This window comes from Marinobacter sp. M5B, from assembly GCF_042604615.1.
GTDB lineage: Bacteria > Pseudomonadota > Gammaproteobacteria > Pseudomonadales > Oleiphilaceae > Marinobacter > Marinobacter salarius.
The window spans coordinates 3,676,356-3,734,026 of the sequence record NZ_CP156894.1 but is presented as its reverse complement, the minus strand read 5'-3'; the positions used below and the strand labels follow the sequence as shown (position 1 = coordinate 3,734,026).

General features: G+C 57.0%; 49 protein-coding genes and 1 tRNA gene (2 of these 50 cut by a window edge). 28 read left to right on the top strand and 22 right to left on the bottom strand.

Annotated elements, in window-relative coordinates; genetic code table 11:
* Together carB and greA are read left to right on the top strand one after the other, a co-directional pair.
* Positions 1-1,386, top strand: the end of a protein-coding gene (carB, locus tag AAGD24_RS16930; RefSeq protein WP_075194313.1) for a carbamoyl-phosphate synthase large subunit. The gene continues 1,830 nt to the left of window position 1, outside the view; 1,386 of the gene's 3,216 nt are visible here — the last part of the coding sequence; its start codon lies off the left edge, out of view; the stop codon is at positions 1,384-1,386.
* A 22-nt stretch (positions 1,387-1,408) separates the two neighbouring features.
* Positions 1,409-1,870, top strand: a complete 462-nt coding sequence (gene greA, locus AAGD24_RS16925) for a transcription elongation factor GreA (protein WP_041336597.1) — start codon at positions 1,409-1,411, stop codon at positions 1,868-1,870.
* 90 nt (positions 1,871-1,960) lie between these two features.
* On the opposite strand, the gene yhbY is transcribed toward greA, so the two are convergent.
* On the bottom strand, positions 1,961-2,272 hold the full coding sequence (gene yhbY, locus AAGD24_RS16920; RefSeq protein WP_007153111.1) for a ribosome assembly RNA-binding protein YhbY: 312 nt from the start codon (positions 2,270-2,272) through the stop codon (positions 1,961-1,963).
* Between the two features lie 164 nt (positions 2,273-2,436).
* Here yhbY and rlmE point away from each other — a divergent pair, with 164 nt between their 5' ends.
* From rlmE to pnp, 14 genes are all read left to right on the top strand, one after another.
* Positions 2,437-3,057 carry a 23S rRNA (uridine(2552)-2'-O)-methyltransferase RlmE gene (rlmE, locus tag AAGD24_RS16915; RefSeq protein WP_041333801.1) on the top strand — a complete coding sequence of 207 codons (621 nt, stop codon included), beginning with the start codon at positions 2,437-2,439 and terminating at the stop codon, positions 3,055-3,057.
* 152 nt (positions 3,058-3,209) lie between these two features.
* Positions 3,210-5,153 (top strand): ATP-dependent zinc metalloprotease FtsH, encoded by a 1,944-nt coding sequence (gene ftsH, locus AAGD24_RS16910; protein WP_213479678.1) that lies wholly within the window; start codon positions 3,210-3,212, stop codon positions 5,151-5,153.
* 93 nt (positions 5,154-5,246) lie between these two features.
* Complete coding sequence (folP, locus tag AAGD24_RS16905; RefSeq protein WP_126811540.1) at positions 5,247-6,080, top strand: dihydropteroate synthase; 834 nt, start codon at positions 5,247-5,249, stop codon at positions 6,078-6,080.
* Positions 6,077-7,420: a phosphoglucosamine mutase gene (gene glmM, locus AAGD24_RS16900; RefSeq protein WP_126811542.1), complete on the top strand. Its 1,344-nt coding sequence runs from the start codon at positions 6,077-6,079 to the stop codon at positions 7,418-7,420. Before folP ends, glmM begins: the two co-directional genes overlap by 4 nt.
* A 75-nt stretch (positions 7,421-7,495) precedes the next feature.
* On the top strand, positions 7,496-8,254 hold the full coding sequence (gene tpiA / locus AAGD24_RS16895; RefSeq protein ID WP_151983159.1) for a triose-phosphate isomerase: 759 nt from the start codon (positions 7,496-7,498) through the stop codon (positions 8,252-8,254).
* Between the two features lie 49 nt (positions 8,255-8,303).
* A complete protein-coding gene (secG, locus tag AAGD24_RS16890; protein ID WP_036212204.1) occupies positions 8,304-8,684 on the top strand; it encodes a preprotein translocase subunit SecG in 381 nt (126 codons plus the stop codon).
* 7 nt (positions 8,685-8,691) lie between these two features.
* Positions 8,692-8,776: transfer RNA gene (locus AAGD24_RS16885), tRNA-Leu, on the top strand.
* A 330-nt stretch (positions 8,777-9,106) separates the two neighbouring features.
* Positions 9,107-9,568 (top strand): ribosome maturation factor RimP, encoded by a 462-nt coding sequence (rimP, locus tag AAGD24_RS16880; protein ID WP_036212208.1) that lies wholly within the window; start codon positions 9,107-9,109, stop codon positions 9,566-9,568.
* Between the two features lie 42 nt (positions 9,569-9,610).
* Positions 9,611-11,104: a transcription termination factor NusA gene (nusA, locus tag AAGD24_RS16875; RefSeq protein WP_036212210.1), complete on the top strand. Its 1,494-nt coding sequence runs from the start codon at positions 9,611-9,613 to the stop codon at positions 11,102-11,104.
* A gap of 17 nt (positions 11,105-11,121) precedes the next feature.
* Positions 11,122-13,683, top strand: a complete 2,562-nt coding sequence (gene infB, locus AAGD24_RS16870; RefSeq protein WP_091642834.1) for a translation initiation factor IF-2 — start codon at positions 11,122-11,124, stop codon at positions 13,681-13,683.
* 25 nt (positions 13,684-13,708) lie between these two features.
* The gene (gene rbfA, locus AAGD24_RS16865) at positions 13,709-14,146 is read left to right on the top strand and encodes a 30S ribosome-binding factor RbfA (RefSeq protein WP_036207858.1); all 438 of its coding nucleotides are present in this window, start codon (positions 13,709-13,711) and stop codon (positions 14,144-14,146) included.
* The gene (gene truB, locus AAGD24_RS16860; protein WP_379865746.1) at positions 14,143-15,063 is read left to right on the top strand and encodes a tRNA pseudouridine(55) synthase TruB; all 921 of its coding nucleotides are present in this window, start codon (positions 14,143-14,145) and stop codon (positions 15,061-15,063) included. Before rbfA ends, truB begins: the two co-directional genes overlap by 4 nt.
* Before the next feature lie 91 nt (positions 15,064-15,154).
* On the top strand, positions 15,155-15,424 hold the full coding sequence (rpsO, locus tag AAGD24_RS16855; protein ID WP_007153099.1) for a 30S ribosomal protein S15: 270 nt from the start codon (positions 15,155-15,157) through the stop codon (positions 15,422-15,424).
* Between the two features lie 308 nt (positions 15,425-15,732).
* Entirely contained in the window at positions 15,733-17,856 is a 2,124-nt protein-coding gene (gene pnp / locus AAGD24_RS16850) for a polyribonucleotide nucleotidyltransferase (RefSeq protein ID WP_040474398.1), read from the top strand.
* A 200-nt stretch (positions 17,857-18,056) separates the two neighbouring features.
* Here pnp and AAGD24_RS16845 read toward each other — a convergent pair whose 3' ends face one another.
* The 3 genes from AAGD24_RS16845 to AAGD24_RS16835 form a co-directional block, all read right to left on the bottom strand.
* Entirely contained in the window at positions 18,057-18,926 is an 870-nt protein-coding gene (locus tag AAGD24_RS16845) for an alpha/beta hydrolase (protein ID WP_379865744.1), read from the bottom strand.
* Positions 18,896-20,761 carry a DUF4105 domain-containing protein gene (locus AAGD24_RS16840; RefSeq protein WP_379865743.1) on the bottom strand — a complete coding sequence of 622 codons (1,866 nt, stop codon included), beginning with the start codon at positions 20,759-20,761 and terminating at the stop codon, positions 18,896-18,898. The genes AAGD24_RS16845 and AAGD24_RS16840 overlap by 31 nt, the downstream gene beginning before the upstream one ends.
* A 98-nt stretch (positions 20,762-20,859) precedes the next feature.
* Positions 20,860-21,324: a DUF3015 domain-containing protein gene (locus AAGD24_RS16835; RefSeq protein ID WP_007153094.1), complete on the bottom strand. Its 465-nt coding sequence runs from the start codon at positions 21,322-21,324 to the stop codon at positions 20,860-20,862.
* A 327-nt stretch (positions 21,325-21,651) separates the two neighbouring features.
* On the opposite strand from AAGD24_RS16835, the gene AAGD24_RS16830 reads away from it, so the two are divergent.
* Positions 21,652-22,092, top strand: a complete 441-nt coding sequence (locus AAGD24_RS16830; protein ID WP_379865741.1) for a hypothetical protein — start codon at positions 21,652-21,654, stop codon at positions 22,090-22,092.
* A gap of 103 nt (positions 22,093-22,195) precedes the next feature.
* On the opposite strand, the gene AAGD24_RS16825 is transcribed toward AAGD24_RS16830, so the two are convergent.
* The 6 genes from AAGD24_RS16825 to AAGD24_RS16800 form a co-directional block, all read right to left on the bottom strand.
* Positions 22,196-22,897 (bottom strand): ABC transporter ATP-binding protein, encoded by a 702-nt coding sequence (locus AAGD24_RS16825; RefSeq protein ID WP_007153092.1) that lies wholly within the window; start codon positions 22,895-22,897, stop codon positions 22,196-22,198.
* A 9-nt stretch (positions 22,898-22,906) separates the two neighbouring features.
* On the bottom strand, positions 22,907-23,662 hold the full coding sequence (livG, locus tag AAGD24_RS16820) for a high-affinity branched-chain amino acid ABC transporter ATP-binding protein LivG (RefSeq protein ID WP_036208587.1): 756 nt from the start codon (positions 23,660-23,662) through the stop codon (positions 22,907-22,909).
* Between the two features lie 6 nt (positions 23,663-23,668).
* Positions 23,669-24,940: a high-affinity branched-chain amino acid ABC transporter permease LivM gene (locus AAGD24_RS16815; protein ID WP_075194323.1), complete on the bottom strand. Its 1,272-nt coding sequence runs from the start codon at positions 24,938-24,940 to the stop codon at positions 23,669-23,671.
* On the bottom strand, positions 24,940-25,863 hold the full coding sequence (livH, locus tag AAGD24_RS16810) for a high-affinity branched-chain amino acid ABC transporter permease LivH (RefSeq protein WP_036208593.1): 924 nt from the start codon (positions 25,861-25,863) through the stop codon (positions 24,940-24,942). The genes AAGD24_RS16815 and livH overlap by 1 nt, the downstream gene beginning before the upstream one ends.
* A gap of 161 nt (positions 25,864-26,024) precedes the next feature.
* The gene (locus AAGD24_RS16805; protein ID WP_379867364.1) at positions 26,025-27,083 is read right to left on the bottom strand and encodes a branched-chain amino acid ABC transporter substrate-binding protein; all 1,059 of its coding nucleotides are present in this window, start codon (positions 27,081-27,083) and stop codon (positions 26,025-26,027) included.
* Positions 27,084-27,301: 218 nt separating this feature from the next.
* Positions 27,302-28,147 carry a TPR end-of-group domain-containing protein gene (locus tag AAGD24_RS16800; protein ID WP_075194486.1) on the bottom strand — a complete coding sequence of 282 codons (846 nt, stop codon included), beginning with the start codon at positions 28,145-28,147 and terminating at the stop codon, positions 27,302-27,304.
* Between the two features lie 312 nt (positions 28,148-28,459).
* On the opposite strand from AAGD24_RS16800, the gene AAGD24_RS16795 reads away from it, so the two are divergent.
* A complete protein-coding gene (locus AAGD24_RS16795; protein WP_085679084.1) occupies positions 28,460-28,954 on the top strand; it encodes a MarR family winged helix-turn-helix transcriptional regulator in 495 nt (164 codons plus the stop codon).
* A 146-nt stretch (positions 28,955-29,100) separates the two neighbouring features.
* Here the strand turns inward: AAGD24_RS16795 and lon are convergent, their stop codons facing one another.
* A complete protein-coding gene (lon, locus tag AAGD24_RS16790; RefSeq protein WP_151983024.1) occupies positions 29,101-31,551 on the bottom strand; it encodes an endopeptidase La in 2,451 nt (816 codons plus the stop codon).
* Between the two features lie 212 nt (positions 31,552-31,763).
* Here lon and AAGD24_RS16785 point away from each other — a divergent pair, with 212 nt between their 5' ends.
* Together AAGD24_RS16785 and AAGD24_RS16780 are read left to right on the top strand one after the other, a co-directional pair.
* Positions 31,764-32,633, top strand: a complete 870-nt coding sequence (locus tag AAGD24_RS16785; RefSeq protein ID WP_136633514.1) for a co-chaperone YbbN — start codon at positions 31,764-31,766, stop codon at positions 32,631-32,633.
* Positions 32,634-33,041: 408 nt separating this feature from the next.
* On the top strand, positions 33,042-33,932 hold the full coding sequence (locus AAGD24_RS16780) for a helix-turn-helix transcriptional regulator (protein ID WP_169052497.1): 891 nt from the start codon (positions 33,042-33,044) through the stop codon (positions 33,930-33,932).
* A gap of 68 nt (positions 33,933-34,000) precedes the next feature.
* Here the strand turns inward: AAGD24_RS16780 and AAGD24_RS16775 are convergent, their stop codons facing one another.
* Both AAGD24_RS16775 and AAGD24_RS16770 read right to left on the bottom strand, forming a co-directional pair.
* On the bottom strand, positions 34,001-35,980 hold the full coding sequence (locus AAGD24_RS16775; RefSeq protein WP_136633120.1) for a hypothetical protein: 1,980 nt from the start codon (positions 35,978-35,980) through the stop codon (positions 34,001-34,003).
* A gap of 190 nt (positions 35,981-36,170) precedes the next feature.
* Entirely contained in the window at positions 36,171-37,535 is a 1,365-nt protein-coding gene (locus tag AAGD24_RS16770; RefSeq protein WP_151983022.1) for a KamA family radical SAM protein, read from the bottom strand.
* A 519-nt stretch (positions 37,536-38,054) separates the two neighbouring features.
* Here AAGD24_RS16770 and aceE point away from each other — a divergent pair.
* From aceE to AAGD24_RS16755, 3 genes are all read left to right on the top strand, one after another.
* A complete protein-coding gene (gene aceE / locus AAGD24_RS16765) occupies positions 38,055-40,733 on the top strand; it encodes a pyruvate dehydrogenase (acetyl-transferring), homodimeric type (protein WP_085679091.1) in 2,679 nt (892 codons plus the stop codon).
* 10 nt (positions 40,734-40,743) lie between these two features.
* Positions 40,744-42,429 carry a dihydrolipoyllysine-residue acetyltransferase gene (gene aceF / locus AAGD24_RS16760; RefSeq protein WP_136633976.1) on the top strand — a complete coding sequence of 562 codons (1,686 nt, stop codon included), beginning with the start codon at positions 40,744-40,746 and terminating at the stop codon, positions 42,427-42,429.
* A gap of 302 nt (positions 42,430-42,731) precedes the next feature.
* The gene (locus tag AAGD24_RS16755) at positions 42,732-43,988 is read left to right on the top strand and encodes an NADH:flavin oxidoreductase/NADH oxidase family protein (protein ID WP_151983021.1); all 1,257 of its coding nucleotides are present in this window, start codon (positions 42,732-42,734) and stop codon (positions 43,986-43,988) included.
* Here the strand turns inward: AAGD24_RS16755 and AAGD24_RS16750 are convergent.
* The 9 genes from AAGD24_RS16750 to AAGD24_RS16710 form a co-directional block, all read right to left on the bottom strand.
* Positions 43,971-44,915: a biotin-dependent carboxyltransferase family protein gene (locus AAGD24_RS16750; protein ID WP_151983020.1), complete on the bottom strand. Its 945-nt coding sequence runs from the start codon at positions 44,913-44,915 to the stop codon at positions 43,971-43,973. The genes AAGD24_RS16755 and AAGD24_RS16750 overlap by 18 nt on opposite strands.
* Entirely contained in the window at positions 44,905-45,597 is a 693-nt protein-coding gene (pxpB, locus tag AAGD24_RS16745) for a 5-oxoprolinase subunit PxpB (protein WP_151983019.1), read from the bottom strand. The genes AAGD24_RS16750 and pxpB overlap by 11 nt, the downstream gene beginning before the upstream one ends.
* A complete protein-coding gene (locus AAGD24_RS16740) occupies positions 45,594-46,328 on the bottom strand; it encodes a 5-oxoprolinase subunit PxpA (protein ID WP_151983018.1) in 735 nt (244 codons plus the stop codon). Before AAGD24_RS16740 ends, pxpB begins: the two co-directional genes overlap by 4 nt.
* 30 nt (positions 46,329-46,358) lie before the next feature.
* Positions 46,359-47,666, bottom strand: coding sequence for a TRAP transporter large permease (locus tag AAGD24_RS16735; protein ID WP_151983017.1), 1,308 nt, complete (start codon positions 47,664-47,666; stop codon positions 46,359-46,361).
* The gene (locus AAGD24_RS16730; RefSeq protein ID WP_085679111.1) at positions 47,666-48,184 is read right to left on the bottom strand and encodes a TRAP transporter small permease; all 519 of its coding nucleotides are present in this window, start codon (positions 48,182-48,184) and stop codon (positions 47,666-47,668) included. The genes AAGD24_RS16735 and AAGD24_RS16730 overlap by 1 nt, the downstream gene beginning before the upstream one ends.
* 66 nt (positions 48,185-48,250) lie before the next feature.
* Entirely contained in the window at positions 48,251-49,216 is a 966-nt protein-coding gene (locus tag AAGD24_RS16725; RefSeq protein ID WP_085679114.1) for a TRAP transporter substrate-binding protein, read from the bottom strand.
* Between the two features lie 53 nt (positions 49,217-49,269).
* Positions 49,270-50,085: a putative hydro-lyase gene (locus tag AAGD24_RS16720; protein ID WP_151983016.1), complete on the bottom strand. Its 816-nt coding sequence runs from the start codon at positions 50,083-50,085 to the stop codon at positions 49,270-49,272.
* Between the two features lie 80 nt (positions 50,086-50,165).
* Positions 50,166-51,083, bottom strand: coding sequence for a LysR family transcriptional regulator (locus AAGD24_RS16715; RefSeq protein ID WP_085679121.1), 918 nt, complete (start codon positions 51,081-51,083; stop codon positions 50,166-50,168).
* Between the two features lie 139 nt (positions 51,084-51,222).
* Entirely contained in the window at positions 51,223-52,365 is a 1,143-nt protein-coding gene (locus AAGD24_RS16710) for a DcaP family trimeric outer membrane transporter (RefSeq protein WP_164732104.1), read from the bottom strand.
* 206 nt (positions 52,366-52,571) lie between these two features.
* Here AAGD24_RS16710 and AAGD24_RS16705 point away from each other — a divergent pair, with 206 nt between their 5' ends.
* The 5 genes in view from AAGD24_RS16705 to astD are tightly spaced (at most 50 nt apart) and all read left to right on the top strand, a layout consistent with a single transcriptional unit that may run on beyond the window.
* Positions 52,572-54,023 carry an exonuclease domain-containing protein gene (locus AAGD24_RS16705; protein WP_151983015.1) on the top strand — a complete coding sequence of 484 codons (1,452 nt, stop codon included), beginning with the start codon at positions 52,572-52,574 and terminating at the stop codon, positions 54,021-54,023.
* Positions 54,024-54,072: 49 nt separating this feature from the next.
* On the top strand, positions 54,073-55,290 hold the full coding sequence (locus tag AAGD24_RS16700) for an aspartate aminotransferase family protein (RefSeq protein ID WP_085679127.1): 1,218 nt from the start codon (positions 54,073-54,075) through the stop codon (positions 55,288-55,290).
* A gap of 50 nt (positions 55,291-55,340) precedes the next feature.
* Positions 55,341-56,357 carry an arginine N-succinyltransferase gene (locus AAGD24_RS16695; RefSeq protein WP_151983014.1) on the top strand — a complete coding sequence of 339 codons (1,017 nt, stop codon included), beginning with the start codon at positions 55,341-55,343 and terminating at the stop codon, positions 56,355-56,357.
* Positions 56,358-56,394: 37 nt separating this feature from the next.
* A complete protein-coding gene (gene astA, locus AAGD24_RS16690) occupies positions 56,395-57,441 on the top strand; it encodes an arginine N-succinyltransferase (RefSeq protein WP_036208695.1) in 1,047 nt (348 codons plus the stop codon).
* 5 nt (positions 57,442-57,446) lie between these two features.
* On the top strand, positions 57,447-57,671 hold the start of the coding sequence (gene astD, locus AAGD24_RS16685) for a succinylglutamate-semialdehyde dehydrogenase (RefSeq protein WP_151983158.1). It continues 1,251 nt past the right edge of the window; only the first 225 of its 1,476 coding nucleotides appear in the window; it begins with the start codon at positions 57,447-57,449; its stop codon lies off the right edge, out of view.

Sequence of the window (57,671 nt, the reverse complement as noted above, 5' to 3'; positions counted from 1 at the left end):
ACCTCGGATCGGCTCTACTTCGAGCCCATCACCCTGGAAGATGTGCTGGAAATCATCCACGTCGAAAAACCCAAGGGTGTGATTGTCCAGTACGGCGGCCAAACCCCGCTGAAGCTGGCCCGTGGCCTGGAAGCGGCGGGTGTGCCGATTATCGGTACCAGCCCGGATGCCATCGACCGCGCCGAAGACCGGGAGCGTTTCCAGCAGATGATCGGCCGCCTCGGCCTGATTCAGCCGGAAAATGCCACCGTGCGCAGCCACGAAGAAGGCATCCTGGCGGCTCGCGAGATTGGTTATCCGCTGGTGGTACGCCCCTCCTACGTGCTGGGTGGTCGGGCCATGGAAATCGTCTATGACGAGGATGAGCTGGTTCGCTACATGCGCAATGCCGTGCTGGTCTCCAACGACAGCCCGGTGCTGCTGGATCACTTCCTCAACGCCGCCATCGAGGTGGACATTGACGCCATCAGCGACGGCAAGGACGTGGTCATCGGTGGCATCATGCAGCACATTGAGCAAGCGGGCGTGCACTCTGGTGATTCCGCCTGTTCCCTGCCGCCCTACACCCTGCCGAAAGACGTGCAGGATGAAATGCGCGAAGCGGTGCGGAAGATGGCCATTGAACTGGATGTTATCGGCCTGATGAACGTGCAGCTGGCCTGGCAGGGTGGCGAGATCTACGTGATCGAGGTGAACCCGCGAGCGTCCCGTACCGTGCCGTTTGTGTCCAAGGCCATCGGGGTGTCCCTGGCCAAGGTGGCGGCCCGTTGCATGGCTGGAAAGTCGCTGGCAGAGCAGGGCTTCACCCAGGAAATCGTGCCGACTTACTATTCCGTCAAGGAATCGGTGTTCCCGTTCAACAAGTTCCCGGCGGTGGATCCCATCCTGGGGCCGGAAATGAAGTCCACCGGTGAGGTGATGGGGATTGGTGACAGCTTCGACGAAGCCTTCGCCAAGGCGGCCCTGGCCTCCGGTGAGCGTCTGCCGGCCAAGGGTACGGCCTTCATGTCCGTGCGGGACGTCGACAAGCCCGGGGCCGCGAAAGTGGCGCAGGACCTGATTGACGCTGGCTTCAAGGTGATTGCTACCACCGGTACCGCCAAGGCGTTGAAACAGGCCGGGCTCACTGTTGATCGGGTGAACAAGGTTCGTGAAGGGCGTCCGCATATCGTGGATGCCATTAAGAATGGTCAGGTGCAGCTGATTATTAATACCACCGAAGGTCGCAAGGCGATTTCCGACTCGGCACAGATTCGCCAGTCGGCCCTGCAGACCAAGGTGACCTATACAACGACACTGGCGGGCGGCGAAGCCTTCTGCAGGGCCATTAAATTCGGCCCCGAGCGCACTGTGCGCCGCCTCCAGGATCTACACGCAGGAAAGTAAGACTATGGCTGACAGAGTACCCATGACAAAGGCGGGTGAAATCCGCCTACGTGAGGAGCTTCAGAAACTGAAGTCCGAAGATCGTCCCCGGGTGATCGCGGCTATTTCCGATGCCCGCGAACACGGCGACCTGAAAGAGAACGCGGAATACCACGCCGCTCGGGAGCAGCAGAGCTTTATCGAAGGGCGTATCCAGGAGATCGAGGGCAAGCTGTCCGCAGCCCAGGTGATCGACGTTAACACCATCGAAAACACCGGCAAGGTGATCTTCGGCACCACGGTGCGACTGCTCAATGTCGATACCGATGAGCAGGTCAGCTACCAGATCGTTGGTGAGGATGAGGCAGATATCAAGGCCGGAAAGCTGTCCATTTCCTCGCCGATCGCGCGGGCGCTGGTGGGTAAAAGCGAGGGCGACGTGGTTGCCGTGCGAGTGCCTTCGGGGACCGTTGAGTATGAAATCGAGCAGGTAGAGCACATCTGACATTCGTCGGATGCGGATTCTGCAAACAAAAAGCCGGCTGCGAATAGCAGCCGGCTTTTTACATTGTGCGGCTTTAGCGTGCTGACAGCGTCAGTGTTTCTGGCGCAGCAGGTTGGACAGCTTGGGGTTGGGCTTTTTCGCCCGGCGCAGGATCACGGCGATCTTGCCGATGGTCTGCACCAGCTCGGCACCGGAGGCTTCGCACAGGGCGGCAACGGCTTCCTGGCGGGTTTCGCGGTCCTGGCTGGCAACTTTGATCTTGATCAGCTCGTGGTCGTTCAGGGCCCGCTCGAGTTCCTCCTGAAGCCCTTCGGTCAGGCCCTTGTCGCCGACTATGATAACGGGCTTCAGGTTGTGGGCGATGCCCCGGTATTCCCGGCGCTGTTCCGGCGAAAGACTCATTATGTGATCTCTTTATGGGTGCGATTAATAAAACGTCAGCGGCGAAATGCTCGCCAATTCCGTATAATCGCGGGATTGTATCAGATCAATCGGCCGGTGAAATCGCCGTTACCACGTACCCAGATGATTGGAGGTCCAATTGGAGCGCTTTATGGAGGTAGGTCTTGGCTCGCTCGAAAACCAGTGACCGCTGGCTGAAGGAACATTTTGATGATGTCTGGGTCAAAAAGTCCCGGGAAGACGGCTATCGTTCGCGGGCCAGCTACAAGCTGATTGAGCTCGACAACAAAGACCGCCTGTTTCGGCCCGGGCAGACCGTTGTGGATTTGGGTGCCGCGCCTGGTGGCTGGTCCCAGGTGGCGGTAGAGCGGGTTGGTGACAATGGCACGGTGGTCGCCAGCGATATTCTCGAGATGAGCCCGATTGCGGGTGTGGCGTTCGTTCAGGGCGATTTCACCGAGCAGTCAGTGCTGGACGAATTGCTGGATTTACTGGGTGATCGCCGCGCTGACGTTGTAATTTCGGATATGGCACCCAATATGAGTGGTATGGCGGCAGTGGATATTCCCAACGCCATGGGCTTGGTGGAGCTGGCGCTGGATATGGCGCAGCAAGTCCTGAAGCCCGGTGGCGTGTTTGTCGCCAAGGTATTTCAGGGAGAGGGATTTGATGCCCTGCTCGCTGAAATGCGTAAAAGTTTTGGCACCGTTGTCAGCAGGAAGCCTGACTCCTCCCGTGCAAGATCGAGGGAGATTTATCAGGTGTGCAAGGGATTTAAGGGCTGACCCCGCCCCGGAACGGAATGACCGTGGGATTGACACCCCGCAGTGGTCGATACGGATAGGCCGATTCTGGTGGACGGGCGTACAATTGGTGTAAGGTGTCAGAAAAGGCTTTCTCCTGACGGGGCGATCCTTCAATTCACAGGTGACGATCCTTGAACGATATGGCAAAAAATCTGGTTCTCTGGCTGATTATAGCCGCCGTACTGCTGATGGTGTTTCAGAATTTCACGCCCACCACCAGCGGACAACAGGTCAATTATTCGCAGTTTGTGGAAATGGTGCAGGACGGACAGGTCCGTCAGGTCACCATTGACGGTCTGCAGGTTCAGGGTACCCGTGGTGACGGCTCCCAGTTCCAGACCATCCGCCCCCAGGTGTCCGACAACAAGCTGATGGATGATCTGCTGGCCAACAACGTGGAAGTCATCGGTAAGGAGCCGGAGCGTCAAAGTCTCTGGACCCAACTGTTGGTGGCTGCCTTCCCCATCCTTATCATTATCGCGCTGTTCGTATTTTTCATGCGACAGATGCAGGGCGGTGGCGGTGGCAAAGGGCCTATGTCCTTTGGCAAGAGTAAAGCCCGCCTGATGAGCGAGGATCAGATCAAAACCACCTTTGGTGACGTTGCCGGTGTCGACGAGGCCAAGGAAGACGTCAAGGAGTTGGTGGATTTCCTGCGGGATCCCAGCAAGTTCCAGCGTCTTGGTGGCAGTATCCCCAAGGGCGTACTGATGGTGGGTCAGCCGGGTACTGGTAAGACCCTGCTCGCCAAGGCGATTGCCGGCGAGGCCAAGGTGCCATTCTTCTCAATCTCCGGTTCGGACTTCGTGGAAATGTTCGTGGGCGTGGGTGCCTCTCGTGTCCGTGACATGTTCGAGCAGGCCAAGAAGCAGAGCCCCTGTATCATCTTCATCGACGAGATCGATGCCGTTGGCCGCCATCGTGGCGCTGGCATGGGTGGCGGTCACGACGAGCGTGAGCAGACACTGAACCAGTTGCTGGTAGAGATGGACGGCTTCGAGGGCAACGAAGGCGTTATCGTGATTGCCGCCACCAACCGTCCGGACGTACTGGACCCGGCGTTGCTCCGCCCGGGTCGCTTTGACCGCCAGGTCGTTGTCGGGCTGCCGGACATCATCGGTCGTGAGCAGATTCTCAAGGTTCACATGAAGAAAGTGCCTCTGGCCGATGGGGTGGAGCCTGTGTTGATTGCCCGTGGCACGCCCGGTTTCTCGGGTGCTGACCTGGCGAACCTGGTGAACGAAGCTGCGTTGTTTGCGGCCCGTCGTAACCAGCGTCTGGTTTCCATGGAAGAGTTTGAGCTCGCGAAAGACAAGATCATGATGGGCGCCGAGCGCAAATCCATGGTCATGAGCGAGAAAGAGAAGCGTAATACGGCATACCACGAGTCCGGTCACGCCATTGTCGGGCGTCTGATGCCTGAGCATGATCCGGTCTACAAGGTCAGTATTATTCCTCGCGGCCGCGCATTGGGTGTCACAATGTTCCTGCCAGAGGAAGACAAGTACAGCCACAGCAAGCGCTTCCTGATCAGTTCCATCTGCAGTCTGTTTGGTGGCCGTATTGCCGAAGAACTGACCCTTGGTTTCGATGGTGTCACTACCGGTGCTTCCAACGATATCGAGCGGGCAACCAGTCTGGCGCGTAATATGGTCACGCGTTGGGGGCTGTCGGAGAAGCTCGGCCCGCTGCAGTACGATACAGATAGCGAAGAGCCTTTCCTCGGTCGCTCTGCCGGTCAGGCGCAAACGGTCTATTCTCCGGAAACGGCGCAGCGTATCGATGAGGAAGTTCGCAATATCATCGACAGCTGTTATGAAAAGGCGAAGCAGTTGCTCGTCGATAACCGTGACAAGCTCGATCTGATGGCCGATGCCCTGATGAAATACGAGACCATCGACCGTTACCAGATTGATGACATCATGGAAGGTCGTGAGCCCCGTCCGCCGAAAGGTTGGGGTGATAGCGGTCCGTCCGGTGGTGTTCCGGCTGATGAGCCTGAGCAGGCGCCTGCTCCGAAGGGTTCCGACGACGGTCACCAACCGGGTGTTGGTCGACCGGCCGGTGAGCACTGAGCCAGGCTGGATACTGGTCCGATGTAGTTGAAGACTGAACGCCGCCCCTGACGGGGCGGCGTTTGTTTTTGCGGGTTGCAGAAAAGGTTATTTATGCAGATAAATTTCGCGGGCAGGGTTCTGGATATGTCTGGCTGCCACGTCATGGGGATTCTGAACGTGACGCCGGACTCCTTTTCGGATGGAGGTCGGTACAATACCGTTGAGGTTGCCCTGGCAAGGGCCCGCGAGATGGTGGCGGACGGTGCGGCTTTTATTGATGTGGGTGGTGAGTCCACGCGGCCAGGTGCCACGCCGGTGTCTGTCGAGGAAGAACTTGAACGAGTGTGTCCGGTGGTGGAGGCGATTGCCCGTGATTTGGGCGTTGTCGTTTCGGTTGATACCAGTTCTCCGCAGGTTATGGCGGAGGTGGTGAAGCTCGGTGCCGGGATGATCAACGACGTCAGGGCGTTGCAGCGGGATGGTGCGCCCGAAGTGGTGGCAAACGCTGGAGTGCCGGTGTGTGTCATGCACATTCAGGGTGAGCCGGATACCATGCAGGATGATCCTCGCTACCGGAATGTGCGGCGGGAGGTGAGTTCGTTTCTTACCGAGCGAATGCGGGTGATAGAGAAAGCCGGTGTGCGGCCAGACAACATCATCCTTGATCCCGGCTTTGGTTTTGGCAAGTCTCCTCAGCACAACCTGCAGCTCTTGGCCTCGCTGGAACAGCTGCAGTTGCTAGGGCACCCGATTCTGGTGGGCATGTCCCGCAAGAGCATGCTGGGCCATATCACCGGTCGTGATGTCAGTGAACGCTTGCCCGCAAGCCTCGCTGCCGCGACAATATCCGCCATGAAGGGCGCATCCATCATTCGCGTCCACGATGTCAGGGAAACAGTCGATGCCGTTAAAGTGGTGACGGCAATGGAGGAAGCTGGACGATGAGCGACAGAAAATATTTCGGCACGGACGGTATCCGGGGCCGGGTGGGCGAATTTCCAATAACCCCCGAATTTATGCTGCGCCTGGGTTGGGCTGCGGGGCAGGCCTTCAAGCGGGATGGGCAGCGTAACAGTGTGCTGATTGGTAAAGACACCCGTCTTTCGGGCTATATGTTCGAATCCGCCCTTGAGGCAGGTTTGTCCGCGGCCGGAGTGGACGTGAAGTTGCTCGGGCCCATGCCCACCCCTGCGATCGCCTACTTGACCCGAACCTTTCGCGCCTCCGCGGGTATTGTCATCAGTGCGTCCCATAATCCGCACCACGACAACGGTATCAAGTTTTTCTCCCCCGCTGGGACCAAGCTGGATGATGCTCTGGAAACAGAGATCGAGAAGTGGCTGGATAAGCCCATTGAGGTCTGCGGCTCGAAAGAGTTAGGCAAGGCGTTCCGGGTTGATGACGCACCAGGCCGATACGTTGAGTTCTGTAAGAGTACGGTACCCAACGAGTTTTCACTCGAAGGACTTCATATTGTCCTGGATTGCGCGCACGGTGCTACCTACCACGTTGCCCCGAAAGTGTTCCGTGAGTTGGGAGCGAAGATTTCTGTGGTAGGGGGCGAGCCTGATGGTCTGAATATCAATCTTAATGTCGGTTCCACTCACATGGGATCATTGAGCAAGGCCGTTCTGGAGAAGCAGGCCGATCTCGGGATCGCCTTTGATGGCGACGGTGACCGGGTACTCATGGTGGATCGTGACGGCTCGGAAGTCGATGGCGACGAGTTGCTCTACGTGATCGCCGCGCAACGTCATGCCGCCGGAACCTTGAAAGGGGGCGTTGTGGGCACCCTGATGACCAATCTGGGCGTTGAGTTGGCGCTCAGGGAGCAGGGTATTGATTTCGAGCGTGCCAAAGTCGGCGACCGTTACGTCATGGAGCGGCTTATCGACCGGGGCTGGCTGCTCGGCGGTGAAGGTTCCGGCCATATGGTCATCCGGGATTGCACCAGCACTGGTGACGGTATTGTGTCTGCGCTCCAGGTATTGTTGGCCATTCGTCGCGCAGGTAGCTCCCTGGCAGACCTTCGCCAGGGTATGAGCAAGTTGCCTCAGAAGATGATCAATGTGCGGGTCGACCAGCGTTTTGATCCTCTCGGGCGTGACGATATTGTCAGGGCCGTGGAGTCGGCGGAGGCCAGGCTGGGTGGCGGTGGTCGCGTGCTGCTGAGGGCGTCGGGCACCGAGCCTCTGATCCGGGTAATGACGGAAGGGCAGGATGAGGCACAAATCGTGAAAATTGCCGAGGAACTGGCTGTTGTGGTTGAGAATTCCCGGGCATGATTTTGTGCTTAGGGGCAGTTGTCTGCTGTAAAAGACTGCTGTATAGTTCGCCCTCCCTTGAATCAGGGATTTTTTATGCGCCGTAAGATTGTCGCCGGCAACTGGAAAATGAACGGGTCGAAAGACTTGGTAAGCAATCTGGTTGGTCAAGTCCGGTCCGAATTAGCAGCGTTTGATAATGGTGTGGAGGCTGTTATTATTCCTCCCGCCCTGTATGTTGGCGATGTTGCTGAGCAGGCTGGCGATAAGCTGGCTGTTGGTGTTCAGAATGTAGCGTGCTGGGATTCAGGCGCCTACACCGGGGAAATCTCCGCGGCGATGGCAAAAGATTGCGGCTGTGGTTTTACCTTGGTCGGGCATTCGGAGCGCAGGCAGCTCTTCGGCGAAACCGATGAGCAGGTTGCCACCAAGGTCGGGCAGGCCCTGACGTCAGGGTTGGTCGCTGTTGTTTGCGTTGGCGAGACCCTCGAAGAACGTGATGCGGGCAAGGCTGAAAGTGTCGTGTCGCGACAGGTTCGCAAAGCCCTCGTCGACGTTGGCAGTGAGTCATGGCAGCAGGTTGTGATTGCCTATGAGCCAGTTTGGGCCATAGGAACGGGTAAAACCGCAACCGCTGATGATGCTCAGACCATGCATGCCGCTATCCGCGATGTGTTGAAGTCCCTTGGGGCTCCGGCGGATGAGATATCGCTGCTTTACGGCGGCAGTGTAAAAGCGGATAATGCCGCGGCGCTTTTTGCTCAGCCGGACATCGATGGCGGGTTGATTGGTGGCGCGTCATTGGATGCAAACGATTTTGTAAGTATTTGCCGGGCGGTGCCAGGCAAGTCTTGAGCGTTAAAGGTTCGCGAAAGCCATTAGCAAGAGTCATTAGAGAGTCATTATGGATTGGGTCGAAACACTGGTTGTCGTTCTGCACGTGCTCATTGCGGTGGCGCTGGTGACGCTGGTCCTGCTCCAGCAGGGTAAGGGTGCCAATGCCGGTGCTGCATTTGGTGGTGGCGCCTCCCAGACCGTGTTTGGCAGCGAGGGCAGCAGTAGCTTTCTGACCCGTGCCACAACTTTGCTGGCTATCGTATTTTTTGTAACGAGTTTTTCGCTGGCTGTATTTGCCAAGCAGCGTGCCGAAGTGGCAGGTGAGGCGGGTATTCCTGTAGTCCAGGAGTCACCGGCCGAATCGGATGCCGGGCAGGCTGAGGGTGAATCAGCGACAGAAGGCGAAGACGGGCGCGGGGATGAAAATAAACTCCCCGAGCTCGAGTAAAGGTGCTGCCCAGGTGGTGGAACTGGTAGACACGCTATCTTGAGGGGGTAGTGGCGAAAGCCGTGCCGGTTCGAGTCCGGCCCTGGGCACCATATAAGAAGAAAAACGGCTTGGATTTACCAGGCCGTTTTTTTTGGTCAGTCCTTGACCAGTAAGGCCGGCGTCTCTATACTCCGGCGGATATTGGAGCGGGCTCCGGGCACAGTTTGCCCTGCCGGTTCCAGGCAGGCCAGGTGTCTGTCAGCAGGGGGTGTTTAGATTGCTTTTCCCCTGTGAGTTCTTGCAACAAAGGGCCCCACTTTTTAGGGGCTTTTTGATTAAGGGGCCTGGCGCATCAGGCCCTGGTGCATAAAAAGGGCTGATCAACAGCCCTTTTTTTGTTTTTGGGGTCGGAAAAATCGAGTAACGGAGACGGGATAACCTTGTCAGCCAAGTTGAAGCAGCTGGAAGAATTGCTCAGGCCCATTGTGGAAGGCCTGGGTTACGAGTTTTGGGGCATTGAATTTCGCTCCCAGGGACACCATTCCCTGTTGAGAATTTTTATTGACGATGCTGAAAACGGCATCGGCATTGAAGACTGTGAGAAAGTCAGTCGCCAGGCCAGCGGCGTAATGGATGTGGAAGACCCCATTCAGACGGAGTATACCCTGGAGGTATCTTCTCCGGGCATGGACCGGCCGTTGTTCCGTCTGGAGCAATATGAGGCATTCGCAGGCCACCAGGTCCAGATCAAATTACGAATGGCATTTGAGGGGCGTCGCAAGTTTCAGGGCCTGATTAAAGGCATTGAAGGTGAAGACGTTGTCGTGGTTGTTGATGATCACGAATACCTGTTGCCATTCGATAGCATCGAGAAAGCCAACATCGTTCCGGTATTTGAGTAAGTCAGTGGACGCAAAGTTTATTTTTAAGGGCAGGGCAATCCAATGAGTAAAGAGATCTTGCTGGTGGTTGAATCCGTCTCGAACGAGAAAGGTGTCGAGAAGGACGTGATCTTCGAAGCAATCGAGCTGGCACTCGCCACCGCTGCCAAAAAACGCTACGACGACGAGGAAGCGGACATCCGCGTTTCCATCGATCGCCGCACCGGCGAATATGAAACGTTTCGTCGCTGGCTGGTGGTTGATAACGATGCGGTTCCTGCTTTGGGCACCGAGCTGACCATGCAGGAAGCGGAAGAAATCGACAAGAGTCTGCAGCCCGGCGATATCCACGAAGAGAAAGTGGAATCCGTTGCCTTCGGCCGTATTGGTGCCCAGGCAGCGAAACAGATCATATTCCAGAAAGTGCGGGAAGCCGAGCGCACCAAGATTGTCGACAGCTACCGGGATCGCGTGGGTGAGCTCGTCTCTGGCACCGTAAAGAAAGTGACACGTGACAACGTCATCGTGGATCTGGGTGCCAACGCCGAAGCCTTGCTGCCCCGTGAACACCTGATTCCCCGTGAAACGTTCCGTATGGGCGATCGTGTGCGCTCTCTGCTGCAGGAAATCCGTACCGATCATCGCGGCCCGCAGCTGATTCTGAGCCGTACCGATCCGCAGATGCTGATCGAACTGTTCCGCATTGAGGTGCCGGAAATCGCGGAGGAGCTGATTGAGATTCGTGGCGCAGCCCGGGATCCAGGCTCCCGCGCCAAGATTGCGGTCAAGACCAACGACCGCCGGATTGATCCGGTGGGTGCCTGCGTGGGCATGCGTGGTTCACGAGTACAGGCAGTTTCCAACGAGTTGGGTGGCGAGCGTGTGGATATCGTGCTGTGGGACGACAATCCCGCGCAACTGGTCATCAATGCCATGGCACCGGCGGAAGTGGCGTCCATCGTCATGGACGAGGACCGCCATACCATGGAAGTGGCAGTAGCTGAGGACAATCTGGCCCAGGCGATTGGCCGGAATGGTCAGAATGTTCGGTTGGCGACGGACCTTACCAGCTGGACGCTGAACGTCATGACAGAAGAGGAAGCAGGTGAGCGTCAGGAGCAGGAGTATAATTCTCTGCTCGAGCACTTCACCGGCAATCTGGATGTGGACGAAGAATTTGCAGGTGTCCTCATTGAGGAAGGGTTTACCTCCATTGAGGAGGTAGCGTACATCCCCATGGAAGAGATGCTTGCCATTGACGGTTTTGATGAAGAAACCGTGACCGAATTGCGTCGCCGTGCCAAGGATGCCCTGTTGAATCAGGCCCTGGCCAGTGAAGAGGCGCTAGAGGGCGCTGAGCCCGCAGAAGATCTTCTCGCAATGGACGGTATGGATCGTGGCCTGGCTTTCAAGCTGGCCGGTATGGGGATTCGTACCATGGAAGATCTTGCAGAGCAGTCGGTTGACGACTTGCTCGACATTGAAGGAATGGAAGAAGAGCGTGCCGGCCAGTTGATTATGGCAGCACGCGCCCCCTGGTTTGAAGACCAGGCTTAATCGGGAGGAGGACCAGTATGGCTGATGTAACGGTAAAACAACTGGCCGCAGATGTAGGCGCTCCCGTGGATCGTTTGCTGCGACAGATCGTGGAGGCTGGCCTGAAAGCCCGCTCCGAAGGGGATTCTGTTACCAGTGATGAGAAGCAGCAGTTGCTGACCTATCTGAAAAAGAATCACGGTGAGAGTGAGGCTGAGCCCAAGAAAATCACTCTTAAGCGCAAGACAACAACCACGCTGAAAGCGGGCCGTACCAAAACGGTCAATGTTGAGGTTCGCAAGCGCCGTACGTATATCAAGCGCGCCGAGCTCGAGCCGGAAGCGGCGAAGCAGGAAGAAGCTGCCGAGCAGGCGGCTGCGTCCCCGGAAGAGGCCCCAGCGCCAGTCGCGGCTGAGCAGGCACAGCCTGCGGATGCGCCGAAGCCGGAAGCGCCGGTGTCAGATTCTCCGGCTGAAGAGCCGGCTGCTGACGAAAAACCGGCTGAAAAAGCTCAGCCGGAAGTGGCTGCTGAGCCGGAACCGTCACCGGTTCCCGCGCCGGAAGACATGCCGATTCCGCCGCCTGAAGAAGGCGAAGGCAAGGATCGAAAGCCGAAGAAGAAGAAGGAAAAGGCCCGCGAGCGCGGTGATGAGCCCGAAGAGGGCAAGCCCAAGAAGAAGTCCGCAGGGCATCGTGGGCCGCGCAGCCGTCCGGTGGAAGAGCCTCTGATTATCAATGAAGAGGAAGAAGACACCACGCTGCGCAAGCCGCTCCGTGCGAAAAAGAAACCCAAAGAAAAGCGTCATGCTTTCGAGAGGCCGACCAAGCCAATGGTACGAGAAGTCGATATTCCCGAGACGATCACAGTGGGTGATCTTGCCCAGCGGATGGCGGTCAAGTCAGCGGACGTCATCAAGAAACTGATGGGCATGGGGGTAATGGCGACGATCAACCAGGCTCTCGATCAGGAAACCGCTGTGCTGGTGACTGAGGAACTCGGTCACAAAGCCAACACAGTGAGTGAAGATGCGTTTGAGGAAGAGGTTCTGAGCGAATTCTCCTTTGAAGGCAAGGAAAAGACCAAGCGTGCGCCGGTTGTCAGTGTGATGGGTCACGTTGACCACGGTAAGACCTCACTGCTGGATTACATTCGCCGCACCAAGGTGGCGTCCGGCGAGTCTGGGGGTATCACCCAGCACATCGGTGCGTACCACGTTGAAACCGACCATGGCATGGTGTCCTTCCTGGATACTCCGGGCCACGCCGCCTTCACGGCGATGCGTGCGCGGGGTGCCCAGTGCACCGATATCGTTATCCTGGTGGTGGCCGCCGATGACGGCGTTATGCCGCAAACCAAGGAAGCCGTGGATCACGCACGTTCCGCCGGCGTTCCCATCGTCGTTGCCATCAACAAGATGGACAAGGAAGAGGCCGACCCGGATCGTATCAAGACCGAATTGGCGGGTATGGAAGTTATTCCGGAAGACTGGGGCGGTGACGTTCAGTTTATCCCTGTATCCGCCCATACCGGTGACGGCATTGAAGATCTGCTTGAGGCACTGCTGCTGCAGGCTGAAATCCTTGAGCTCGAGGCCTCTCCGGATGCGCCTGCGAAGGGTGTAGTGGTCGAATCCAGCCTTGAGCGTGGTCGCGGTTCCGTGGCTACCGTACTGGTGCAGAACGGCACGCTCCGTCAGGGCGAGATGGTGGTGGCTGGTTCCTTCTTCGGTAAGGTTCGCGCCATGACCGACGAGGCCGGCAAGCAGGTCAAAGAAGCCGGGCCTTCCATTCCGGTGGAAATCCTGGGCCTGAATGGCACGCCGAACGCTGGTGATGAGTTCTTTGCTGTGGCTGACGAGAAGAAGGCCAAGGAACTGGCGGAATTCCGTCAGTCCCGCGAGCGGGAGCAGCGTCTGCACAGGCAGCAGGCTGCGAAGCTCGAGAACCTGTTCGAGAATATGGGCAAGGACGAGGTCAAAACCCTCAACGTAGTGCTCAAGACCGACGTTCGTGGTTCCCTGGAAGCCATCACCAAGTCGCTGCAGGATCTTGGTAACGACGAAGTACAGGTCAAGATCGTGTCGTCGGGCGTTGGTGGTATCGCAGAGACGGACATCAGTCTGGCCATGGCGACCAACGCGGTTATCTTCGGCTTCAACGTGCGTGCGGACACCGCGTCCAAGCGTCTGGTGGAGCAGGAAGGTCTGGATCTGCGCTACTACAGCATCATCTACAACCTGATTGATGATGTGAAAGCAGCTCTGACCGGCATGCTGGCGCCGGAATTCCGCGAGGATATCGTGGGCATTGCCGATGTGCGTGACGTGTTCCGTTCGCCGAAGTTTGGCCAGGTGGCTGGCTGTATGGTCACCGAGGGTAACGTTTACCGCAACAAGCCGATCCGTGTCCTGCGTGACAACGTGGTTATCTTTGAAGGCGAGCTGGAATCGCTGCGCCGCTTCAAGGATGACGTACCCGAAGTCCGCAACGGTATGGAGTGTGGTATCGGCGTTAAGGGCTACGACGTGAAGGTCGGCGACCAGATCGAGGTATTCGATCGCGTTCGGGTTGAGCGTAAGCTTGAGTCCACCGGCGCGTGATGCGCCTGAGATTAAAGGAAACCTGATGCCAAGAGAGTTCAGCCGGATTGATCGCATCGGCGATCAGATGCAGCGGGAGCTGGCCCAGCTCATCCAGCGGGAGGTCAAAGACCCGCGGGTGGGCATGGTCACGGTGAATGCCGTCAAGGTGAGCCGTGACCTGGGTTATGCAGACGTTTACGTATCGCTGCTGACCACCGAAGAGCTGACCGAGGAGTCGCCGCAGGTGCGGGATTCCCTGACAGTGCTGAATAAAGCGGCTGGCTTCCTGAAAGGGCAGGTCGGCCGTGCCATGAAATTGCGGGTGACGCCCCAGTTGCGTTTTCATTTCGATACGTTGCTTGGGCACAGCCGTCACATGGACAACCTGATTCGGGAAGCGGTTGGCGACAAGCCAGTGGTTGACCGTGACGACGACGCCCGCAACGACGGGGCGTCTGATGATCCGGAGCAAAAGGCTTGAGTCGACGTCGTAAAGGTCGCGATGTAAACGGCATACTGGTGATCGACAAGCCGATGGACATTACGTCCAACGGCATCCTGCAGCAGGTAAAACGCCTGTTCGGGGCGGCCAAGGCCGGCCACACCGGTGCGTTGGACCCGCTGGCCACCGGCGTGTTGCCGTTGTGCTTTGGTGAAGCCACCAAGTTTTCTCAGATGATGCTGGACAGCGACAAAGCCTACATCGCCACCGCTTGCCTGGGTGTCCGCACCGAAACCGGGGACAGCGAAGGTGCCTTGGTTGCTGAGAAACCTGTGCCCCCTGGGCTCGATGCCGATGCACTGGAACCGGTGTTGGAGCGCTTTCGTGGCGATATCCAGCAGGTTCCCTCCATGTACTCCGCGCTAAAGCACAAGGGCAAACCGCTCTATGAATACGCGCGCGAAGGTATTGAGGTGGAGCGTCCGTCGCGCCCGGTGACCATATACGAGCTGACGCTGCTGGAGGTGCGCGAGACCGAGATTGATATCGCGGTAAGTTGCACGAAAGGCACCTATATTCGCTCGCTGGTGGAGGACATTGGCGAGGCATTGGGCTGCGGTGCCCATGTCACGGCACTGCGCCGCACCATGGCCTCCGGTTTCACGCTGGCGGATGCCCGTGAGGTTTCAATGCTGGAGTCCATGCGCGAAGAAGGTGAAAGTCTGGATGGCCTGCTGGTGGCCCCGGATGCTGCTCTGTCCATGTTCCCGGAGCGGGATCTGGAAGGCAGTTCGCTGGTGTCGATATTGAACGGACAACCAGTTAGAATATCGGGTCAGCCCGCGGAAGGGTTCGTTCGCCTTTATGGCAACGGGCGTTTTGTCGGGCTGGCGGAAGGATTCCCGGAGGGGGAGGTGACCAAACTGGTGCCTCGTCGTCTGGTGAAGAGTGGCTGATAGCCCTTTGAGGGTTATTGCCAGTTAGCCGGGCTGTAGAGATGCGTGGTTCGGCCGAATTCGATAGCATCGCGACAATGAGGTGAGTTTTATGGCACTTTCTGCCGACGAGAAAGCACAGATCGTTAAGGATTTTCAGCAGGGTGATGGCGATACCGGTTCTCCTGAAGTTCAGGTTGCACTGTTGAGCCACAACATCAACAAGCTGCAGGATCACTTCAAGACCAACAAGCAGGATCACCATTCCCGCCGTGGTCTGATCCGGATGGTTAACCAGCGTCGTAAGCTGCTGGATTACCTGAAGCGTAAGAACGCAGACCGCTACCTGGACCTGATCCAGCGTCTGAGCCTGCGTCGCTAATCCGGTTGTACTTAACGGCCGGCGGGGCTTTGATAGTCCCGCTGGTTGTGCCTCTCTCCTGCATCGTGTCTGTCTGTGAACCCTGAAGGAACTCCCTGTCGTAACGGAAAGCTGAAATTGATAGCAGGTTGTTGAAAAGCCCGGTTTAGCCAGGTGGCTTACGCCCCGGGGTTTTGCAACAGCCTGTTAGCTTTCAGACGGGCTACCCTTCAGTTCATCACTTCAGGCGATGTTGCAGTTATAGCGGATAATTCGCAGGGGCGAGTTATCCGGGTCAACCAATTGAAATGATGAATTCAGGAGTTACCGTGGATCTTAATCCCGTTAAAAAATCGTTCGAACTCGGCGGCAAGACCGTCACCATTGAAACCGGTCGCATCGCCCGCCAGGCCACCGGCTCTGTGCTGGTCACCGTAGACGACATTTCGGTACTGGGTACCGTGGTTGCGGCCAAGGAAGCCAAGCCGGGCCAGCCGTTTTTCCCGCTGACCGTCAACTACTTCGAGAAAACCTACGCTGTGGGCAAAATTCCGGGTGGTTTCTTCAAGCGTGAAGGCCGTCCGTCCGAGAAAGAAACCCTGACGTCTCGCCTGATTGACCGTCCGATTCGTCCGCTGTTTCCCAAGGGATTCATGAACGAAACCCAGGTCATCACGACGGTCATGTCCTCCAGCAAGAACCAGGATCCGGATATTGCCGCCATGCTGGCCGCTTCCGCCGCCCTGTCCATCTCTGGTATCCCGTTCGATGGTCCTATCGGTGCATCCCGCGTCGCATACACCAATGAGCGTGGCTACTTCCTGAACCCGACCTTTGAAGAATTGGAAACCTCCCTGCTGGACATGGTGGTTGCCGGTACTGAAGACGCGGTTCTGATGGTTGAATCCGAAGCCAAGGGCCTGACAGAAGACCAGATGCTGGGCGCCGTGCTCTTCGGGCACCAGGAAATGCAGACAGCGGTTACCGCGATCAAGGAATTTGCCGCTGAAGTTGGCAAGCCTCGTTGGGAGTGGCAGCCAGAAGCAGAGAACACTGAGCTTCTGAACGCTGTAAAGGCTGACTTTTCGGCCGATATCGAGCAGGCCTATGGCATCCGTGACAAGATGGAGCGCTATGCCCGCTTGAGCGAGATCAAGTCCGCTGCCGTTGAAAAACTGGCCGGAGAAGAAGAAGGTCAGCCGGCGGAAGACGAAGTGAAGAAGTATTTCGCCAAGGTTGAGAAGACCATCGTTCGCCAGCAGGTTATCGACGGCAAGCCTCGTATTGACGGCCGCGACAACAAGACCGTTCGGCCGATCGAAGTGGAAGTTGGCGTTCTGCCCAGCACCCACGGCTCTGCCCTGTTCACCCGTGGCGAGACCCAGGCCATCGTAACCACCACGCTCGGTACCGCGCGTGATATGCAGATCATCGATGCCCTGGAAGGTGAGCGTAAAGACCCGTTCCTGTTCCACTACAACTTCCCTCCCTACTCCGTTGGCGAAGCTGGCCGTGTGGGTACGCCGGGTCGTCGTGAAGTTGGCCACGGCCGTTTGGCCAAGCGTGGTGTGGCAGCGGTTATGCCCACCATGGAAGAATTCCCGTACACCATCCGTGCGGTATCTGAGATCACTGAATCCAACGGTTCCAGCTCTATGGCGTCTGTCTGTGGTTCCAGCCTGGCGCTGATGGACGCGGGCGTGCCCATCAAGGCGCCGGTGGCCGGTATCGCCATGGGTCTGGTCAAGGAAGGCGACCAGTTCGCGGTTCTGACCGATATCCTGGGTGATGAGGATCACCTCGGCGATATGGACTTTAAAGTTGCGGGTACCTCTGACGGTATCACTGCTCTGCAGATGGACATCAAGATTCAGGGCATTACCGACGAGATCATGGAAATTGCGCTGGATCAGGCCAATGCAGCACGTCTGCACATCCTGGGTGAGATGGCCAAGGTTATCTCTGCGCCGCGCAAAGAGCTTTCCAGCCGCGCGCCGAGCATTACGACCATCAAGATCAACCCGGAGAAGATCCGCGACGTTATCGGCAAGGGCGGTTCCACTATCCGCTCCATCTGTGACGAGACCGGTGCTTCCATCGATCTGGATGACGATGGCAACGTGAAGATCTATGCCGACAATCAGGATGCGGCCAATGCTGCGATGAAGCGGGTGATGGAAATCACTGCGGAAATCGAAGTAGGCGCTATCTACAGCGGTCGCGTTGAGCGCATCGTGGACTTCGGTGCCTTTGTTAACATCCTGCCTGGCAAGGATGGTCTGGTGCACATTTCCCAGATCTCCGAGCGTCGCATCGAGAACGTGACTGACGAGCTGAGCGAAGGTCAGGAAGTTCTGGTGAAGGTTCTGGATGTGGATAACCGTGGACGCGTGAAGCTGTCCATGAAGGAAGTGAAGGAAGGTGAGCAGCCGACGGATCTGTCCGCGCTGTAAGGCTCTGCCTTCGACAAAAGCCCGCCGCTCTCCGGAGTCTGGCGGGTTTTTTTGTTTTCAGGCCTTCAACTCTTGTGAAGCGCCCGTCGCAGACAGGCTTTCAAAACACGCCACGTAAATACGTCCCTGTAGGGCTCGGTCGCGCCATCCCTGGCGCTCCACGGTTTTGCAAGCCTATCTGCGACGGACGCCCAGGCTATTTACTCGCCTTCCATAAATTCCAGAACTTCATCCTGATAACCCGGAATCACAAATGTTGAGGCGTGGGGCGTATCCGTCTGCAAGAACGTTTTGGGTTCTTCTGCTGCCTCGTACAATCGCTTCCCATGATGAAACGGGATAATCCCGTCCCGAACACTGTGAATCACCATCACTGGAACCGGGCTGATATCACCGATGCGTTCGTAAGCCTCGTATTCGTCAGTGATCGTCCAGCTCAATGGAACCTGCACTGGCCAGGTGAGCCAGAAGTCGCCGAGTTTTTCACGGGCAATGGCGCGGAAGCCGGAGAAGGTGCCGTCGAGGATCACGCCGTCCAGGGGTGGTTGTTCGTCCCGCTTTACCCATTCACTGGCCAGGGCGGTTCCCAGTGCGCCACCCAGACTCTGGCCCAGAAGGAACAGGGGCTGGCTCTGTACGTCCGGCTGGTCAACCAGCCATCGCAGGCCGGTCTCTGCGTCGTGCAGGGTGCCTTCTATGTCCGGTGCGCCGGTGGAGCGCCCATATCCCCGGTAGTCGATCAGGAAGACGTTGTAGCGTTTCTCAGGCAGCCAGGCGACGTTCATGATGTGGCTGCTGATGTTCTGGGCGTTGCCGTGAAGAAAGTAAACGGTACCTTTTGGTTCGGAGCTGGCGGGGAGCCACCAGCCGTGGAGGGTTTCTCCGTCGGGGGTATCCACGAACACATCTTCGAATTCCAGGTTCAGGCGGTCGGGAGTGATGTAGGTGACCTGGTCCGGATAGAAGAACACGCTGCTGCAGCCGGTCTGCAGCAGCAGGGTAAACGCGGCGGTGAGGCCGGCCAGTGTTCTCAGAGTTGTCAGAAGTAGGCGTGGAGTCCGAGTTGCCATGTGCTGCGGTACCTGTCGTAGTGGTCTTCACGGCTGAATTTTCCGAACAGGCTGAAGTCCCGTTCGAGGTGCCAGTTGCCTTCCAGGTAGGCCTGATCCTGTCGGTGTTGGCTGCTGACGATCCAGGCTTTGGTTTTCACGCCGCCCAGAAGGCTGAACTGGTTGTTCTGATGCAGTATACCCAGGTCGGCGCCGGGGGCGGCGTCGTAGCCGCGTCGCAGGTCGTCGTCGATTTCCAGGTCGGCAGTGGCAATGGCGAAGGCTTGGGTGCCGGGTGCCAGCTGCCAACTGCCACCGGCGCCGCCCTCCAGGTAGGGGGTGAATACGCGGTTGATTTCGGTGTCAGTGCGGCGGCCGCCGAAGCCGACTTGCCAGGATAATGGCGAGAAGAACTGGTTGCGCGGCGAGAGTGAGCGGATTTCCACGCCGGTCAGCTGTTCAATCTGTACTTCGTTGTTGTCTGTGTACAGGCGGGCATCCAGTCGTAGGAACTGGAGCTGTGCTCCACCGCGGTAGCCGGCGGGTGGGTCAAGTATATCGTGATAGGCGGGGCGTAACGTGAGTTCGCTGAAGTTGCGGTCACCCATGCGCCCGCCGCTGACGCTGGCGCGAAAGGTGTCATGGCCCTGGTCGTCCCGGATGGCAGGCTCAGGGGGGCTGTCCTTTATCGCGACTCCGCGGATCTTGCTGCGTTCCCTTAGCAGGTCATGAGAGAGTGGGGCTGCATGTTCCCTGGGCCAGCCCTCGGCTTCGCTTTGGTAACGAACATAGTCGTAGGTGGCGTCCAGCACCCGCGCACGCGGTTCATCACTCAATGCCTGTACCTCGGGTGCATCGGCATCCACATAGCCGTTGGCGATGGCGGCGGCGAGTGTCTGATGGTCGTCGGGCAGGGCGTCGATGCGGTGGCTGACGTTGGTCGCCGCAGAAGGTCGGTAGTAGACGGAGTCGACGAGTCCCTTGTCGACAACCCATCGCACCGTGTCTGAGGGAATGGCATGGGTGCCGACTTCCCCCAGCAGGTCGGTGCCGGGTCGGGCGACGTCGATCAGGGCCAGCAGGCGGTAGGCGCAGTTCTCGTCAAAAAAGTAGTAATCGAAATTGCGCTCGCGTATCTCCCAGGTATGGGCGAGCATCATGTCCACTTCCGCCTGGGTGAGGTTGAGTGTGTACTCCCACAGGTCCCGGTGCTCAATGTCGGAATAGAGGCGAATTTTTTCGTAGTAGGGCTGGATGGAGGTAATGCCCGGGTAGCCACCAAAAATGCCCTTATAGGCGAACAGGATTTCGCTATCGTGGGCGGCCGCATCGGCGGCGTAAGAGATGGTGTTGGCCAGGATCAGGTTCGTTTCCTCGTCTTCCCTGGGCGGGTCCAGTCGCAGGAACGTATGGCCAAACATGGACGACGGACTGTTCAGGTATGACGCGGCAAACACCAGTGTCACGGTTTCAGTATTCAACTCATCAATCCATTCCTCGTAATCGGGGCAGTTTACGGGTTGCCCAGGCAGGTCCAGTTGCGCCCTTAGCCAGCGGTCCCGTGCCGGGAAGCGGCAGCGCGCGTGTTTATTCCCGCCTCCGGGCTGGGTGATGGCCGCGAGTGTGGCTTCCAGTTCCGCCTTTGGTGAGGTTTTGCCGTTATCGCTGAGGTAGAAGGCATCGTCGTCCGCCTGACCGGTGTAGCCGTCGCCGAAGCGGTCGGGTTGGTAATGGAGCAGGGTCAACCACGCAGGATTCTGATGTAGGTTTCCGGTGTCGGGGAGCGATGTTGCAAATGCATTGAAACAGGATGCCAGCCATATAGGGGCCAGCGCGAACCGAAGCAAAGTGCGCATGGATGGTCAGTCAATTCCGGGTTAGGCGACGGGTGGATGGTGAGAAATTCGTTGCGCCGTCCATGGCGCGCAAACTCCTTTTTCTTCGCGCCCGAAGATCAGGCGGCTACGTACTTGCTCAGCGTATCGTTCTGCTCCAGCAGGGCTACGATGGCATCGACAGCCTCGCCAGAGGTGGTGTCGGACGATGGGAAGATGGTTGCGAAATTATCCTGCAGAACTTTGCGGAAAGAGTCGCGATCCGCTTCGTCCACACCCAGCAGTACGGCCAGGGTGTCCAGGTTTTCGCCGGAGCCACGGGACATGTCGCGGGCAACTTTATCGATGTTGCTGTCCATGTACATGGCCATGGATTGCACGGACTGGTTGGTCTGACAACCCAAGGTACCGGTGGTCATACCAAACGTCTGGTTACCGAAAGTACCGTTGGTGGTTGCCGCCAGAACGTGGGGGGCGATGCCTGACTGTCCTTTCCAGATCATTGCACCAACGCCGCAACCAGGCTGAGCGAAGGCTAGGGTAGAAGCACCCATGAGCAGTGCACCTGCGATGAGTTTTTTCATTATCCACTCCTTGTTTGATTTAGCTGTCGTCGCAAACGCGCCATGCCCACCTGAAAGGGTCCCGGAGCCGGCGCGCTAACGGCCCTGACTGATTTCCCGTGGAGACAGGTCGACCGTTGACTCTGAGTATAGTTGAAATATCAGGAAGGCAAATTACAAAGGCGCTGAGTGATTGATTTGGCCCGCAAAGTCAAAAATGTGATCACGTGTTCATATTTCTAAATCGGCTAAAAAATGTTCTTTTGTAATGATCTTGTTATATAGAACTTGTTTGGGTATAGTGCGCGCGGCCATGAAGGCTTGTACACAACACATGGAGATTGAGTTTTGAAAAAAGTTCTTGTCGCATCATCACTGATTCTTGCTGGCGCACTGACTGGCTGTTCCTCACTGAACACCAGCGCTCCCTCCCTGCCGCTGTCTGGCTCCGTTGCTACCGACGTTAAGGCTGACATCGAAGTAGGCGAGAAGATCACCGGTCAATCCTCTGCAACCAAGGTTCTGTTCTTTACCCTGGGCGCTGAAACTGAATACGCTGATGGCGTTGCCTACTCTGCCGGTGGTAACGGTGGAAGTGCACTGCCTTTCGCTCTGCCGAACCCGGTTGAAGCTGTTAAGGCGGCTGCTGCCTACAACGCCATTCAGGAATCCGGTGCTGACGTGATTGTCGCTCCGCGTTACACCGTCAAGAAAGACGATTACGTGGTATTTGGAACCATCAGCGTATCCGTTGAAGGTTACAAGGGCACCATCAAGAGCGTTAAGTAAGCGATTGCTTGATGCCAGGTGTTACAAAAAAGCCGGAACATGACACCATGTTCCGGCTTTTTTGCGTTTAGGTACGCCGTTCTAGCGGTGGGTGGCTATCTCATCAACCACCGAGGTAGGCATTCTGAACGTCCGGGTTGGCCAGCAGGTTTTTCCCGGTATCGTGCAGGCGGATACGTCCGGTTTCCAGCACGTAGCCTCGGTCCGCCAGGTTCAGGGCCTGATGCGCATTCTGTTCCACCAGGAACACGGTAATCCCTTCCTCGCGCAGCTTTCCGATGATCTCGAAGATCTGTTTGATCACCAGTGGAGCCAGCCCGAGGGAGGGCTCGTCCAGGATGATCATGTTCGGTTTGCTCATCAGCGCCCGCCCGATGGCCAGCATCTGCTGCTCGCCGCCCGACATGGTGCCGGCACGCTGATGTTCCCGCTCCTTCAGGCGCGGGAACAGTTCGTAGACGTGGTCCTGGCTTTTGCGGATTTCCGACTTGGTGTTGAAAAAACCGCCCATGTGGAGGTTCTCTTCAACGGTCAGGCCGGAAAACACGCGCCGGCCTTCGGGCACGATAGCAATGCCCGAGCGCATGATGTTCGATGTGAGATCACGGGTGATGTCCCGACCCTGGAGAATCACCCGGCCAGAGGTGGCCTGGGGATTCCCGCAGACGGTCATCAGCAGCGTGGTCTTGCCGGCGCCATTGGCACCGATCAGCGACACGATCTCACCTTTCTTTACTTCAACAGAGACACCGTGAAGTGCCTCGATCTTGCCGTAATGGGTATGGACGTCTTCTAGTACAAGCATGGTTATTCCTCAGGCCTCACCCAGATAGGCTTTAATGACATCATCGTTGCGGCGAATCTCATCCGGTGTGCCGCTGGCCAGGGGGCGCCCCTGGTTGATCACATTGATACGGTCAGAGATATCCATCACCAGGCTCATGTCGTGCTCAATCAGCACCACAGACACGTTGTAGTCTTCCTTCAGACTGATAATCAGCTGGTTCAGGTCTTTGGTTTCGGCCGGGTTCAGGCCTGCAGCGGGTTCATCCAGCATCAGTAGCTTGGGTTCGGTCACCATGCAGCGGGCGATCTCAAGACGGCGCTGCTGGCCGTAGGCCAGGTTGCCGGCTTCCCGGTTCGCCATATCCGTCAGTCCCACCCGGTCCAGCCAATAGGCGGCGCGGTCCAGCGACTTTTGCTCTTTCTCCCGATAGTTCGGGGTATTCAGTATGCCGGAGAGCAGATTGGTGTTGAGATGGCGATGTTGCGCCACCAGCAGGTTCTCCACCACCGTCATACGGCTGAACAGACGCACGTGCTGAAAGGTTCTGACCAGGCCAAGGCGGGAAATCTTGAAGTCCGGCTTACCCTGGATTTCACCTCCCTGGAACAGGATCTTGCCACCAGTGGGCTTGTAGAAACCGCTCATGCAGTTAAACACGGTGGTTTTGCCGGCTCCGTTGGGGCCGATGATAGCCACAATCTCATGTTCCTGTACGTCCAGCGACACCTGATCCACCGCCAGGAGCCCGCCAAAGCGCATCGACAGATTCTGTACTTCAAGCATTATCCGTCACTCCTGCTTTTTCAGTTCAATGTGGATGCGTCGCATGGGCAGCAGGCCCTGCGGGCGCCAGACCATCATCAACACCATGGCCGCGCCGAAGATCAACATCCGGTACTCGGAGAACTCCCGTGCCAGTTCCGGCAGTATGGTGACCGCGATCGCAGCGAGGATGACTCCCATCTGGGAGCCCATGCCGCCCAGTACCACAATCGCCAGAATGATGGCCGATTCCAGGAACACAAAGGATTCCGGGCTGATAAAGCCCTGCTTGGAGGCGAACACCGTACCGGCAAAACCGGCGAAGAAAGCACCGATGGTAAAGGCGGAAAGCTTCACCGCAGTTCGGTTCAACCCCAGGGATTTGGCTGCAATCTCGTCTTCGCGGAGGGCTTCCCAGGCGCGGCCTACCGGCATCCGCATCAAGCGGCGAATAGCGATAGCGGTAATGACGGCCAGTACCAAAGCGATCAGGTACAGGAAGATCACCTTGTGCTCACCGCTGTAGGCGATGCCGAAGGTTTCATGGAACGACGTATTGCCTTCCTCCTTCACCCGGCGGCCGAATTCCATGCCAAACAGAGTAGGGTCGGGAATGCCGCCGATGCCATTGGGGCCGCCCGTCAGGTTGGTCATGTTGTTCAGCAGGATGCGGATGATTTCGCCAAAACCGAGTGTGACGATGGCCAGGTAATCCCCTCGCAGTCGCAACACCGGAAAGCCAAGTACCAACCCGAACAGGGCCGCAAGCAGGGCACCGATCGGCAGGGCAAACCAGAATGAAACGCCGTAATACTGAGACAGCAGGGCAAAGGTGTATGCACCCACGGCGTAGAAAGCGACGTAGCCCAGGTCCAGCAGGCCGGCGAGGCCGACAACCACATTCAGGCCCAGGGCCAGCATGACGTAGATGAGCACCAGGGTAGCCAGATCCACCGCGCCACGGGAGGCGATAAAGGGCCAGATAAGGGCGCCTATGATCATCAGCGTGAGCAGGGCCGATTCCAGTTTCAGCCGCTTGCTCTGCTCCATGGGCTTGCGGTTGGCCAGCGGGTTTGCTGCGGGCAGCTGCCGCAGTGAGCCCATCAGATTGTCCCGGAACAGCTGGAACAGGAAGACAATAACCGCTGCCAGCAGTACGCCGATGACGGTAGACGTTTTGGCCCCTTCAAGGGTAACCGTAGTGCCTTCGCTGGCCAGGTTGAATCCCAGAATGGGGTACGAAATGATCAGGGTGACAATGGCGCAAAACAGCGCGTGTTTCAGGTTATGAGCAGCCATCAGATCTTTTCAACCTCCGGTTTGCCAAGCAGGCCGGTGGGTTTGAACAGCAGGATCAGGATCAGCAGTCCGAAGGAGACAACGTCCTTGTATTCGCCACTGAGGTAGCCGGAGGTCATGCTCTCGGCAACCCCGAGAATAAGCCCCCCAAGCATGGCACCCGGAATGCTTCCGATGCCCCCCAAGACGGCGGCCGTAAACGCCTTCAGTCCCGCAATGAAGCCAAACAGCGGATCGATGGAGCCGTAGTACATTCCCAGCAGAAGGCCTGCGACCGCGGCCAATGCAGCACCAATGACGAATGTGGCTGAAATGATGCGGTTGGTGTCTATGCCCAGCAGGTTGGCCATTCCAAGGTCTTGGGAAACGGCCCGGCAGGCGCGGCCGATGCGGGAGCGGGATATGAACAGGGAGAGTATTGTCATGCAGATCAGTGTGGTGATGAAGATGGTGACTTGCATGTAGGAAATCGAGGTCTGGAACGAATCTTCGGCACCGAACCGGAATCCGCCTTCAATCAGCGCAGGGAAACCGATGTTGCGTGATCCCTGGGCCAGGTGGACGTAGTTTTGGAGGAATATGGACATGCCGATGGCGGAGATCAGCGGAATCAGGCGGTGCTTTCCTCTCACAGGGCGGTAGGCCACCCGTTCCACGGCCCAGCCCATGGAGCTGGAAACGATCATTGCGCAGACCAGCGCCACGATCAGTATCAGTGGCAGCCAGGCGATACCCAGTGCGGCAAGGCCGGTAATGGCGATCAGGGCCGTGTAGGCGCCGATCATGTAAATTTCACCATGGGCAAAGTTGATCATGCCGATGATGCCGTAAACCATCGTGTAACCGATGGCGATCAGGGCGTAGGTGCTCCCGATCGTCAGCCCGTTAATGAGCTGCTGAATAAAATACAGGAGGTCTTGCATCTGTGTGGGACTCCGATAGCCTGCCCCTTCCTCTGCACACAGGCACAGCCCGGGGTACCGGGGGGACCGAATACAGGATCAACAGGGGCCTAGAAAAACACCTTCTCCCGGATCGCGGTGAGAAGGTGCTCTCATAATTACCGTTTGTTAACGATTGCGGCTTAGTTTACCGGAGTTTTGCTGCCATCTGAATGCCATTCGTAAACAACAAACTCAAACGATTCCATATCGCCTTTGTTGTCGTACTCAACGGTACCGATTGGCGTCTGGAATGTGCCTGCGCGCAGCGCTTCGGCCACATCGAACGGGTCCGTTGATTCGGCGGCTTCAATGCCATCGGCAATCAGCTGTACAGCGGTGTAGGAGGTCAGTACGAAAGGACCGGACGGATCTTCGCCTTTATCTTCAAAGGCCTGAACCAGTTCCTGGTTTTCGTCTTTTTCATCGAAGCTCGGCGGCAAGGTAACCAGCAGCCCTTCGGCTGCCTCGCCGGCGATGGTGTTGATGTCTTTGTTGCCCACGCCTTCCGGGCCCATGAACGTGGCGTCCAGGTCAGCCTGTTGCGCCTGGCGCAGGATCAAACCGAGTTCCGGATGGTAGCCGCCATAATAGACGTAGTCCACATCAGCCTGCCTGAGCTTGGTCACCAGCGATGAAAAGTCCTTGGCACCAGCGGTAATGCCCTCAAACATGGCCACTTCAACACCGGCTTCTTCGAGGGTGTCACGAACGGCGGTCGCAATGCCTTCACCGTACTGTTGCTTGTCGTGAACAACGGCAACACGCTCGGGCTTCTGGCTGATCAGGTAATTGGCGGCAACCGGGCCCTGCATGCTGTCCAGGCCGATAGTGCGGAACACCAGCTCATAGCCACGCTCGGTAATGTCCGGGCTGGTTGAGGCTGGCGTCACCATCAGGATGCCTTCGTCCTCGTAGATGTCGGAAGCGGGCTGGGTGGAGCTGGAGCAGAGGTGCCCGACCACGAAGCGCACGCCTTCGTTGACCATGTTGTTGGCAACTGAGACGGCCTGCTTGGGATCACACACGTCGTCCTGTTCGACGGCTACAAGTTTCTCTCCCATAACACCGCCATTGGCATTGATCTGTTCGATCGCCATGCGGGCGCCGGAGAATTGCATATCACCGTACTGGGCGACAGGGCCGGTCATAGGCCCCGCGATGCCGATTTTGATTTCGGCAGCGGCTTGGCCGGCGCCCATTACGGCAATGGATGTTGCAACAGCGGATACGAGTTTCTTGACTGGTGTTCTCATTGGGTCTGTCCTGTTTTGTGTCAGGGTTTTTCTTATGGTCTCAGCGATGTAAACAAACACCACACCTGCCGCCTTGTCAAGCAGGCAGTGCCAGTGAATGTGACGGAACGCCGACAGTTGTTTTTCCAATCATAGGCGAGCAAAGAGCGTGCCGGCCTGTCGTGTCAGACGTCAGACTGCTCCCCGTCGTCCGGGAAAATCAGTTTCCGGAAACTGTCGTGATCCCTTAACTGTTCAAAGCTGGGGTCAACGGAGGCGTCGTCCTTGTACGCTTCAGAGATATTAATCGCCTTTTGCAGCGTCGTCACGGCATCGTCCCAACGACCGATCTCGGCGTAGGCGCAGGCCAGCTGATAGTGCGCATGGCCGTTTTCAGGGGCCAGTTTCAGGGCGCGCTGGCAAAGACTGATGGCCCATAGTGGCTCCTGCATTTCCAGCACAGCATCGGCCTTGTAGCTCAGCGCTTCCACGTCGTCAGGCCGAAGATCCAGGATCGTATCGTAGGCAGAAATCTTATTCTGCTGGGAGGTTTCCTGGCTGGCCTTTAGCCAAAGGGAGTGCACTTCGTTGGTGCGTTCGATCTCGGCCTGGTTCTGATGAATGATGTCGGATTTCTGCCTTAACTGGTCCTCGATGAATTCCAGGCGCTTTTCATATTCAACGACGAGTTCATTGACCCGCTTCTCAGCAAGGCTGGTGAGCTGGTTGCGCATGTCGCGAATCGAATTCCAGCCAATGACCACGAGAATGGAGGTGGCGCCAGCGATCAGGTAGAAGAAGTAGGTAACGGTGTCGGTGGCGTACGACATGGTTTTGTCGGCCACCGAGAGTTCTTTGTCGACAACCTTCTCGATCAGCTCGGCGCGGGTGTTCATCATTTCCTTGCGCAGTGCTTTGGTTTCCTCCAATAGATACAGCTCAACAAACGGCGTGTACATGGGTTCTTCCGCAGTGTCGATTCGCTGCTGGACATCCTCGGCGGTAAGGTTATCGCCGGGCTCCTGAGCCATGGTGGCAGAACTGAATAGCAGTGCGATCAGGCATGAAGCGAGGGCGGTTGTCAGGCGCTTCCTGAAAGAGCTTTGCGGAAGAAAACTGTGTGCTCGGGTGTTCATTGGGCCGTGTCCGTTTTGCGGAAATTCAACAAGGGGGTGACCTTAGCATAGTGGTTGGCGGAAAAAATGCTGAAATTCGTAAAAGCACTGGCAGGTCAGATCTATACATGCTGAGGGACGTGGGTACTACTGCTTGCAATATTCTGAACAAAGACCTCTAATGCTTAGTGTTATAAATAATTTGGCAAATCGAAGCGGAGTGGTGCGTTGAACAATTACGAAGAGGTTTTGGTGGCGTTGCGTCGGGTGATTCGAGCGACAGACCTGCATTCCAAACGCCTTAGCAAGCATGCGGGGCTGACGGGGCCACAATTGCTGATTATGCGCAGCATCCGTGACCTGGGCGAGGTCACCATCGGAACCATTGCCGACAAGGTGAGCCTGAGCCAGGCAACCGTGACCACGATTCTTGACCGGCTGGAGCATCGTAAGCTGGTCTACCGTGTTCGCAGCACTCAGGACAAGCGTAAGGTTCACGCCCACTTGACGGAGGAGGGCGCGGATATTCTGGCCCGCGCGCCGCAGCCGCTGCAGGAGGATTTCATCAAGAAGTTTCAGAGTCTGGCTGAGTGGGAGCAGACGATGATTCTGGCGTCGCTTCAGCGGGTGGCCAATATGATGGACGCTGATGATATTGATGCGTCGCCGGTTCTGGATGTGGGGCCGGTGTTGCGTGAGGATGGGTGGAAGGCCAAGGCCTGAGTTTGGCGCTGGCCTCTGGGGTGCCTGGTTTGGGGGTGGTGATACATTTTCTTTGGAAAAAGAACTCGCTGCGCTCGGACACCTTTTTCTGGCAGAAAACGTATCACCACCCCCAAACCGATCTTACCTTTTGAATACCGCCGAATTTAGTGTACGGACGAGCCCTTGTTCGGCTTGTTCCCGAAACACACCTGGAATACATCGCTGTAGTGCTTGGCGAAGTTTACTGTCAGTCCTTCCTTCAGGTATTCAGGCAGTTCCTCGTAATCCCCCCGATTCGCCTCTGGCAGGATCAGGTTGCTGATTTTCTGGCGTCTGGCCGCGATGACTTTTTCACGGATGCCGCCAACCGGAAGCACCTGGCCGGTGAGGGTCAGTTCGCCGGTCATGGCGAGATTCTGCTGTGGTGATTCGCGGCGGGCGATGGACAGCAGGGCGGTGGCCATGGTGACGCCGGCGCTGGGGCCGTCCTTGGGGGTGGCGCCTTCGGGGACGTGCAGGTGCACGAAGGATTTGTCGAAGAAGGTGGGGTCACCCTTGAATCGCTTGAGGTTTGAAGAGACAAAACTGTAGGCGATTTCGGCGGACTCTTTCATCACGTCACCCAGTTGCCCGGTGAGTTTGAAGCCACGCTGACTGCTGTGGATGCGTGAGGCTTCGATGCTCAGGGTGGCGCCGCCCATGGCGGTCCAGGCCAGGCCGGTGACTACACCGGTGCCTTTCAGGGATTTCTCTTTGCGGAAGGCTGGCTGTCCCAGGTAGGTTTGCAGGTCGGAGACGCCGACCTTCACGGGCTCGTTCGGCTCTTCCAGCAACCTCACAATGCCCTTACGGATGACTTTGTGCAGCAATTTTTCCAGGCTGCGGACGCCCGCTTCACGGGCGTAGCCTTCGATGATCTGTTTAATGGCGGCATCAGTGATGTTCATCTGCTTTTTCAGCAGGCCGGCTCGTTTCAGTAACCGGGGCATCAGGTGATGCTTGGCGATGGCAAGCTTTTCTTCGGTGATGTAGCCGGACAGCCGGATGACGTCCATGCGATCCAGTAATGGCCTTGGGATCGTGTCAAGCTGGTTGGCGGTACAGATAAACAGGACCTTGGACAGGTCCATGCGCACGTCCAGGTAATGATCCAGGAATTCCCGGTTCTGTTCCGGGTCCAGTGTTTCCAGCAGGGCGGAGGCTGGGTCGCCCTGGAAGGAGGCACCGATCTTGTCGATTTCGTCCAGCATGATCACCGGGTTGGACACCTTCGAGTCTTTCAATGCCTGCACGAATTTGCCAGGCATGGCGCCGATATAGGTGCGGCGGTGGCCCTTGATTTCAGCTTCGTCACGCATCCCGCCCACGCTGAATCGATAGAACTCACGTCCGAGGGCGTCGGCGACGGAATGGCCGATGGAGGTTTTACCCACGCCAGGCGGGCCCACCAGCAGGAGGATGGAGCCGCTGACTTCGCCCTTGAAGGTGCCTTCGGCAAGGAACTCGACGATACGGTCTTTCACGTCGTCCAGGCCATCGTGGTCACGGTCCAGGATGCGGCGGGCTCCGGTCAGATCGAAATGATCCTCCGAAGTCAGGCCCCAAGGCACCTGGGTCAGCCAGTCCAGGTAGTTGCGGGTAACGCCGTACTCCGGTGAGCCCTGCTCGAGTACCTGCAGTTTCTGAAGCTCGTCGTCAAAGCGTTCCTGAACCTGTTCCGGTGGGTTAAGGCTTTCCATGCGCTCGCGAAAACGCTCGGCGTCGGCGGTTTTATCGTCCTTGGCCATGCCCAGTTCGCGCTGGATGACCTTGAGCTGTTCTTTCAGGAAGAACTCACGCTGGTGCTTTTGCACCTTCTCGTTCACTTCTTCGCTGATTTCGCTCTGCAGGCGGGCGACTTCCTGTTCTTTCGCCATCAGCAGAAGTACTTTCTCCATGCGCCTGAGCAGAGGCACGGTGTTGAGTACTTCCTGCAGTTCCTGGCCCGGGGCGCTGGTCATCGAGGCACCAAAGTCCGCCAGGGGAGAGCTGTCATCCGGCCCGAATCGGGACAGGTATTGCTTCACTTCCTCTCCGTAAAGCGGGTTTGTGCGCAGAAGCTCCTTGATGGAGCTGATGATCGCGAGGGTATAGGCTTTCAACTCGTCGGCGGCTTCTTCCGGCTCGTCCGGGTATTCCACTTCTACCAGGTAGGGCGGCCGGCGCCGAAGCCATTGGGTAATGCGAAAACGCTGCAGGCCCTGGGCAATGAACTGGACTTTGCCGCTTTCGCCCTGGGCGTGATGGACGCGCACAGCGCAGCCTACGGTTTCCAGTTCCTCGCTGCCGGGAATGCCCTGTTCAGGATCGCTGTCTTCCACAAAGCATATACCCAGTACCTTGTGGTCGGTTTCGCCTACACGCTTGAGGGTTTCCTGCCAGGGGTTCTGGTTAACCACAATCGGCTGCACCTGGGCGGGGAAGAACGGCCTGTTCGACACCGGTAACACGTACATGCGGCGGGGCATCTGCTGTTTCGGCAGCACCAGGCTTTTGCTGTTCTCGTCCTTGCCGATGTACTCGGTCAGATCTTCTTCGGGAGCATCAAAAGAGTCGTTGCGGTTGTCGTCGTTCATGCCGTACACGCATCCTCCAGGAAATTTGATCCGGGCTGTCGCCCCGGCCCTATTGCCTATGTAACGGCAAAGGGGATTATTTCAAGGCAGGTGGCGGTAATTGCCGTTATCGTGCAGAGCCTGCGGCAAAACCTTGAATTTCGGCTCTTAGCCCCCATCACCAACAACAATCCGTTAATGACATTTCAGGAAATCACTTTCAGGTGCCATCCATGAGCAACTCGCCGTACGTTTTCGAAGCCACCATGGACAACTTCCAGCAGGATGTGATGGAAGCGTCCTCCAAAACGCCCATATTGATTGACGTTTGGGCGGAGTGGTGCGCCCCCTGTAAGCAGTTGATGCCGTTGCTGGAAAAGCTGGCGGATGAGTATAAGGGCGGCTTCATGCTGGCCAAGGTGAACGCCGACGAGCAGCAGCAACTGACCGGCAGCCTGGGTGTGCGCAGCCTACCCACCGTGATCCTTGTGAAGGATGGTCAGGCAGTGGACGGCTTTAATGGTGCCTTGCAGGAGAGCGAGATCCGCAAGGTCCTCGACAAGCACATTGAAATGCCGGAAGACGAAGAGGCCCCTTACGATAAGGCTCACCGACTATGGGAAGAAGGTGATGTGGAAGCTGCACTGGCCGTGTTAACCGAGATGAATCGGAGCGACCCGGATGATCTGAAGGTACTGATCGACCTCGCGCAACTGAAGGCGGAGCTGGGTGATCTGGAAACCGCCGAGCAGGTACTGGAAAGCCTGCCGCCGGAAGAAAAGATGCAGCACCAGGCCAAGCAGCTTGCGGCCCGGCTGAAATTCCTCAGAGCGTCAGCAGAACTGCCCCCCATCCACGAACTGGAAGATGCACTGGACAAAGACCCGAAAGATCCTAATGCCCTGCACTTGCTGGCGTTGCATCACATCCTTCAGGAAAACAACGCCGAAGCGATGGAATTGCTGATTCGCCTGATGCGGGTGGACAGTAAGTACAAGGATGAAGTGGCGAAGACTACGTTGATTGAGCTGTTCGACAAGCTGGGAAATAATAACCCGGATGTGCGTACCTATCGGCGCAAGCTATATACGTTGATGCATTGATTACGGTCTTTGCTGAATCGGGCATTCGCACGAAAATGGCCTCCTTCTCATGGCTGAGTGCCCGTTTTCACTACACATTTTCCTGCGATCTTCCTATAGTGATTGTTGCTGGATTGACCAGAACAATCCTACCAACGGAGAAAGCAGGAAAGCTTGATGTCCCTTCAACAGCAAGAAAGAACGTCAGCGGCAGACACGTTTCTAGCAAATGAAGCTGCTCTGATTCACTGCCTTTATCAATCACTGCAGAATCAGACCGGATTTCATGATTTCCTGGCGATGCTGATGGTCTCTGTGAATGGTTGTGCAGCCCAACTCTCGTTTGTACGCAGGTCGCCCCGAGCAATTGAGCATATCTGGTATGCTGGATTGTCCGATGAGTTCATCGGATGGTATCTGGATAACAATATGATTGCCCACGATGCCGTGACCAACTTTGCCATTACTCAGGCACCCGGCACTTTCCACTCGGCCCTGCCCCTTATTGAAGACGGCCCGCCGGGCGATCAGTACGACCGCTGGGAGTCCGATCACAGCATGCTCGATTCTGCATGGCTGGTTGTCGATGCCTCAGATACACACATCGTGATGCTGACTGTGCAGCGCACAATCGCTCAGGGGGCTTATCTTCCGTCCGAGCTTGAGGCGATGGATCGTCTGATTCCCTTTATCCGTCAGTCCGTCAGCCTGGCTGAGACCTTTCATCAGAATGTACATTCCGAAAAGGCGCTGTCGACGTTTATTGAGCTAGTGTCGGGCGCTGCGTTTGTTCTGAACAGTCGTGGGCGCCTGATGGTGTCGAATCAACGGGGGGAGGAATTTCTGGCTACGGACCGAACCATCATGTTGCGGCAGCAGCGCTTTACGTTCGACGACGAGATTGCCCAGAAAACCTTTTTCCGAACCATTACACGGGTCGCCCGAGCGGACCTGGATGGCAATACCTACGAGCCGGAAACACTCGTTGTCCCTCGTTTGGAGAGAGCGCCTTTGCTGATGACTCTGCGTCCTCTTGAGCACAGCGAGTTCCTGACAGGCGGTGTGCTGGTATCCGTGATTGATTCAGAGTCGAGAGCGTTTCCTGATGAGGCGACGATTCGGCAGTACTTCTCTCTGACCGGAGCGGAAGCGCAGTTGTGCAAGGATTTGATTACAGGCATGAGCTTGAAGGATATTGCGCACCGGCGCCACAAAAGTGAGGCAACGGTCCGAAGCTATCTGAAGCAGGTTTTCCTGAAAACTGGGCAGAGTCGGCAGGGCCAGCTCATCAGCACTATTCTGTCATCGCTGCTGCGGTAAGGTAGGCGGGGGAGTCGGTTGTAGTCGCTGGTGAGGGCAGGAAGGCCCCGCCCTACACCAGCACTTGATCATTCGCTGGTTTTGATCAGAACAACCAGGCCAAGTTCATCTGGGTCTTCGTTGGTTTCCTGCCACTTCAGGGTGAAGATACCGAGGCTGGCGTCTTCGTTGAAGAAGCCGTCCAGAACGGTGGTTCCATCAGCGCCGGCAATCGTTATTGAGGTTTTTCCGGCGCCGCCGAGAGACACGACTGCCTGCGTTTCGACGGTATCTGTGGTGACGTTGATGTCGCCGGCCAGGCCGGATTTTCTAACTTCGAAGAACGCACCGCCGATGGTGCCGGCCGTTTCTGATGTCATTGTGAGGTAGGTGTTGAACTTACTGGAGGACATCAGAAAGTCTTCACCACTGCCCAGTTTCATGGACGTCAGAAGCATGCGGTACTGGTTGCCGGTAACCGTCGGTGCTGTTTCTGGCAGCTTGACCAGGAGGGTTTGGCTGGCCTCCGCGTTGTATTGGTCGCCTTCGGCCTCGGCGAAGGCCATGAAGTTAAACGCGTCGTTGATGAAGCCGTCTGCGGGCTCGCCACCTGCTGATGTAATGTCTCCATTTGCGGTAATTGCCAAGGGTTGGTCAACCTCCGCAGCTTCAGACAGGGAGCTGTATGTCGGGCCAGTAGCCTCCAGGCCGATCTGGTGGCCGCTGACCTGGCCATAGTCGTACGTACCGTCGCCGCCGAAACTGAGGATGTTGGTCTCCGTTGCCAGTTCCGTGACCCCTCCGGCCAACCAGGATTCCACAAATACCCGACCAAAGTTTCCGGTCAGATCCGAGTTCTGGAAAGCCTCGGGCTGACGGCTGAATACCTCAAGTGAACGGAATACTTCGTCACCCGTTTTTTGTTGGGGCTCGACGGCATCCTTTTCGCCATCACTGTTTGAGTCGACAGTTGCGTAGCGCACAGCCGCTTCATTGGATAGTACGAAGAAGAGGCCGGTATCTGTCACTTGCTGCAGGTTATAGGTATGGGCGGGATAGCGCCAACCATGGTCGCCACTGATTTCCTCCTCGAATTCGCCGGAGATCGACAGAATGCCGCTGTCGGTGAGGGTCGCAGGAAAGCTTTCGTCAATGTCTTCCGAGCCAACTTCGTAATAGACGCTGCTCTGGTTCAGTGCCGAACCAGACAGGCTGCCATAGGAGCTATCCTCGGCGATGTGGGTCACCGAAATGCTTCCGTTCCCGTTGTTGGTGAAGCTGAAAGTGCTGGTCCACAAGTCGTTGGCGTAGGTGCCAATCTCATTGTTCTCGCTGTCGTGGAGCGCGAAGGAGAAGGCGGCACTACGATAATTGCCGGTGATAGCAGAGCCATCGCCTTTGTCGGATTTGGCAACCGCCACTTCGTTCTCGACGAAGTCACCGATAACGTCTTCCAGTGCAGCAAAAGCCTGTTCAAGGTTTGCCGAGTCAGACAGTGAGAGATCAAATTCTTCGACACTGCCTTCAAGTTTTACAACGTCGGTCACCACCAGTTGATCCAGCTCAGCGCCCTGGCTGATGAACTTTCGGAGTACAAATTCGGAAACTGGAGAAATATCAACGTCCTGATCCACTACCTGTGCTCGAAGGGCGGTGTCGTTCTGCCCGGTGATCCGAACAATCAGGTTTCCGGCCAGGTTGACGTTTTGAGGTAACGTAAGTTCGTAGTCGCCGGTGATTGAGGTCACGGATGTTGCCAGCACTTCTCCAACCTGGTTTCCTTCGTTATCCACACGAATAAGTTCAACCGTCGCACCTTCAATCGGGTCCAGGCCTGTGACGGCGGCTGCGGCCGGTGAAATAAAGAAACTCAGGGCGAATTCGATGGCACCGGGTGGGCTCTCGAATGCAACTGTTGCGGCGGGTGCCGAGGCAGTACCAGAAATTGAAACGTCGGAAGTGTTGCTATTCTCTGATGCATCGCTGTCACTTGATGACCCGCCACAACCGGCGAGCAGGAGTGAGGAGGAAAGAGCGCTTGCAAATGCAATGTGGTTTATTTTTTTCACTGAAGACTCCTAAACAAACAGCCAGTTTGGTGAGGCTTGAGACTAGCATTAGGCTTGTCAGGAAAACGCCCTCATATGGGGGTAATTCGGTGTTCGAAGGTAGTGCAGAGTTATGGAGGTGCGGGGAGGGCTAATGGTTTATGTCCAAGGCGCCGGCACGGCGACGCCTTGGCTCGGTGAGAGAAAGATGTTAACCGTTTCCCTTCTTCATTTCTTCATACTCATCCTCAAAGAAGAACTTATCTTCCCCAAGGGCTGGTTCCAACTCATGCAGCCAGGTGGCGGTTTCGCTGTACTTGGCAAAGAACGGGCGCTGCACCCAGTCCGGGTTGCGGGCCTGGATGAACCGGAGCACGAACACTTTCTCGCCGTTGATCTCGGTGATGCCCTGTACCTCAACCTTGCCGGGGCCAGCGCTCATTGACGGGCCGCGGGCGGTGCGAGCCAGGCCTGAAACCTGCTTGATGGCTTCGCGGTAGATATTGAACGCTTCTACCAAAGGCACTTCGAAGTAGTTCTTGGCGCCGGTGTCCCGCTCCACAAACATGTAGTAAGGGATGATGCCCAGCTGTACTTCCTTGTCCCACAGTTTTGCCCAGTCGTCGGCATTGTCGTTCACATGCTTGATCAGTGGGCCCTGGGCGCGGATTTCAGCACCGGTGGCACGCAGGCGGCGGATGGCTTCTTCCGCGATATCGGTGGTGATTTCCTGCCAATGGTTGTAGTGCGCCATGATGGCCACGTGCTTGCCGGCATCCACAAGGCGGGCAAACAGATCAATCAGTTCGTCTGCATCCTTGTCGGTCACAAAACGGTATGGCCAGAAGGTCAGGGCCTTGGTGCCGATGCGAATGGTCTGGATGTGATCAAACTCCGGCTGCAGAAGAGGCTCCAGGTACTGGACCAGATTCTTGGTTTTCATCACCATGGGGTCGCCACCGGTGACCAGCAGGTCACTGACTTCGGTATGCTCCTGCAAGTAGCCGTGAAGCTTTTCTGCTTCGGTGCTGGCCATCTTCAGGTCCTTGTCGCCCACGAACTGAGCCCAGCGGAAGCAGAAGGTACAGTAGGAGTGGCAGGTCTGGCCCTGGGCCGGGAAGAACAGAACGGTTTCACGGTATTTGTGCTGAACGCCGTCCAGGACTTCGCCGTTCAGTTCCGGCATGTTCATTTCCATCTGGCCGGCCGGGTGCGGGTTCAGCTCGTCGCGAATTTCTTTCGCCACTGCCTGGATTTCTTTCTTCTCCGCGCCTTCACGATGCATCTTTGCCATGCGCTCGTAATGCTCGTCCTTCAGCATGCCCTTCTGGGGAAACACCAACTGGTAAAGTGGGTCGTTCGGCACCTTGTTCCAGTCAATCAGCTCATTGATCACGTATTCGTTAACGCGGAAGGGGAGTACGCTGGCTACCACCTTCATTTCAAACAGGGTCTCTTCAGGGAGATTCTGGATAACGTCAATTTTATCGAGCTGGCGGTCTGTGTAGACCTTGAAGCGCCGCTCTTCGAACTCGGCGGTTGGAATCCGGTTCGGGAACGTGACGATGGAGTTCATAGATCGCCCTCTTTGGTTGTGAGCCATATTCTGGAGGGGTGGAGATTGCCACCACTCCGCTGGTCAAAAAACGGGCAGGCGAGTATACATAAATCTAAAAGTATTTTCAGGTCTAATCAAATTGATAGGAAACCTACGACCTTGGTCTGAATATGCTTGTTTGGGAGAGAAAAAGGCGCCATTCTTACGTAAGTAACCGAAATAGTCCGACAGGCAATGGTGAATTTTCCTCAAAAATTGAATTTTCATACCGAAATGTAGTAAAAATACTACTTAATCGTCGGTGTGGTTTGTGCCGGTGTGTGAGTGATACCTGAATTCGCTGACCAAAAGCCAAGTGACTCAAGGGCGCTTCACGCAGTAAAACTGGCGATCGTGTTCTATGCTTGTTCAAGGTAACGGGCAGGCAGATACCCATAATAAAACGCTCTGCATTCCATCGCAGCTTATCGATATTGCAAGGCGCTCAGCCGCTGATCGTGGCGCGCTCTGCACTTTTTAATGCCAAGGGGAGGTTTGATGTACCAGGACGATGATCCCATAGAGACCAGTGAATGGCTGGATGCGCTGGAGTCTCTGATCGAACAGGAGGGCGTTGATCGCGCCAAGTACATTCTCGAAAGGCTCTCCGAACGAGCCAGCCGCGACGGCACTGAGTTGCCTTATTCCATCACGACGCCCTTCCGCAATTCCATTCCGGTGACCCAGGAAGCCCGGATGCCGGGCGATTTGTTCATGGAGCGCCGTATTCGTTCGTTGATCCGTTGGAACGCCATGGCCATGGTGCTGCGGGCCAATCAGCGCCCGGGTGATCTGGGCGGGCACGTGTCATCCTTCTCTTCGGCGGCGACATTGTACGATGTTGGCTTCAACTACTTCTTCCACGGTGGGGATGAGAAGCGCGAATCGGATCTGGTGTATTTCCAGGGTCACTCCTCACCAGGTATTTACGCCCGCTCCTACCTGGAAGGGCGTTTTAACGAAGATCAGTTGGATAAATACCGGGAAGAGGTGGACGGTGAAGGTCTGTCTTCCTACCCCCACCCCTGGCTGATGCCGGATTACTGGCAGTTCCCAACGGTGTCCATGGGCCTTGGGCCGATCCAGGCCATCTATCAGGCTCACGTGATGAAGTATCTACATAGCCGCGAGCTGATCGACATGGGCGACCGCAAGGTCTGGTGCTTTGTCGGGGATGGCGAGTGCGACGAGCCCGAAACCCTGGGTTCCATCTCTGTGGCTGGCCGCGAAAACCTGAGCAACCTGATCTTTGTCGTTAACTGTAACCTGCAGCGCCTCGACGGCCCTGTGCGTGGTAACGGCAAGATTATCCAGGAACTGGAAGGCGTATTCCGGGGAGCTGGCTGGAACGTGCTGAAAGTGGTCTGGGGCCGCATGTGGGATCCGCTGTTCGAGAAGGATCAGGACGGCCTGATGCAGCGCGTCATGGACGAAGCCGTTGACGGCGACCTGCAGAACTTCAAGAGCAACGGCCCGGCCTATACCCGTAAGCACTTCTTCGGCAAATACCCGGAGTTGTCCAAGATGGTGGATAACCTTACCGACGAGGACATCAACAAGCTTAACCGCGGCGGCCATGATCCTTACAAGGTCTATGCGGCCTATCATCACGCTATCCATAACAACGGTGGACGGCCGACGGTGATTCTGGCCCATACCATCAAAGGTTATGGCTTTGGTAACGCCGGCGAAGCGCAGAACACAGCGCACTCGCTCAAAAAACTCGATATCGAGCAACTGAAAGCCTTCCGTGACCGCTTTGCGGTGCCGCTGAAGGACGAAGAGCTCAAGGACGTGCCCTATTACCGGCCGGCGCCGGACAGCCCGGAAATCGTTTACATGAACAAGCGCCGGCAGGAACTGGGCGGTTTCTATCCCAAGCGCCGTAAGGACTGTCAGCCACTGCAGACGCCGCCGCTGGACACCTTCAAGAACTTGCTGGAAGGCTCCAATGGTCGTGAAATCTCTACGACCATGGCATTCGTGCGACTGCTGACGGCTCTGACCAAGGATAAGCGCATCGGTAAACGGGTGGTTCCGATCGTACCGGACGAGGCCCGTACCTTTGGTATGGAGGGTATGTTCCGTCAGTTGGGTATCTACACCTCTGAAGGCCAGAAGTATGTGCCGGAAGACCGTGACCAGATTATGTACTACAAGGAAGACAAGAAAGGTCAGGTGCTTGAGGAAGGGATCAACGAAGACGGTTCCATGGCAGCCTGGATGGCAGCAGCGACCTCCTACAGCACCAACAACTTCCCGCTGATACCGTTCTACATCTTCTACTCCATGTTCGGTTTCCAGCGCGTGGGCGACCTGGCCTGGGCGTCGGGTGACATTCAGGCCCGCGGTTTCCTGGTGGGTGGTACCGCCGGGCGAACAACGCTGAACGGTGAAGGCCTGCAGCACCAGGACGGCCACAGCCATATCCTGGCCCAGACCATTCCCAGCTGTAAGGCCTATGACCCGGCTTACGGTTACGAAATGGCCGTGGTGGTTCAGCATGGCATCAAGGAGATGTTTGAAGACAATCAGAACGTCTTCTACTACCTGACCATTGAAAATGAAAACTACGAGCAGCCCGCCATGCCGGAAGGCAAGGACGGCAAGAGAGTTGAAGACGGCATCATCAAGGGTATGTACCTGCTGGATTCCGTTGAAACCAAGGGTCGTAAGAAAACGCCACGGGTTCAGCTGATGGGCTCCGGTGCCATCCTTAACGAGGTGCGCGCGGCTGCGGAACTGCTGAAAGAAGACTTTGGTGTTGCCTCTGATATCTGGAGCGTGACCAGCTTCAACGAACTGGCCCGTGACGGCCTGCACATCGAGCGCTGGAATCGCCTGCACCCGGACGATACGCCCAAGAAGTCGTACATCACTCAATGCCTGGAGAAGCAGCAGGGGCCGGTGGTGTCGTCCACCGACTACATCAAGCTGTTGTCTGAACAGGTGCGGGCGTACATTCCGAAAACCTACCTGACCCTGGGCACCGATGGTTTCGGCCGCAGTGATACCCGCGAGAAATTGCGGAGTCACTTCGAGGTGGATCGTTACTACGTGGCGGTGACCGCGCTGGCAGCCCTGGCAAGGGATGGCGAAGTCAAAAACGACGTGGTTCTCGAGGCTATGCGCAAGTACGGAATCGATCGCAACAAAACGAACCCGGTGCTGAGCTAAGGAGACCGCCATGAGTGAACAGGAAATCAAGGTTCCGGATCTCGGCGGTGCAGACGAGGTCGAGGTTATCGAAGTGCTCGTCAGTAAGGGAGATTCGGTCGAGGAAGAAGATCCGATACTGACGGTGGAGTCCGATAAAGCATCGGTAGAACTGCCGTCACCGGGTGCCGGAAAAATTACCAAGATCACCGTCAAAGTGGGTGACAAGGTCAAGGAAGGCGATGTCGTTGGCATGATGGAAGTCAGTGGCGACACTGGTGGCTCGGATGACGACAAGGATTCTGGCGAAGACGCCAAGTCCGATGAGAAAGACGAGGCGGAAGCCAAGTCGGACGACAAAGAAGCCAAGTCTGAAGAGAAAAAGCCGGCACCGAAGAAATCCGGCGGTTCCCGTAAGGAAACCGTGAAGGTGCCCGCGCTGGACGGCTTCGACAATGTGCCGGTGATCGAGATCAACGTCAGCGAAGGTGATGAGGTTGAGGCGGACGATGCACTGGTGACCGTGGAGTCCGACAAGGCCACCATGGAGATTCCGTCTCCCTATGCCGGCAAGATCGGCAAGATTCTGGTGTCCGAGGGCGACAAGATCTCCGAAGGTCTCGATCTGGTTGAAATGACCATCGTGGAAGAGGGTGGCGACGAAGGCGAAGAGGACGCGTCGTCCGAGGCGTCTGAGTCTTCCAGCAAGGAAAAGCAGGAAGGTGAGCCTGAATCGAAAAGCAAGCCTTCCGATCCCAAGCCGGTGCAGCCCTCGGCAACCTACGAGCCACCGGCTCCGGGTGCCAAGGTTCATGCTGGACCGGCGGTGCGCAAGCTGGCCCGTGAATTCGGCGCGGATCTGACTCGCATCAAGGGTTCCGGCCCGAAGAGTCGCATCCTGAAAGACGATGTCCAGGCCTACGTGAAAAGCCAGCTGCAGCAGACGCAGCAGGGCAGCACGGTGGCTGGTGGCGGTGGCGCCGGTATTCCTGGCGTGAAACTGCCGGACTTCAGCCAGTTTGGTGAGATTGAGCGTGAATCCATGTCGCGCATGATGTTTGCCACGGCGAACAATATGCAGCGTAGCTGGCTGAACGTGCCCCACGTCACCCAGTTCGAGGACGCGGATATCACCGATATGGAAGACTTCCGCAAGGCCCAGAAGGCGGCCGGCGAGAAGAAGGGGGTGAAGATGACACCGCTTCCGTTCCTGCTAAAAGCCTGCGCCACGGCGCTGGCGGAGTTACCGCAGTTCAATGTGTCGCTGGATATGGACCGCAAGGAAGTGATCCACAAACAGTACATTCACATTGGTATTGCAGTGGACACGCCTCACGGGCTGATGGTGCCGGTGATCAAGGATGTCGACAAGAAAGGGCTCTGGGAGCTCGCGGCGGAAAGCGCGGACCTGGCGCAGAAGGCGCGGGACAAGCAGCTTAAACCGGCCGAAATGCAGGGTGCCTGCTTTACCATCACCAGCCTGGGTGGTATCGGTGGCACGGCGTTCACGCCTATTGTGAATACGCCGGAGGTGGCGATTCTTGGTGTCTCAAAAGCGGCGATGAAGCCGGTCTGGGATGGCAAGGATTTCCAGCCGCGGCTGATGCTGCCCCTGTCGCTGTCCTATGATCATCGAGCGGTGAACGGGGCAGATGCGGCTCGGTTTACCTCGGTGTTGAGTCAGTTGTTGGGGGATATTCGGTCCCTGCTTCTTTAAGGCTGGCAGTTCTGTTCCGTGGCCTTCGGGCTGCGGAGCGGTCGCGAGGCCGGTCAGGTTATTCAGAACACGCCCGTGGATACGTCCCTATAGGGCTCGGTCGCGCCATCCCTGGCGCTCCACGGTTCTGAATAACCTGACCGGCCTCGCTTGTTTTGGCTTTGTAGACATCTTCTGTTTTCTTACTGACTTGTATGTCACCGCAACTGGTGCGGCATTCGGGCCAATGCAGCCATTCTGTTTACTCGCCATGATCGGATCTCGTCCTTGGAAAATTCCAGGCATCCTACGGAGACCGATCAATGAATCCTGCCGAACTGCTTTCCCAGCCTCTAGCCCTGAAAAACGGGGCGGTGATACCCAATCGATTTGCCAAATCGGCCATGAGCGAAACTCTTGGAACCATGGATAACCGTGTGACGCGGGATCTGCCACGGCTTTATGGCACTTGGGCGGATGGCGGGATCGGGTTGTCGATCACCGGGAATGTGATGATTGATCGGCGACATATTGGTGAACCAGGGAATGTGGTGCTGGAGGATGAGCGGGATCTGGACCTGTTGCGGGAATGGGCGGGGGCTGGCTCACGCAATGGGTGCCAGCTGTGGATGCAGCTCAACCATCCCGGTAAGCAGAGCCCGAAAATGCTGAACAAGGCGCCGGTGTCGCCCAGTGCGGTTCCGTTCCGCAAGGAGTTACAGGTCATGTTTGCCACGCCTCGGGCGCTGGAAGTGTCGGAGATTGAGGAGATTATCCAGAGGTTCGCCAACAGTGCGGCGATTGCAGAGAAGGCGGGCTTTTCCGGGGTTCAGATTCACGGCGCGCACGGATATCTGGTGAGTCAGTTTTTGTCGCCCCACCATAACGTTCGGGAGGACGAGTGGGGTGGTAGTCCCGAGAATCGGATGCGGTTTGTGGTGGAAGTGTACAAAGCCATCCGCGCGGCGACCGGCGAGCAGTTCAGTGTGGGCATCAAGCTAAATTCGGCGGATTTTCAGAGGGGCGGTTTTACCGAGGAAGAGTCGTTAAAGGTTATCGAGACCCTGGCGGAGCTCGGCATTGATCTGGTGGAGATTTCCGGTGGCAATTACGAAAACCCGGCGATGGCGAAAGGTGCCAAGGGTGTGAATGGCGCGAAGGCCAGCACCGTCGCCCGGGAGGCGTATTTCCTGGAATTTGCGGAGAAGGTGCGCAAGCGGGTGGACGTGCCGTTGATGGTAACCGGTGGTTTCCGCACCGAGTCAGGCATGGCGGAAGCTGTGGCATCGCGGGCTACAGATCTGGTGGGCCTGGCGCGGCCACTGGCGGTGGAGCCGGACTTCCCGAGACGCATTATGGCAGGGCAGGCATTTACCAGTTCCGTGAAACCCATTCGCACCGGCATTCGCTTGATTGATGAGATGGCGCTGATGGAAGTGAGCTGGTACACCCGGCAACTCGGGCGCATGGGTAAGGGTAAGGCACCAAAGAAGCACGACCGGGGTGTGCTGTCTTTGATGGAGGTGCTGGCGGTGATGACGTCGCGGGGCGTGCGTACCCGGCTACGGGCCGGCGAGTGATGTTTTGAAGGTTTCCAGCTTGTGGTTGAAAATCGCGCGTTGGGCTTCGGCCTCTGCGACGTCCGCAAGATAAAAACGGATCCGTGTCCCGGGCCCACGTTGCGCCAGTCGGCCAGCATCCAGGGCGCTCAGGCAGCCTATTTTTGGGTAGCCGCCGATGGTTTGCCGGTCTTTCATCAGGACGATCGGCTGGCCGTCACTGGGCACCTGAATGGCACCATAGGCGATGCCTTCGGAGATGATGCCGTCCAGCTCAGAGTGTATAGGGTCGCCGGTTAACCTATAGCCCATGCGATCGATTCGCTGGCTGACCTCGTAACAGCCCGTGAAGAATTTCATACGCTCACCAGCAGAGAAGTGCGCGTATTGGTAGCTGGGTATCACACCGATGTGGAGGTCCTGGTTATAGTCCGGAATTTCCCCGGCTGGCAGGCTTGCCATGGTCTTTGGATGGCTGCGGTCAAAACCGATGCAGTCGCCTTTGGTCAGCTTTTGCCCACGTCCATCCAGTCCTCCAAGGCCTTCGCGCACGACGGTGGCGCAGCTACCCAGTTTCACGGTGGGCTTCAGTCCCCCGGCGATGGCAAGGTAGGCCCTTAGTCCGGCCACCGGCATGCCGAATTCGATACGGTCTCCCCGGTGGATTTGATAGGTATGCCAGGGTGCTGCCGCCTCTCCATTGATCTGTGCTCCGAGGTCCGCACCCGTGAGCGCGATGCAGGTATCCTCATGGGCCAGCAGGCTCAGTTTTCCAATATTGATCTCGATCTGCGCTGCCTCCGGTGGATTGGCGAGCAGGCGGTTGGCCCAACGAAAGGCATGCTCGTCCATGGGGCCGCCGGTGGTCACGCCAATGTGTTGATAGCCGTACCGGCCAGGGTCCTGCAATAAGGCCAGCATACCGCCATCCAGAACTTCAAAACTCATCGAGGTTGCCTCCGAGGTCCAGATACTCCTGGCGGTCAATCGACCGGAACCGCACCCTATCCCCTACTGATACCAGTGCCAGGGAATCGCTGTCCCAATCGATCATTCTTTGAGGTGTGCGACCGACTATCTGCCACCCGCCCGGCGTGGCGCTGGGATAGATGGCGGTCTGCGAGCCGGCAATGCCAACGCTCCCGGTGGGTATTTTCTGTCGGGGCGTGGCTTTGCGGGGCAGGGCAATTCGTTGGTCGGTAATGCCAAGGTAAGCGAACCCCGGGCTGAATCCGATGGCGTAAACGCGGTAGGTCTGCTCACTGTGGATGCGCACCACTTCGTCCCGGCTCAGCCCGGAATAGTCACACACCTCGTCCAGGTCCAGGCCTACTTCGTCGCCGTAGTAGACCGGCAACTCAATGGTGCTGGAAGCGCTTTCATCCGGTGCCTCCTGTTCGCCCTGGCTCAGTGCCTTGCGCAGCCGGGATGCGATGCCGAAGCGGTCGGTCCTGTCGGCGTCATAGCAAACCAGCACGGAGGTATACGAAGGCACCAGGTCAATCACCAGGTCCGACAGGTTCTGGCGAATGGCCTCCGTGGCCCGCTTGACCTGGCCGGCGATGTCATCGCTGATACGGTCACCAAAATAGACGATGCACGTACTTTCGTTGACGGCTTCAATGATCATAGTGACTCAACGACCTGCCGCATGTGCCTGGCCGCCTCTACAGCATGCTGGCTGTCACCATGAATGCAGAGAGTGTCGGCCTTTATCGGGATACGTTTGCCGGAAATCGACGTGACGCTGCCTTCGGTGATGATCTGTGTTACCTGCCTTTCTATGGCTTCCGGCGTGTCGTGAACCGCGTTCTTCACCGAGCGTTTAACCAGACGGCCTTCGTCGCTGTAGGCACGGTCGGAAAACGCCTCGAACCACACGTTGATGCCAGCGTCAGCGGCCAGCGCCAGAACTTCGTCGGCATCGGGTGTTGCCATGACTACCAGGGGGCAGTGGGGTGCATAGTTGCGTACCGCAGCCATCACCGTTGCCAGGGTTGTGCGGTCTACTGCCATTTTGTTGTAGAGCGCGCCGTGGGGTTTGATGTATTCGATGGCTGTGCCGTGGGTGCGGCAGATGCCGTCCAGCGCAGCGATCTGATACACCAGCAGGGCCTGGAGTTCTTCGGGTGCAAACTCCATGTCGCGCCGGCCGAAACCCAGCAGGTCCGGATAACCCGGGTGCGCGCCGATGGTGACCTTCTCGGCAATCGCGGTTCTGACGGTGCGGTCCATGGTCAGCGGGTCTGAGGCATGGAAGCCGCAGGCAATATTGGCCATATCAATGTAGGGCATGACCTCGGCATCCATGCCTTTGGTCCAGCTACCGAAGCTCTCGCCCATATCGCAGTTGAGTTTCATTGGTTGTCTCCAGAAACAAGTGAACGTGCGCTAGCCTCGGCTCATGGTCTGAGGGAGGTAGGTGACAATTTCCGGGAACCAGCCGATCAGAAACAGTGCCGCCATGATCAGCAGGAAAAAGGGTAGCGCGGCCCGGGCAACGTAGAGGATGTCTTTCCCGGTCAATGCCTGGATCACGAACAGGTTAAAACCCACCGGCGGTGTGATTTGTGCCATCTCAACCACCAGAACGATAAAGATGCCAAACCAGAGCATGTCGATGCCGGCCTGCTGGACCATGGGCATGACCACAGCGACGGTAAGAACCACCACGGAAATGCCATCCAGGAAACAGCCCAGTAGAACGAAGAGGGCCGTCAGGCAGACAAGCAGTTCGAAAGAAGAGAGCGACATGCTGCCAATCCATTCCGCCAGCTCTCTTGGAATGCCGAGAAAGCCCATGGACAAGGTGAGAAAGTGTGCGCCCACCAGAATCAGGCCAATCATGCAGGAGCTTTTGACCGCGCCCAGCAGGCTTGCCTTGAAACTGTCGGCGTTCAGGGACCCGGTGACAGTCGCCAGCAGCAGGGCGCCAAAAACGCCGAGTGCGGCAGCCTCGGTGGGTGTGGTAAAGCCGGCATAAATCGAACCAAGCACAAATACAATCAGGCCCACAATCGGCAGCAGCATTCGCAGCGCCTTGATCTTGGCTGAGAACGAGATGTGCTCTTTCTTATGCTTGGGCATCTCATCCTTGTTCAATGTCGCCCACACCATGGTGTAACCCATGAACATGACCACCAGCATGAGGCCGGGCAGGGCGCCGGCGATAAACAGGCGGCCGATGGACACTTCAGCCGCCACGCCGTAAACAATCAGAATGATGGACGGCGGTATCAGCAGCCCAAGGGTGCCCGAACCGGCAAGGGTGCCAACGGCCATGCGGTCACTGTAACCCTGAGCCTTGAGCTCGGGCAGGGTCATGCGGCCAATGGTGGCCGCCGTGGCGGCCGACGAACCGGACACTGCGGCGAATATACCGCAGCTGAGAATGTTTACGTGCAGCAGTTTGCCCGGTAAACCACCCATCCAGGGTGACAGTCCCTTAAACAGGTCCTCGGACAAGCGAGTACGGAACAGAACCTCGCCCATCCAGATGAACATAGGCAGTGCGGTCAGAGACCAGCCGGTGCTTGCGCCCCAGCTGGAGGTTGCGAACAGAAGGCCGATCTGGTCGTTGCCGGACAACAGTAGCCCGAGGACGCCAATGCCAACCAAGGTCAGTGATACCCAAACGCCAAGCGCGAGCATCAATACCATGGAGGCAGCGAGGGCGATGGAAAGCAGCGTGGTATCCATCAGATTTCCTCCAGATTGACGTCACTTTCGTGTTGTTGGTAAGAAGGCTCACGTTTCCGCAGCACCGCGATCAGGTCGTCCAGGATCGCGATAGTAAGCGCTAACGTGCCCAGCCCAACCGGGATCTGAGGGATCCAGATCGGAATGGGGATGTAGCCGTGTGAGACCTCCTCAAAAACGTAGGATTCCCACACCATGTGCCAGCAGTAGAAGGTCATGAAGCACGCAAGGCCGAGGCCAAGGATGAGTACCGCCAGTTCCTGAACGAACCGCGCCCGGGCCGGCCACTTCTGGATAACCAGGGTCACCCTGATGTGGCCACCTTCGTGAAAGGTGTAGGCAAGCCCGAAAAACGTGGAGGCGGCGAGAGCATACCCGGACACGTTTTCAGCAGAAGGGATGATAAAGCCGAACAGCCGGCCGACAATCTGCACCAGAATCACGACCATGATCAACGCAATGCAGAACCCCGCTGCGTAACCAGACGCCAGGTAAAACTTGTCTCGAAGGGTACTCATGGAAGATGCCTCCCAAGCCGGCTTTCCCGCTGGAATGCCAGGGGAAAGCGTCTTGTGAATGGACCGTTAACGGTAGTTTTGCAGAATAGTGCCGACTTCCTTCGGAGCTTCTTCTTCCCATTCCTGGATCATGATGTCGCCGATCTTCTGAAATTCCTGCATCAACTGCTCTGACGGCTCAGACACTGTGATGCCATTCTCGGCCAGCGTTGCGGTGTCTTCGGCAGCGGTTACACGAACGCCCTCCCAGCCCTTCATTTCGGCTGCCGCGGCGGCGTCGAGAATGACCTGCTGTTGTTCTTCGCTCAGGCGGCGAAAGGCGCGCTTGTTGACGACGACAACGTTCTTGGGAATCCAGGCTTTGATGTCAGTGTAGTGAGAGAGGTAATCCCAGGCCTGGCCGTTGGCGCCGGTGGATGGCGAGGTAATCATCGCGTCAATGATGCCGGTACTGAATGCCTGGGGGATCTCAGGTACCTGAACGGTGGTCGGGGTGGTGTTCATGAGATCAGCCAGCCGTGAAGTGGACGGGCTGTAAGCGCGCATCTTCAGACCTTCCAGGTCGCTCATGGTGTTGACCGGAGCCTTTGTATACAGGCTCTGGGCGGGCCATGGCACCGTGTAAAGCAGCTTCATGCCCTCTTTATCGAGTTGTTTTTCCACCTCGGGTTTTGCGGCTTCCCAGAGCCGTTTTGCATCCTCAAAGCTAGTTGCCAGAAACGGAATGTTGTCGTGTTTGAACACCGGATGGGTGTTGCCCATGATGCCGATGAAGATCTCCCCCAGCTGAACCTGTCCTGTGCGGACGGCCCTCGGGATTTCCGGATGTTTAACCAGTGAGGCGCCGGAGTGGACGGTGATGGCTATGTCGCCGTCGGTGCCTGCCTTGATGTCTTCAGCAAACTCATAGGCGATTTTGGTTGGCAGGTTCGCATCGCCGTAGGGCGTTGGCATGTGCCATTGGGCAGCGTTGACTGCGGTGGTGAAGAAAACCCCTGCCATCAGGGTGGCTGTCGCAAGTTGTTTGAACATATCGATTCTCCCGTTCTTTTGTTGTTGTTGCTTTGGTCATCAATTGGCAGTTGCTACAGCACCGCCAGTTCTTCGTTAAGCCGCTCGGTGAGCAGCATTTTTCCCGGTACGTGAGTGATCGCGATCGGGGGGCGTGCGTTTTCCAGGGCAACCTGCGGCGTCACGCCACAGGCCCAGAAGACGGGTATCTCGTCACGGCCGATGGTGACGGCGTCGCCAAAATCCGGAGCGTGGATATCGTTGATTCCTATCAGGGCCGGATCCCCGATGTGCACCGGCGCCCCGTGTGCTTTGGGTAGCCGGGTGGTGATCTGAATCGCCCGGATAGCATCGGCAGCTTTGAACGGCCTCATGGAGACCACCATGTCGCCGTGGAACCGGCCGGCCGATTGGGTGGCAATGTTCGAGCGATACATGGATACGTTCTGCCCCTGCTCGACGTTCCTGATGGACAGGCCGGCACGGACCAGCGCATCTTCGAACGAGAAGGAGCAGCCGAGTACAAACGTCACAAAATCGTTGCGCCACACATCGCGAATGTCAGTGGAAGTCTCAGCCCGTTCACCATTGCGGAAGATCTGGTATTCGGGGATGTCGGTTCGGATGTCCAGATCACGCCCAAGGCCCGGCAGCATGGGGTCACCGGTCTGGGAGACGCCAATCAGGGGGCAGGCGACAGGATTGTTCTGGCAAAACAGAAGAAAATCGTTCGCCCAGTCCGCCTGCAGGATGACGACATTGCCCTGAACCAGGCTCTGTGCCTTGCCGCTGGTGGTTCCGGTATGGGTACCGGAACGTATGTGTGCGCGTAGTTCAGATACCTGGTCAAGCAGGCCTGTTTTGAAGTCTGAATAATCGCCGGTCTGCATCTCGGCTACCCCTGATTGAATTTGTTATGTGGTTATGGATCAGGTTATTCCTATTGGCGAAAAAGTCTAATTATGGTTTTTTACGTTTGGTGATAAGTTTCGGTGATGTCAGGTTCCACGTACTGTTTCGAAACGTTGACCGCCAGGTTGGCGGCCAGTTCGGCTATCGGGTTAAACGGCACGCTGGGGTACGAGGCTGTGAATGCCAGTTGTGATGGTGTCCAGGCGGCATCCAGAGTGATCAGGCGCCCGCTTTTCAGGCCGTCAGATATCACGCTCATCGGTAGTGCCGACACACCAATGCCATCCAGCGTCAGCCGGCGACATGCTGCCAGTGAACTGGATGAATAGAAGCGTGCGGGCAGTTCGTCCAGTTCGCTGAATTTCTGGCTGATTTCGGCAAACGGCTTGGTGTTTCTGGCGTAGGTAATGATGGGCCACTGGGCCAGTTCCTCGAGCTCCAGTTTTCGGTCTGGCAGTTTCAGCGCGGGACTTGCGACCCAGATCAGGGGGAAGCTGCACAGGTCCAGGTTTTCAATTTTGGGTTCGGAAACCGGACCCATCAGGAAAGCGAGATCGAAGGTGCGGTCCATCAGGCCGGTGCGGAGGTTCCCGGTGACGTCGACCGTGATCTCCACGTCCAGGTTTGGCGTGTTTTCGTTCAGCTTGCGGAAAAAGTATGGCAGCCAGGAGTGAACGATGGTCTCGGAAACGCCAAGCCTCAAGATGCCGGACAGCAACGCGACCCTGTCGGCTCGTTTGCGCAGCTGCTGCGACATGGAGACGATTTTTTCGGCGTAGGGCAACAGCTCCTGCCCCCTGGTCGTCAACATGGTGCGGCCGGAATCCCGCTCAAAGAGCTGAACGCCCAGTTCTTCTTCAAGCGCTGCTATTCGATTGGATATCGCGGGTTGCGTGGTGTTTTGCCGCTCTGCCGCCTTGCGAAAACTTCCGAGGGTGGCTACCCAGATAAAAGTTTCCAGACGTTTAAAGTTCATGGGCGCCCTTTGTGTTGGATAGCGGAATACCTTTCGACGTTGAGTGGGGCTGCTAGCTGAAGTTTAGTTCAGGATACGAAAGGCATAAAAAAACCCCGGCACGTGGCCGGGGTTTTCGTGTTGCTGACTTCTAATTCGATTAGAAGTTGTACTGCGCTGCGAACAGGATGCGGCTTGCGTCGCCGTCGTCGCCGCTAACGTTTTCACGCTTCAGGAACGCGTATTCAACGCCCATCATCACGTTATTAACCGGAGTCCACTGGTAGTTAGCCATTACAGCTGAGTTGGATTCGCTCTGGCCTGCAACGGCAACGCCATCATCTTCGGCATCGTCCCAATCTACTTCGACAATACCATAGCCAACGTTGATGCTACGTCCGCCGCCCAGATTGAAGCCTGCGCCAACAGTTCCACCGTAACCAGAAATGGTTTCTACGTCACCAGACGCGGGATCAACATAGGCGCTTGCGGCACCGAAGTTATCGCCGGAACGATAGAGGTAGCTGTTAGCACCGTTCGTGTAGCTCAGGGAGCCCTGAACAGTGATCATGTCACTGAGTGCCATCTTGGCAGCGACAAAGGTAGCAAAGCCCATTGCGCTTTCGTCTTCAGTTCCGGTGTCATAGCCAACTTGGTGAGCCAGAACAGCGGCTGAGTATGACAGGCCGCCAGCAGAGTCTTGCAGGCGAGCTGTGAGTGCTGGCAACGAATCTTTCTGCGCAGCATTAGCTGGCGCTGTTACGAAAGAGCTCTGTGGATCTTCCAGAGAGAGGGAGAGAGGGCCCGTAGTGTAACGCGCTTGTGTAGTACGTGACTGATAGCCTGCAACGCCCGGGAGAGAGTCGAAGTCCAGAGTTGAGGTGTTGCCGACAAAACTGGTGAAGTTCGACCAGGTTTGTCCCATCAGTACGCCATTGTATTCACCATAGGCATGGCGCAGGCGCAGTGAACCGCCGCCGCCGCCGCGGAAGTCGCCTTCAACGTTAATTTTGACGCCCTCGGGTGATACGGTTTTCACGCCGATCCGGCTCTGAAAAGCGTCAGCGCCGAAGTGGCCATCTGGCGCGTCGTCATTGTTGACAAGCCCGCTGTAGGAGCCTGACCGCGTGCTCAGAGCCTGGTTGCTGTCAATGTCGTAGGAAGCGTTTAGGCGAGCATAGCCATAGATATCGGTCTGGTAACCACCTGTTTCAAAGCTGACCGCTTGTGCCTGCGCAGCTACCCCCAAAATTGCTACCGCAGCCGTTGAACGAATTGCCATTCTTAATTTGTTGCTTTGCATCTTTGTTGTCTCCACACATTATTTTTGTTGGACCCACTTCAAAGTAGTTACGAATTCGTGACATTTCAAATAAATTCTTGCATTAATTAGACGAATGTCTATGCAACGAAATCGCCGGTTTAGGGGAACTTTTTGAGGGTTGTGTTTATTTCCTTCTTCCAGTAAGGCAGAACATCGGTTATTTCCAGCGGTGCGTACCTGGTGCTATGACGAAAAATACTGAGATTCTCGGCTCGGCCACGTTTGCCTTTCTCGATATTGAAACCACGGGCGGCAACTCCTCCCACGATCGGATCACGGAAATTGGTATCCGTTTCTGGCGCGCGGGGGAGGTGGTTGGCGAGTGGCAAACCCTGATCAATCCGGAAACCCGGATTTCCCCCTTTATAGAGAACCTGACCGGTATTTCCGACGCCATGGTGGCGGATGCGCCAGTGTTTGAAGACATTACCGGGGTGTTAGAAGAGCAGCTGAAAGACACCATTTTCGTGGCCCATAATGCGCGGTTTGATTACGGATTTATCAAGGCCGAGTTCCGGCGGCTGGGCTTGCTGTTCTCAGCGAAAGTGCTCTGTACCGTTAAATTGTCTCGCACGCTGTACCCTGGTTTTCGACGCCACAATATGGACGCGTTGATTGAGCGTCATCATCTGGAACAGGTGCAGCGACATCGCGCGCTGGGGGATGTCTCCGCGATGATGGCGTTTTTCGAGCATGCCTTGGTTGAGAAAGGAAGTGATGCCATGGAAGTGGCCATCCGCAATTTGCTCCAGAGGCCCAGCATTCCGTCCAACCTGCCTACCGATGTGCTTCAGGATCTTCCGCGTGGGCCGGGAGTGTATCGATTCTACGGCGAAAACGACGTTCTTCTGTACGTAGGTAAAAGTACTAACATTGCCCAGCGCGTGGCCTCTCACTTCTCTGGTGACCACAATTCCAGCCGCGGCATACGCATGTCTGAGAGTCTGCGACGGGTGGACTGGACAGAAACCGCTGGCGAGCTGGGCGCGTTACTGCTTGAATTAAAGCAAATAAAGCAGTTGAAGCCACTGTTTAACCGGCGTTCCCGGGCAGCGAAGAATCTGGTGAGCATTGAGCTGGCGGAGAATTCGACGGGGTATCTGCAGGCGCGCCTGGTGTGGGAGATTGAACCGCACCGGCTGGGCGACTATTTTGGTTTGTTTCGCAGCAAGAAAGACGCCGAAAAGGCACTCAGTGGCATCGCCGCGAAGAACGATCTTTGCAACAAGTTGCTGGGGCTGGAACCCGACGGTGATGGCCCCTGTTTTCAGCGTAGCCTGGGTCGCTGTAGAGGCGCCTGTGACGGCGGTGAGGATGTCGTCCGCTACAATTTGAGAACCCAGATTGCGTTCCACGGACTACGGCTGAAAACCTGGCCCTGGAAAGGGCCGGTGGGAGTTGTGGAGCACAATGCCAGAACCGGCAGGACCGATATCCTGGTGGTGTACAACTGGATGCATGTGGCCACGCTGCGGGGGATGGACGAGATTGACGGACTTTCTTTGCGCGGCCAGGCCGTCAATTTCGACCTGGATTCCTACAAGCTGGTGGTCAAAGCCCTGATGGGGCAGGATGGGCGCTCGCTGAAAGTAATAGAGCTGGATGCGGTGAGCGCGCCGGATGTGCTCATGCCCTGAGTGGCGTATGATTAACTGTATCTTTTCACGTTTTGTTTGAGAGACACCGATGAACAGAGAACCTGTCAGCCGTGAGTTATTCGATGAGGTAATGGTCCCCAACTACGCACCCGGGTCTGTGATTCCCGTCAAGGGTGAAGGCTCCCACGTTTGGGATCAGGAAGGTAAGGAGTACATCGACCTGGCGGGTGGCATTGCGGTGACCTGCCTTGGTCATAATCACCCCGGCCTTGTGGGCGCGCTGATGGAGCAAGCCGAGAAAATCTGGCACCTGTCCAATGTCATGACCAACGAGCCCGCCCTGCGGTTGGCCAAGACCCTGTGTGATCTGACCTTTGCCGAGCGTGTGTTCTTTGCCAATTCCGGTGGCGAGGCTAACGAAGCCGCGTTCAAGCTGGCCCGTCGCTATGCCTGGGAACATTTCGGCGCGGAAAAGAATGAAATCATCTCCTTCAAGAGCTCGTTCCACGGCCGCACCCTGTTTACGGTCAGCGTCGGTGGTCAGCCCAAGTACCTTGAAGGTTTTGAGCCTGCGCCAGGAGGCATTCATCACGCCGATTTCAACGATCTTGAGTCGGTCCGGAAGCTGATCTCCAAGGACAAGACCTGTGCGGTGGTGGTAGAGCCTATTCAGGGCGAAGGTGGCGTCATGCCCGGCGATCCGGAATTCCTCAAAGGCCTGCGCCAGCTCTGTGACGAAAACGATGCCTTGTTGGTGTTCGATGAAGTTCAGTCCGGCGTGGGCCGTACCGGGCACCTCTATGCCTACCAGATGTATGGCGTAACGCCGGATATCCTGTCCACGGCCAAGGGGCTTGGCGGTGGCTTCCCGGTGGCGGCCATGTTGACCACGGAGAAGGTAGCGAAAAGCCTGGGTATCGGTACCCATGGCAGTACTTATGGCGGCAACGCCCTGGCGTGTGCAGTTGCCCAGCGGGTAATTGATACGGTGAGCCAGCCGGATATCCTCAAGGGCGTTGCGGCGCGTTCGGAGCGCCTGCGGAAGGGGATGATGGACATTGGTGAGCGCTACGGCATCTTCAGTGAGGTTCGTGGCTCCGGCTTGCTGCTCGGCTGTGTACTGACGGAAGAGTGGAAAGGCAAAGCTAAGGAGTTTCTCAATGCCGGCCTGAACGAAGGTGTGATGGTGCTGATTGCCGGCCCGAATGTCGTGCGTCTGGCGCCGTCACTGATCGTTCCAGAGCCTGATATTGATGAAGCGCTGGCGCGGTTTGAAGCTGGTGTGAAAAAGGTTTGTGGTCAGTAGCAGACGTTAATCCGCGACAGTAACCACAAGCATGATGACAGGAGCCGCCTATGTGGCTGGTACGTCCGGCTCAGCCGGGTGACCTGAACGACATACTCGACATCGCCGGGGGCCAGGGCCCCCGGATGTCATCCACCCTGCCCAAAAAAGAGGACGCACTGTCCACCAAGATTGATCAATCCACCCGCTCCTTTACCGGCACAAACAAACCCGACGAACCCAAGCGGTTCCTGTTCGTACTGGAAGACACCCGTACAGGTAAGGTGCAGGGCGTATCGGGTATCGATGCCCGGGCGGGTAATGGGCAGCCGTTCTACAATTACCGTCAGGACGCACTTATCCATGCCTCCCATGAGCTGGGCGTTTCGCGCCGGGTGGAGGTTCTGTACCCATCCCATGCGCTGACCGACCACACGCTGTTGTGCTCCTTCGCCATCAGGCCGGAGCTGCGTGGTACTGACGCCTTCGAGCTGCTGTCCCGTGCCAGGATGCTGTTTATCGCCAGCCATCGCTCGCTGTTCACGGATAAGGTGGTTGTGGAGATACAGGGTGTGCAGACGGAAGACGGCGAGGTGCCGTTCTGGGACAGTCTGGGGCGGCATTTCTTTAATATGGATTTTGAAACCGCGGACCAATATTCCGGGTTGTTGAGCAAAACCTTTATTGCAGAACTGATGCCGCCCAACCCGATCTACGTCACGCTGCTCAGCCAAGCCGCTCAGGATGCGCTAGGGCAATCTCACTCACAAACCCAGGCGACGTACGAGTTACTTCAGTGCGAAGGGTTCCGGGCGGGATGCTATCTCGATATCTTCGATGCCGGGCCGGTACTGGAAGCTCGCACCGATGCGCTCAGGTCTGTTGTGACCAGTCATCCGAAAACCCTGCATGCCGCCCATACTGACGATGGCGAAACCTGCCTGATTTGTGGTGGTGAGGGCGGGGATTTTCGCAGCACGCTGACCCCGCTCTCGGAGAGCCTGCAGGACCAAGTGAAAGTGCCGCCGAAAACCTGGGAATACCTGGGCCTGAGCTCCGGTGACACGGTACGGGTGACACCATTATGAACAGGGCAAGCACAGCAAGCACAGACAGGAGGCCGGAATGCTGGTAATCCGACCCTTGCAGGAGAACGACCTCGACGCCCTGTACGCCATGGCCCAGGGCGCCGGAAAGGGACTGACGACATTGCCCGCGGATAGGGCACTGCTGGCAAGGAAGATCCAGCATGCGCAGGAAACCTTCAACCAGCGCTGCGCACCAGAGGCTGGCTTGTACCTGTTTGCTCTCGAGGATACCGAGCTCAAACGGTGTGTGGGCATCAGCGGCATACAGGCGCGAGTGGGCCTGGATGAGGTGTTCTATAATTACCGACTGAGCGTGACGGTGAATGCGTCCCGCGAGCTGGACGTGCATGTGCGCACCCCGACGCTGCACCTGTCCAATGACATGACCGGTACCACAGAGGTGTGCTCTCTGCTGCTTTCGAGCTCCCATCGGGGCGGTGGCACTGGCCTGTTGTTGTCCCGTTGCCGGTTCATGTTCCTGGACGACTTCCGCTCGCATTTCTCCGAGAAAGTCTTCGCTGAAATGCGGGGAGTGTCCGACAGCAACGGCCAGAGCCCGCTGTGGGATGCTCTTGGGAGCAAGTTTTTTGACATGGAGTTTAGTGAGGCAGACATGTTGTCGGGCCTTGGCAATAAATCGTTCATTGCTGAACTGATGCCCAAATACCCCATCTACCTGCCGATGTTACCGGACGCTGCACGGGCCGTGATTGGTCGCGTGCATGAAAACACCGCGCCGGCGCTGAAAATGCTGCAGGCGGAAGGCTTCAACTTCAATGGCATGGTGGACATCTTCGATGGTGGCCCGGCGGTTGAGGCTTTTATTCACAGTATTCGTACCGTGCGCGAAGGTATAAACCGCCACGTTATGATCCGCAAGAAACCGCTGGTGACGGATGTCCCGGCGGAACAACAGGTAATGATATCCAACCGCTCGTTCCGGGACTTTCGGGTAACCACCATACCGGCCGAGTGCATAGGACTCGATACTGTCAGTATTCCGGCCGACGTGGCCGAGGCGCTGGAAGTAGAATCCGGAGACCTCGTGCGGCTGGCCCCTTTGAAAGATACCGGAAGGAGGTAATGACAATGGTAAACCTGACAGGTCAACTCTTTATTGATGGACTCTGGCTGGAAGGCCATGGCGACTTTTTCGAATCCCTCCAGCCGGTCACTGGAGAGACAGTCTGGGATGGCGTCAGCGCCAGCATCGAAGACGTGGACGCCGCCGTGCGTGAAGCCCGTTCAGCGTTTGTCCACTGGCGCAAGCGCCCGTTCAGTGAGCGCCAGGCCCTGGTGGAAAAATTTGGCACG

Coding starts and splice junctions, on each gene's coding strand:
- tpiA (WP_151983159.1), top strand. CDS start 7,496: ATGCGCCGTAAGATTGTCGCCGGCAACTGGAAAATGAACGGGTCGAAA.
- secG (WP_036212204.1), top strand. CDS start 8,304: ATGGATTGGGTCGAAACACTGGTTGTCGTTCTGCACGTGCTCATTGCG.
- AAGD24_RS16705 (WP_151983015.1), top strand. CDS start 52,572: ATGACGAAAAATACTGAGATTCTCGGCTCGGCCACGTTTGCCTTTCTC.
- AAGD24_RS16770 (WP_151983022.1), bottom strand. CDS start 37,535: ATGAACTCCATCGTCACGTTCCCGAACCGGATTCCAACCGCCGAGTTC.
- aceF (WP_136633976.1), top strand. CDS start 40,744: ATGAGTGAACAGGAAATCAAGGTTCCGGATCTCGGCGGTGCAGACGAG.
- AAGD24_RS16750 (WP_151983020.1), bottom strand. CDS start 44,915: ATGAGTTTTGAAGTTCTGGATGGCGGTATGCTGGCCTTATTGCAGGAC.
- AAGD24_RS16755 (WP_151983021.1), top strand. CDS start 42,732: ATGAATCCTGCCGAACTGCTTTCCCAGCCTCTAGCCCTGAAAAACGGG.
- AAGD24_RS16725 (WP_085679114.1), bottom strand. CDS start 49,216: ATGTTCAAACAACTTGCGACAGCCACCCTGATGGCAGGGGTTTTCTTC.
- lon (WP_151983024.1), bottom strand. CDS start 31,551: ATGAACGACGACAACCGCAACGACTCTTTTGATGCTCCCGAAGAAGAT.
- greA (WP_041336597.1), top strand. CDS start 1,409: ATGACAAAGGCGGGTGAAATCCGCCTACGTGAGGAGCTTCAGAAACTG.
- glmM (WP_126811542.1), top strand. CDS start 6,077: ATGAGCGACAGAAAATATTTCGGCACGGACGGTATCCGGGGCCGGGTG.
- livG (WP_036208587.1), bottom strand. CDS start 23,662: ATGCTTGAAGTACAGAATCTGTCGATGCGCTTTGGCGGGCTCCTGGCG.
- AAGD24_RS16785 (WP_136633514.1), top strand. CDS start 31,764: ATGAGCAACTCGCCGTACGTTTTCGAAGCCACCATGGACAACTTCCAG.
- AAGD24_RS16700 (WP_085679127.1), top strand. CDS start 54,073: ATGAACAGAGAACCTGTCAGCCGTGAGTTATTCGATGAGGTAATGGTC.
- livH (WP_036208593.1), bottom strand. CDS start 25,863: ATGCAAGACCTCCTGTATTTTATTCAGCAGCTCATTAACGGGCTGACG.
- AAGD24_RS16735 (WP_151983017.1), bottom strand. CDS start 47,666: ATGGATACCACGCTGCTTTCCATCGCCCTCGCTGCCTCCATGGTATTG.
- AAGD24_RS16825 (WP_007153092.1), bottom strand. CDS start 22,897: ATGCTTGTACTAGAAGACGTCCATACCCATTACGGCAAGATCGAGGCA.
- AAGD24_RS16695 (WP_151983014.1), top strand. CDS start 55,341: ATGTGGCTGGTACGTCCGGCTCAGCCGGGTGACCTGAACGACATACTC.
- astA (WP_036208695.1), top strand. CDS start 56,395: ATGCTGGTAATCCGACCCTTGCAGGAGAACGACCTCGACGCCCTGTAC.
- AAGD24_RS16740 (WP_151983018.1), bottom strand. CDS start 46,328: ATGAAACTCAACTGCGATATGGGCGAGAGCTTCGGTAGCTGGACCAAA.
- AAGD24_RS16835 (WP_007153094.1), bottom strand. CDS start 21,324: ATGAAAAAACTCATCGCAGGTGCACTGCTCATGGGTGCTTCTACCCTA.
- AAGD24_RS16800 (WP_075194486.1), bottom strand. CDS start 28,147: ATGGCTCAGGAGCCCGGCGATAACCTTACCGCCGAGGATGTCCAGCAG.
- AAGD24_RS16845 (WP_379865744.1), bottom strand. CDS start 18,926: ATGGCAACTCGGACTCCACGCCTACTTCTGACAACTCTGAGAACACTG.
- aceE (WP_085679091.1), top strand. CDS start 38,055: ATGTACCAGGACGATGATCCCATAGAGACCAGTGAATGGCTGGATGCG.
- AAGD24_RS16715 (WP_085679121.1), bottom strand. CDS start 51,083: ATGAACTTTAAACGTCTGGAAACTTTTATCTGGGTAGCCACCCTCGGA.
- AAGD24_RS16840 (WP_379865743.1), bottom strand. CDS start 20,761: ATGCGCACTTTGCTTCGGTTCGCGCTGGCCCCTATATGGCTGGCATCC.
- AAGD24_RS16720 (WP_151983016.1), bottom strand. CDS start 50,085: ATGCAGACCGGCGATTATTCAGACTTCAAAACAGGCCTGCTTGACCAG.
- yhbY (WP_007153111.1), bottom strand. CDS start 2,272: ATGAGTCTTTCGCCGGAACAGCGCCGGGAATACCGGGGCATCGCCCAC.
- AAGD24_RS16730 (WP_085679111.1), bottom strand. CDS start 48,184: ATGAGTACCCTTCGAGACAAGTTTTACCTGGCGTCTGGTTACGCAGCG.
- AAGD24_RS16805 (WP_379867364.1), bottom strand. CDS start 27,083: ATGGGCGCCGGCCAAGCCGCTGCCGAAATCAAAATCGGCATCGCGGGG.
- rbfA (WP_036207858.1), top strand. CDS start 13,709: ATGCCAAGAGAGTTCAGCCGGATTGATCGCATCGGCGATCAGATGCAG.
- nusA (WP_036212210.1), top strand. CDS start 9,611: ATGAGTAAAGAGATCTTGCTGGTGGTTGAATCCGTCTCGAACGAGAAA.
- AAGD24_RS16780 (WP_169052497.1), top strand. CDS start 33,042: ATGATTGCCCACGATGCCGTGACCAACTTTGCCATTACTCAGGCACCC.
- AAGD24_RS16710 (WP_164732104.1), bottom strand. CDS start 52,365: ATGCAAAGCAACAAATTAAGAATGGCAATTCGTTCAACGGCTGCGGTA.
- folP (WP_126811540.1), top strand. CDS start 5,247: ATGCAGATAAATTTCGCGGGCAGGGTTCTGGATATGTCTGGCTGCCAC.
- rpsO (WP_007153099.1), top strand. CDS start 15,155: ATGGCACTTTCTGCCGACGAGAAAGCACAGATCGTTAAGGATTTTCAG.
- infB (WP_091642834.1), top strand. CDS start 11,122: ATGGCTGATGTAACGGTAAAACAACTGGCCGCAGATGTAGGCGCTCCC.
- pxpB (WP_151983019.1), bottom strand. CDS start 45,597: ATGATCATTGAAGCCGTCAACGAAAGTACGTGCATCGTCTATTTTGGT.
- AAGD24_RS16815 (WP_075194323.1), bottom strand. CDS start 24,940: ATGGCTGCTCATAACCTGAAACACGCGCTGTTTTGCGCCATTGTCACC.